Source organism: Bradyrhizobium ganzhouense (assembly GCF_049949285.1).
Classification (GTDB): domain Bacteria; phylum Pseudomonadota; class Alphaproteobacteria; order Rhizobiales; family Xanthobacteraceae; genus Bradyrhizobium; species Bradyrhizobium ganzhouense.
The window spans coordinates 6656557-6710638 of record NZ_CP181318.1; the positions used below are offsets into that span (position 1 = coordinate 6656557).

A 54082-nucleotide genomic window follows, 5' to 3' on the forward strand; every position below is an offset into this window, starting at 1 on the left:
CCGGCCCGAACGCGCCGGTGCCGTCGAAATTCTTGCCGATGGTCCATTGCGGCGTACGGAACTGATAGTCGCGGATCGTGCCGTCATTGAAGATCGAATACCCGGCGACATGGTCGAGGGCCGCAGACTGCGGGATATGGCGGCCGCCGCGCCCGATGACGGCGACCAGCTCGCCCTCGAAGTCGAGGGCTTCCGAGACGGTCGGCCGCACGATCGGCGCACCGTGGCCGACGAGGCTCGATGCGAACCGGCCAAACAGCGTCGGGTAGTCCGGCTGTTGGATGCTGCTTTCGGCGGTGTGGTCGGCGTAGTTCAGTCCCACACAGATGATCTTGCCGGGTGACGACAGCGGAGGAAGGAAGCTCACAGCTTCCGGATCAATCGGCTCGCCTTTGAGAAGGGCCGCCGCGAGATCCTTCAGTCCGTCCCTTCCACCGGCAAGGGCACGCTGGAGCTTGTCATCTCCGCCATCATCGAGTCCCCAGTGCCGGCCGGCTTGATCGGCCACCGCGAGGCCGCGCGTCCCGTTTCTCTCATAAGCAGCAAAGCGCATGGGGCGTATTCCTCCGTTGCGATTTCTTCTATCACACAAAATGCATATTGCAAGATAAAATGCATATTTTTGAAAGTATGCATTTTACGAGTGACTCCAGTCATTTCGTCCGCTATGGCTATGCGCATTATGGAATCACCCACGAGCCTGACCCACGGAGCCTATGCGGAGCTTCGCTCCGAACTGCTTGCGTGCAACTTCGCGCCTGGAGAGAAGCTGAAGATCGACGATCTGTGCCGTCGCTTTGCGGTCGGCTCGAGCGCCGTGCGTGAGGCGCTGTCGCGCCTCGCATCGGAGGGATTTGTCGTCAGCGAACCGCAGCGAGGCTTCCGTGTCGCGCCGTTGTCGGTCGATGCCCTTCGCGATCTCACCGACGTTCGATGCAGCATCGAGGCACTCTGCCTTCGCGGTGCGATCGAGAAGGGCGGGATCGAGTGGCAATCGCAAGTGGTCGCTGCCCTGCACCGTCTGACGCATACGCCGGTATGGTCCGACAAGGCTGCGCGTCGCTACAGCAACGAATATGCGAAGGCTCACGAGACCTTTCACGAGGTTCTTGCGGCCGGATGCGGCAGCCCCTGGCTGCTTCATTTGCGCGCGATTCTTTTCAATCATTCTGCACGCTACCGGTGGTTTACCGGTCCCCTGTCCAAGGTCGATCGCGATCTCGACAAGGAACATCGCGAGATTGCGGAGGCCGCCTTGGCGCGAGACAGCGAACGCGCTGTCGCATTGATGAATGCGCACCTGCAACTGACCGCAAAAATCGTCCTCGACGCCGTATCGTCCAAGCGTGGGCCGGTGGCTCGGTCTCCAAAGGCAAAGCCGGGCGAGGACTCGTCGCCTGAAGATCTGCCGCGGAAGCGCAAGCGTGGCGCGTCGTCTGCCTGAGGAGGCACAGCCCGGCTGTGACATGATCGACCAACGTTGGTATCGCTACAATTTAATGACCAGCTTGCCGCGGTTCTCTCCGGCATAGAGCATCGCGATCGATGCGGGCGCCGACTCGATGCCTTGCTGCATGTCCTCGCGGTAGCGAAGTTTGCCAGCACGGATCCAGCCAGCCAGCGCTGCAATTGCCTCTTCATATCTTGGGGCGAAATCGGTGGTGAGGAAGCCCTGCATGATTGCCCGCTTTACGAGCAGATGCCGCTCGGGACGCGGCCCCTCATTCCATGGGTCCCAGCTCGCATAGGAAGCCGTCCCGCAAATCGCGATGCGCGCTCCGACATTGATCTGCCGGACAACGGCATCGTGAATTGCACCGGACGTATTGTCGAAGAACGCATCGACGCCGTTGGGGCAAAGGCGCGCAAGCGCTCCGTCAAGATCCGCCGTTGACTTGTAGTCTATGGCAACATCGTAGCCGAACTCCTCGAGGCACTGCTGAACCTTCTCGGCACCACCGGCAAACCCGATCGTTCTACATCCCCTGATCTTCGCGATCTGCCCCACCGCAGAGCCAACCCCGCCCGCCGCAGTTGAGACCACGACGGTCTCTCCGGCCTTCGGCCGGCAGACATCTAGGAGACCGAAATAGGCCGTCAGGCCGTTCAATCCAAGCACGCCCAGCGAGAGCGAGAGAGGAAGATCGTCTTCGAGGACCTTGCGCATGACCTGCTGCGGTTTAGCTGCGGCATAATCCTGCCAACCGAATATACCCATGACCTTGTCGCCAACGGCATAGTCAGGGCTTCGCGATTCAATCACCTCGCCGGCAGAGAATGCGCGCATAGTGTCGCCAACTTCTATCCTCGGCCAATAGGTGCTCTTGTCGGCAATCCATCCACGCATGGCCGGATCTGCCGACAGGAAGATGTTGCGAACAAGGAACTCGCCGTCCGAAATCCTCGGCACTTCCGTCTCGCGAAGCGCGAAATCCGTCGCCTGCGGAATCCCGTTGGGGCGAGAGCACAGCCATACTTGCCGGCTTTTCATTGCCGCTACCTTTCCCCGAGCAGGCGTGATGCGGGGTGTTTGTCCGGAGCGTCGGGCCGGTAAACATCCACCGCAAGGCGGGGGCCGTCCAGCATCGCGACGCTGAAATCTCGCTGCTTGATCATGATCTCCACCCTTGGCTATCGTAGTTCGGATTGAAAGCTGGATGCGCGCGTAACGCCGTCGACCCAGGTCGAGAAACGTGGATGCCTTGCAAAGGCACCTCTCAAGGCCTTCATCACCTGCCGAAAGACGGGTAGTGACAGAAGAGCTTCCACGTCGGGCTCTCTGATCTTCCAAATTGTAGACGGAAAGTAACCGTGCACTCTGAGTTCGAAGAGTTCGAAGATCGCGTAGATGATCTCATGCGCCACGCGGCGTTCTTCCTGCGTGATTTCCGCAACGTGAGACTCGTCGCTTTCTAGAATGGCGACCGTCGGCAGCCGGCGACGGAGCTCGGAGATCCGATCGGAATATTTCAGGAAGATATCAGCGCCCAGACGCCGATTGTTGGTGTATTGCGTGGCAAAGATAGCGATGCAGCCAATGACGACCGTGCCAAGTGTCATAAATCTGAGAATGTGATCCAACACCGTAGAGCCCTCACTTCGCGAACCGAAATACGTCCTCATTCTCTGCCGGCTTGCCCCAATCGGACAGCTCCAACCCGACTGCTCTAATCTCGTTGAGCCGTCCAATATCCCCCACACGTTGCGCCCCCCTCCCCGCGGCCACTCCATTTGCCTCGGCCACTGTCCTTAGACAGCCTGCCATTCCCCGAAGCGAATTTTAGACCGACACTGACCGATGCCCAAACGGCTCCGGAAGGCGCCACGCGTCCCCGAAATTTCAGAAGGTTCGGATGACTGATGATCCCGTCCCTTACGTCCACGGTGAAATTGTAGGTGGGATCGCAAGCCGCACCTCGCACCGTGACGAACACCAGGTTCCACGAACCATCGAAACGCGTGTTGATTGCAGTTGCCTTGGCTTGCGCGTTTGGTATCCACGCGGCAGCAAAGAGCAACATCGCGGCGATGATCAATTTTGGAATGGGCGCTCTCACGGCTGCTCCTTGCTGGATGAGGCCTTGTGATTCAACGTTGCAAACACGCCGGTCGCCTCCAATCGGCGGTTTGCTCAAGCAATTCGGATGGGCGCTCTCGTTACCCTCGTGATCAAGCGGCTTCTACAAGGACGACTTCGGCATCTTCCTCGGCTGTAATGACGAGTTCGGCTTCGTCGATCGCAGCGATACCATCGCCAACCGCAACCCTCTGCCCGTTGACACGGACGGCTCCTTGGGCGGGCACGAGATACGCGTGCCGGAAACCCTCGGGAGAGTGCTTGAGCGTAGTGCCGGCGAGCAGCGTCGCACCAAGGACACGCGCATCGGCGCCGATCGGAAGCGCATCAGCGCTTCGCGGATCACCACTTGCGAGTTCGATCAACCGGCCAGCGCGGTCTGCCTTGGGGAATTTGCGGCTATCCCACCGCGGCGCTCCGCCCTTTTGACGTGGCACCAACCAGATCTGGAAAATCTTCAAGGGATCGCTGTCGCGGTTTTGCTCGGAATGGCTGATCCCGATCCCGGCGCTCATCACCTGGACATCGCCGGCCACGGTCCGGCCCACATTGCCGGTGCTATCCTCATGCGTCACGACGCCTTGGCGGACATAGGTGATGATCTCCATGTTGACATGCGAGTGGCGACCGAAGCCGGTACCGGGAGCGATCTCATCGTCATTCCAGACCACCAGCGGGCCAAGCGGGCCATTGGCGAGGTTTCCCTCTTCCGAAACAACGAAGTGATGGCTCGCCTTGAGCCAGCCTCGGTCGCCGTGATCGAGCGTTTCCTTTGATCGCAGTTGCAGCATGTTCTTGTCCTCTGGGCTGCGCGGTCGTTGCCGCCTTCGAGACGTGTTATGGCGCCGCGGCAGCGAAATGATTAGGCAGCAAGATTGCGACGTAGCGTTCTACCTGGTGAACAATGACCCTCAGGCCAAAGCCAGGCCTCCACCGATGATTTCAGCGCAGCTGCCACGAAATCGATCACGGCCCTAAGCCGCGACCGAAACGGTCACCCCGCCAACGTTCTTGCTTGGACCGCAGACTCTTGCAGCCATGATGATTGCGTCGCGCCGGATCGGCGTCAATGCCGCGCCGGTCACGCCATTGACGTGGATAGCGAGGCGCCGCTCAGCGGGGCCATGCAGCACGCCCTCAAGATCTCGCTGAAGCGTCGAATTCGCCGGAGACAAAGTCCGACAAAGGCAAACTAGCGACAACCACTTCAAGAGTCGGTGCCCGCCGCACCTTGACTGTCTCTTCCAGTGCCGCTGATGGCTGAAAGGCGAGACGTCCCTGCCAGTCGCGCTGGCAGGAACGTCTCCCACGGCCGTGAGGCTAGAACAGACGATTCTTGAGGCACATCTGTTCAGAACATTCCGTTCGGGTTGGCCCGCGGGATGTTCGGCGCAATCATTGGTGCCGAGTTTGTCGCGTCGCCAACGAACTGCAAGGTGTCCCAATGTTCGACGGCCTTGCCGTCGGCGTCCATCCTGTAGATATCGACGCCGGCGATTCCCGTATCTTTCGGGTCGTCATTGAAGAGATTCAGGAAATTCACGTGCGCCCAAACGTAGTCGCCGACCGCGATAATGCGGTGAACCACGACGCGAGCCCGGGCGCGTTCTCCAGTGATCTGGGCGAAGAACTTGCCCAGCGCGACCGAACCGTCGGCGATCAGCGGGTTGTGCTGGATGTAGGCGGGGCTCACGTATTTGGCCGTGCCCTCTTCCGATCTCTTCGTGTTGATCATCAGCTCGTAGAGCGCAAGAACGTTGTTCTTGTTGCGAACAGCGCGGCTATCGTTGGTGTCAAGGATCTCGATCATGGTTAGCTCCTGTTGTCAGATGGGTGGTTGTCGGGTGGACTTAACTCAGGCCGACGAGCTGAAGGCGCAACGCATCCTGCTCGGCGTCTGATTTCTCTCGAGCGATGCGGAGCATCTCTCCGGCATCTACTCCCACCGGCGCACGGCTCGGTGCGGGGACTTGCTCGGCCAGTTCGATCACCCTCCGGGCGGCGGCAGCCGAATCGAGTCCGCTGTTCTGCATGCCGTTTAGAGCGGCCGCGAACGATCCGAAGGTTGTTCCGTACAGTTCGCGCTGTTCGGGCGTCATTCCGTCAGCAACCCGCTCGAGGGCTACGGCTGTTTTCGCTGGGCCGCCGGTCTTCATGTTGCCCGCCGCCGCGACCACGACGTCAATTCCGAATCGCTTCAGTTCAGCGCGGTAGACCGTCGCGAATACTTCCATCGCGGCCTTCGATGCGCCCGACGGTCCATTGAACGGCAGCGGCACGCTGGCGGTCCACGTGCTGACCTGAACGATGCGCCCACGCGCCTTCCTCAGCGCTGGCAGAAAAGCATTGATGACCGAGAGGGCACCGAACACATTGACGTCGAATTCACGCCGGATGGCGTCCAGCGGAAGAACCTCGATCGGCCCTGGGGTCAGGATGCCGGCGTTGTTGATCAGGATATCAAGGCCGGAATCGCCGAGGGCGTCGGACACGCCGGCCGCCCAGGTTCTCACCTCTTCTTCTTTGGTCATGTCACAGACCGTCAGGCTGACGCGTCCACCGGAAGCGTCCTTCAGATCCTGGACTTCGGCCGCCGACATGGCCGTTCCGAAAACGACATAGCTTTTGGCTGCGAGCCCCAGCGCGATATCGCGGCCGAGCCCCGCGCCGGCGCCGGTGACGACCGCTGAGCGGCCGGAATGTTGGTTACGCGATGACATTGCGATCTCCCTTGGTTTGAGCTGACAATCAAGCTATCGTTGCTAAATTCGATCAGATATCCTCATAAATTGGCTATCTGTGTCGCCAAAAATGGAACGCCGGGGATGGATTTCGAAGATCTGCGGACTTTTGTCGATGTGGCTGATGCTGGCGGGGTGTCGGCGGCGGCCCGGCGGCTTGGCGTCTCCAAGTCGATTGTCAGTCGACGGCTATTCCGACTGGAAGCCGAGCTCGGCGTTCAGCTGCTCGCGCGAACAACACGCGGCGCCGCGTTGACGGAGGCCGGGGTCACGTTTCGCGAGCACGCCGCTCGCGTTCGCGCAGAAATCGATGCCGCGCTCGAAACGATCTTGCCTGCCGGCGAACTGCGCGGCCGCCTCCGTATCGCCGCACCACTATCCTTGGGGCCCACGCATTTGGCGCCGGTCTTTGCGGACATGGCGCTGCGCCACCCGGCGCTCCACGTACAGGCGAGCTACAGCGATCGCTTCGTGGATATTATTGGGGAGGGTTTCGATTGTGCGATACGCGTCGGCTATCTCAGCGACTCGAACTTGATTGCGCGTCGTGTCGGGACGCTCACCGGGACGCTCGTGGCAAGTCCGGACTATATCAGGGAGCATGGGGCTCCCGAGACGCCGAACGATCTCCTCAGCCACCAGGCGCTCATGCAGGGAACGGAAGCCTGGCAGTTCATGGATGGCGACAAGATCATTTCCATTCATCCGCAGGGGCGATTCAAGGCGGACAACGGTACCGCACTCGTCGTTGCTGCGGTGGCAGGGCTCGGCATCGCCTGGCTTCCGGATCATCTCATCAAAAGCCATCTGGATTCCGGCGCGCTTGTTGGCGTCATGCCGCGCTACCCTGTTCCGACGGCCGGTATCTTCGTCGTTCGGCCTCCTGGGCAGCACCCTGCAAGGAAGGTCCGGGTTCTCACTGAATTGCTGATCGAGCGTTTCGGGTAATTGGCAGCCGATCAACCGACAACACTGCCCCTACGAAGTATCCTCGCGGGAAACGGAAACGTGAATGTCTGCTTTAGGGTCCAGAACTGGTCAATCCGAACTTGCAGACCAGCGTCCCCTCTGCTCGCAACAACAGATACTTGGCTGCCTCGAGCCTGCGGACTAAGGCCGCAGAGACAAATTGGACCCGCCCAAAACTGCGAACCCACGAACGTGAGGTCTGCGGCCGGGTGGCGCTTGGGTGATGCTCAGTGTCCGACATGGATGGCACCGCCAAGCTTGGCCTTGCGCAGCGTCAGCGCGAGCGGCACGGCCGACAGCGAGATCAGCATCAGCACCCAAAACGCGTCCATGTAGGACAGGAACGATGCCTGGGTCTGCACCTGTTGCCCGATCCACTGGATGGCCTGTTCGTGCGCCTGTGCCAGTGAACTGCCCTGACCGACGAAGAAGTTGGTGATCTGATGCAGCGTGTCCTGATATTGCGGACTTGACGGCGTTACCTGCTCGACGAGCCGATTCTGGTGGAACTGCTCGCGATGTGTCAGCACGTTGGACACGATGGAGACGCCGATCGAGCCACCGGTGTTGCGCGCCGCGTTGATCAGGGCGGAGGCCTGGTCGGTCTTGGTCGGCGGAATGCCATCATAGGAGGCCGCCATGATCGGCACGAAGATCAGCGGCAGGCCAACACCGAGCAGCATGCGCGAACGCGCCATGAACCAGAAGCCGAGATCGCCGTACACGTTGGTCATGCCGTACATGGAGATCGCAATGATAACCGCACCGGCGACGATCAGATATTTCGGCTGCACCTTCGCCGCGAGGCGGCCGACGACGAACATCATCAGCATGGTGACGAGGCCGCCGGGCGAGAGCACGAGGCCGGCCCAGGTCGCGGTGTAGCCGAAATCCTGCTGCACCAGCTGCGGCAGGAACTGGGTGGTCGCAAGCAGGATGGCGCCGGTCGCCAGCATCACCAGGAAACAGGCGCCGAACTGGCGGCTCGCCACCATCCGCAGGTCGATCATCGGATTGCGGCGGGTCATCTCCCACGGGATCATCAGCACGAATGCCATGCCGCAGATGACAGCGAAGGTCACGATGAAGGGGGAGGCGAACCAGTCGTCCTCGAGGCCGCGGTCAAGCATGACCTCGAGCGCGCCGAGGAAGGTCGCAACCAGCATGAAGCCGATGACGTCGAACCTGACGCCTTGCTGCTGCGCCTGGGCCTCTGCCCGCGCGGTCGGAGACTCGTGCAGGACGAGCGCTATCAGGGCGATCGCAAACACGCCGACGGGAGCGTTGATCAGGAAGCACCAGTGCCATGAGAGATTGTCGGAGAGCCAGCCGCCAAGCGTCGGCCCGACCACCGGCGCCACCACCACGGCAACGCCGAACACCGCAAAGGCCTGGCCGCGCTTGGCCGGCGGAAACGCATCGGCCAGAATCGACTGGGCGACCGGCACCATGCCGCCGCCGCCGAGGCCTTGCAGAATACGGAACAGCAACAGCGCATTGAGATTGGGGGCAAACCCGCACAGGATGGAGCTAACGGTGAATATCCCGAGGCAGATCAGGAAGAACGTCTTGCGTCCCAGCATCCGGGCGAGAAAGCTCGAGGCGGTCAGGATGATGGCGTTGGACACCAGATAGGTGGTGACCACCCAGGACGCTTCGTCCTCGCTTACCCCCAGCCCGCCCGCGATATACGGGAGCGCCACGTTGGCGATGGTGGTGTCGAGCACCTCCATGAAGCTCGCGAGTGCGACCACGATCGCGATCAGCCACGGGTTGGGGACGGCGATTTCAGGAGGAACGAAACCTTTGGCGTCGATCGCTGCGGCGCTCATAGCAGCCTCCCCAGGCGATCGAGCAGCGACAGCGAGGGATCGATGCGCACGGTCGGGACCACCGACATGCCCGGCCCGAGCGCGACGTCGGTCGGTGGGTTGTCCATCACGATCTTGACCGGCACGCGCTGGACGATCTTGACGTAGTTGCCGGTGGCATTCTGCGCCGGCAGTAACGAGAACGCGGTGCCGGATCCGGGTTGCACGCTCGCGACGTGGCCGTTGATCGTGCGTCCCGGATAGGCGTCGATCTTCAACGTCACCTTTTCGCCGGGGCGCATCCGGTCGAGCTGGATCTCCTTGAAGTTTGCCGTCACCCAGATCTCATCGGGCACAAACGTCGTGAGGTTCGTGCCGATCTGCGCGAACTGGCCGACGGCGGCCGAGAGGTTGGCGACACGACCCGGCTGGGCGGCTGTCACCGTCGTATAGGACAGATTGAGTTGTGCCTGGTCGCGCTGGGCCTCGGCCTGCGCGAGATTCGCCGCCGCGCTCTTGCGTTGCGCATTGAGCGACTCGACCTGCCGCTGCGCTAGGTTCAGGGTCGCCTTCGCGCTCAGGAGCGCGGCCTGCTGCTGATGCAGTTGCGAGGTGTACTGCTCGGAGTTCTGAACGGTGCCGTAGCCGGTTTGCTCCAGGTGCTCGTAGCGCACCGCCTGCTGCTGGGCGAACACCAGCGCCGCCTGCGCCTGGTCGACCTGAGCCTGATTGGCGGCAATCTGGGCTTGCTGCACATCGATTTGCGCGTCGATGTTCTCGATGCTGGCGCGCGCGGCCGCGACCTGAGCCTCTGCCTGCGCGAGCGCGACGCGATAGTCGCGATCATCGAGACGCGCGATCACATCGCCGGCGGCGACATGCTCGTTGTCGGTGATTGGAACGGCGGCGATGTATCCTGACACCTTGGGGGCGAGCGCGTACTGCCGCGCCGCGATGAAGGCGTCGTCGGTGGACTCGAAATGCTCTGCGTAGTCCATGTAGAGGTAGCCGCCGCCGATCGCTGCGGCAAGAAGCACGGCGCTGATCGCGGAGGCAACGGGACGGCGACGCAGGAAACTGTCCGACCGCGCTTTGCCAATGGTTTGAGACTGCTCCGTCTCAGGTTGAGGCGTTTTGTCCGCGGGGCTTTTATTCGGGGCGGGGGCGCGCGCGACGGGCTCTGGCTCATGGGATTTGACGGCGGGTTCATGCGCAGAAGGCGGGCTTTCAACGCCCTCCAGCCCTGGTGCGCCTCGTTCCAAAACACGGTCTTCGAACATGATCGCAGCTCCTGCTGACGGTGAGGTCTCGCGGGCCTCGCATAAAGGAACGGAACCGTTCCGTTATACGAGGCAAATAGTTCCGCTCTGCTGGCGCGTCAATAAGAACGATACCGTTCCGTTCTATTTACAAGCAAATGTGATAAGCGTAGATTGAGAAGAAAGGCCGACCTATCGGCAGCATGGAATCCACCGCGACCACAATGAACGCCCTCAAGAAGATACCGCCGTTGAGGCCCAAGCGTGCCGTGGTGCGCAAGGGCCGCCCGCCGAAGGAACTCACCGGGGAGGTGGCTGCGCGCATTCTTGATGCGGCCCGCACGGTTTTTCTGCTGCGCGGGTTCGAGGGCGCGAGCATCGACGAGATCGCAGAGGTCGCTCGTTCCGGAAAACGCACGATCTATGTGCGCTTCGAGGACAAGCGGGCGCTATTCGCCGAAGTGGTGACGCGGGACATCCTGGTGCGCATCGCGGAGTTCAAGGTCGAGATGCCGAGCGGTACATCGGTCGAGGAGCGTCTCACGAGTGCTGCGCGCACCTTGCTGCACTGGGGGCTCGACACCGACAGGATCGGACTGATGCGGCTCGCCATAGCGGAGGCGCGGCGCTTCCCCGACCTGGCCGCCACGGTCAATCGAAGGGCGCGCGAACTCAGCACCGATTTGGGGGTTCACCTCCTGCGCGACCTGACGTCGTCCGACGAGCTAGGGAGGCTGCCGGCCTTCGCTCCGGAGCACCTTGCGACGACGGCGCGGTTCTTCCTCGATCTCGTCGCGGTGCCGATGTTGTTCAGGGCGCTGTTCGAGGTGAACCTCGAAGTGCTCGATCCTGAGATTGACGCGCATGTGGCGCGCGGTGTTGCGTTCTTTCTCGCGGCCTGCCGCAGAAGCTGATCGAGGACCCCTTCGCGGTGGTATCGAGAGGGGTCATCCGGGCTTACGGAAGAAACTGACCGGCGAGGCGCTGGCAGGCTGTCGCGTCTTGCGATCTCTGAGGTCCTGCAATTTGTCGATGGCGTCTTTGTTCACTTGCGCGAGAGATCTAAGCCGGATGCCGAGATGCGGCTCGATCCACGAGAGTCCGATCAATCAATCTGTTGCGCTGATCAGCGCCGAGTGGGACCTTTTTTCGTCCGCTTGGCGTAAGCTCGACGGGCGCGTTCTCGATTGCCGCAGACCTCACTTGAGCACCAGAGGCGCGTCCGATTTGGGCTCTCGTCCACATAAAACCATCCGCAACCTTCCGCCTGGCAGCAGCCGATGCGAGTAGCATCTACCGACGTGATCAAACTGGTCAAAGACCATAGCACTGGCCACAACGGCTCGCGCAGGCTTTTTCCTCTGAAATCATGCACGTAATCTTTTGTCGACTTTAGGATCGGCGGCTGCGAGGGAGCCGCCGCTAGAATTTGATTGATTGGACTCAAATCTGGATGCAACCGTTTGCGCAGCGCATCCACGATCTTCCAGATGTCCGCGCGAAGAGACAGTGCCTCTCTCATGGCGGCTTTCGTCGCGGCAGTGTCTCTCTCCGACAACGATGCGAGGCATTCCAAAGCTCGAGTCGGCATCGTTCCCCGGCGCGAACTCCAGCCCAAAAAGACTCGTAATCGGGGATGAGCTCAACTGGATCGGAAGATGTGCGCCAATCAAGCGTATTCGCGAAATCCAAGCAAACGCGTCCTCCAAAAAATTGCGACGCCGCTCGTATAGGATCTCTTGACATCAGCGCTCCATTCCAGCCTTATGTAATGGTCATGACCATTACAACAACGCCTTCGGACCCCTCTCCAGCCACATTCTCTCGTGCGGGGTTTCGGCGCGGCTTCGTCGAAGCGGCTCCGTTCATCGTCAGCAATGGCGTTGCGGGTGTCGTCATGGGGGTGGCTTATCGCGGCATCGGTGTGGAGTTTCTTCCTTCGGTGCTTCTAAGTATCCTCGTATATTCGGCCACGGCGCAAGCCGTCACGTTGTCTATGTGGGCTACAACGCCTTCCATCGCTCCCTTGGTGCTGGTCTGTATCGCCACGAATGCCCGATATCTCGTGATGGGGGCTCATCTTCACCAGTTCTTCGGCGTGCTTCCGAAGCGACTAACGCTCCCGATTATGTTCCTTCTCGCCGATGCATCATGGCTTATGACGACAGCGGACGCACGACGAAACAATCCCGATGCTGGATATCTGCTTGGCGCCAGCATACCAATGGCCATTGGGTGGATAGGAGGTACTGCCCTCGGTTGTGCCCTCTCTTGGACGCCGAGCGGTTCTCTCGCGGCGGCTGCTGCTCTTCTTCCAGCGGCGTTTATTGTGACTCTGCTTCCAACGCAATGGCGCGGTAACCGCTCGGTCCTCCCGTGGCTCCTGTCTGCTGCGGTTGCTGCGGCGGCCTGCTGGTTGGCCGCGTCCGACTGGGCGATGCTGCTTGGCGGTGCGACCGGCACAAGCCTTTGCATGATACGAGGTGATGATGCATAGCTGGCAAACCTTGTTGGCGATCGGATCTGCAGGACTGGCGACGTACGCAATGCGGGTGGGCGGTTTCCTCGCAGCTGGCTTGGTAGAGGAGACCGGAATTGTTGCGAGATTCTTTCGGCTCGCTCCAGGCAATCTCTTCGTGGCTTTCGTAGCAGCCGCTTGCATTAAAGGCGGGTTGCCGAGCATTGCTGGCTGCTTGGCTGCTCTCAGCGTAATGGCGCGGACTGGCAAGGAATGGGCTGCGTTGGCCGCAGGCTTCGCAGTAGCCGCACTTGTCGCAAGCTCCAATCTGTGAGGTAGCATGTGCTCCGTCCGTCAAGGCCACCCCAGCGCAGGATTTCATAAATCAGGTTTGAAGCGGACACGATAGCGGCGAGGCCAAGCGACGATGCGATGCCCGCGCCCGGCAAGCCTGCAGCCACGCCTGCGGTCGCGGCAAGGCCTGCCCGCCGTCCGGCGGACGCTGCAAGCACCGCGAGATAGCCCATATTCGGGCCCGGCGTAAGTTCGATGATCGTGGCCGTGAACGCGAATGCGAGCAGAGAATTTTCATTCATGGTGCCATTCGGCTCCTCCGGAATTCACCGTGCCGATGCCGTCCATGTCACAACATCCCGCACCAGCATATCAAACGCTCCGCTGAAAGCCGTCGCCGCTTGCGGCGCCGTGATCCCCCCAATCGGGGCAGACTGTTTAAATATCCGCGCGGCCTTGAGGTTGCCGGCTCCATCGATGAGCTTCGCGGAGAGCTCTATGGTGACCTCGGTGGTCGGCGTGATCGTGATGTCGAAGCGCCGTAGATCGACCAGGAGGCGAACGCCACCCTCGCTCAGGGCGTCACCGCGCAGGGGCGCATGGACGATATCGTAATTCTCGAAACTCTGCAGCAGCTTCGCTTGCACCAGCGCCGGCAGCGAGTCGCTCCATTGCACATTGGCGAAGCCGTCGTGCGGTTCCTCGTCGGAGGCAAACAGGAAGCGTTGAGTTTGCAGGCGCGCCGTTGCCGTCGGTTCGGCGATGACGATGCCCGGCTCCAACGGGCGCCTGGGCTTGTCGAACGTGTCCGCCGCCTTCAAATCGTAAGTCACCTTGCGCGGCGGGGTACCGCCGCCGGTCATGTGCTCCAACCCCCGCACGATCCCGTCGAGCTTCGGCGTGTTGCGCGCGAGCCCGTCGGTGAAGGTGCTGAGGTTGCTGATGGCCTCGTGCAGGGGCGCCGCGTTCTCCGAGAGCACGCTGTCCACCTTGCGCAAGGCGTCGCGGGCGGCCTGCGTCATGCTCTGCCCCGCCCCCTTTTCGGCGATCAGCGAGCCCTGGACCGGCGGCGCGGAAGCGTCTTCGCCGCCCTCCAGCGCAACCACGGGCACGCCGGTCAGCCCCTGAAAATCCAGACCGACCTTGGTGTCAACGCGAACCGGCGTACGTTCTGCGACCGCGATGGTCGCATGGACGTCATGCGGCCGGTCGGCGACGAGGTCGAGCGAGGTGACCTCGCCGACGCGAATGCCGTTGAACAGCACCGCCGCGCCAACCAGCAGGCCCGACACCGAACCATTGAAGACGACGTGATAGGTCTCCCGCTTACCGATCCCACCGGCGTTGTTGAGCCAATAGACGAAGCCGAACACAGCGACGATCGCCGCCAACACGAAGGCACCGACGATGACAAAGGGTGCGCGCGTTTCCATAGATGTTCCTTTCGTCATGCACCGAGGTGCAGCATCTGAGCCCGGGCGCCGTGAAAATAGGCTCTCACCCAGGGATGGTCGGATTTGAGCACCTCGGGCAACGGTCCGAGCGCGGCGATCCGGCCGTCTGCAAGGGCTGCGACACGGTTACAGACGGCGGCCAGCGTGTTGAGGTCATGAGTGATCATGAAGACCGTGAAGCCGAGCGTCTGCTGCAGCGTCGTGATCAGCGAGTCGAACTCGCCCGCTGCAATCGGATCGAGCCCGGAAGTGGGCTCATCCAGGAACAGTAATGCTGGATCGAGCGCCAGCGCCCGGGCCAACGCCACGCGCTTGGTCATGCCGCCGGAAAGCTCGGCTGGGAATTTGTCGCCGTCGTCCGCGCTCAATCCCACCATTTCGAGCTTGGCGTTGGCGATCTCATCGAGCAGCGCGGGAGAAAGATGTGCGGCCTCGCGCAGTGGAAACTGGACATTTTGCCGGGCGTTGAGGGCCGAGAACAGCGCACCCTGCTGAAACAAGACGCCACAGCGCGTGGCTTCGTCGCCCATCGATGCAGGAAAGGCGATCTGCCCGTCTTGCTTCGGCAACAGCCCGATCAGGGTCCGCAACAACACTGACTTGCCGCCACCCGACGCCCCGACAAGCCCCAAAATCTCGCCTTCACGGACATCGAGGGACAGATGGTCGATCACGACCCGGTCGCCGAAGCCGACTACGAGACCTTGCACATGAATTGCGATGCGACCGTCAGCCATGGCTACATCCCGATCGACGCGAAGAACACGGCGAACAGGCCATCGAGCACGATCACCAGGAAGATCGACTTGACGACGGAAGCCGTCGTCTGCTGACCGAGGGATTCGGCGCTGCCCTTGACCTTGAGCCCCTCGGTCGACGCGACGAGCCCGATCACCAACGCCATAAACGGCGCTTTCAAAATGCCGACTTCGAAATGCGTGACCGAAACCGCCTCCCGCAGCCGCGCGATGAAGATCGCCGGACTCATGCCGCCATAGAGCCACGCGACAAGGCCGCCGCCATAGAGCGCCGCCAGCGAACCCAGGAAAGCGAGGATCGGCAACGCCACGATGAGCGCCAGCACCCTTGGCAGAATCAGCACGGAAACCGGATCAAGGCCCATGGTACTGAGTGCGTCGATCTCCTCGCGCATCTTCATCGAACCAAGCTCGGCGGTGTAGGCGCTGCCCGACCGGCCGGCGACCATGATCGCGACGATCAGCACCCCAATCTCGCGCAGCACCAGGATGCCGACCATGTCGACCACATAAGAGTCGGCACCGAACTTGCGAAAGTGAAAAATTCCCTGCTGGGCGATGATTGCACCGATCAGGAACGTGATGAGTGCCATGATCGGAATCGCCTGCCAGCCGACACGCCCGAGCTGGTAGACGGTCGACGTCAGACGAAAGGATGCTGGATGACGTAGCACGCGACCTAGGGCGAGGCTGATGGCACCGAGCATGTGCAGAAATGCGACACTGTCGGAGGCAAGGGCGCGTGCCATTTTCGTCAGGCGATCGACGAAGGGATTATCCCGTCGCTTTCGGCCTGGCTCTCCCCTGTTCAATTCCTGCACTTCGCGAAGCAGGCCGGAATGGGATGGGGAGGCACCGACAAGGACCGGCCCCGGCGATCCGGCCGTGTGGCGCCGGGCAAGCTTCTCGAACAGCCAGGCGCCGACGGTATCAAGCGCCGTCACGCCACTGAGATCGATCGGCCCCTTCCGTTTCGGCGGCACGCCCGCGCAAAGGCGTTCGAGGAGCTCGACGTTTGCGACCGTCCAAGCCCCGCTCGCCAATAGCACGCCGGGCCGCTGTTCGCTCGTGATCAGGCTCGGCATGTCGGTCAAGAGACAGCTCCCGATGCTGAAGACGACATCCGCAACCTCCTTTTGGTGTGGAACCTAGCGTCGTCGGCCACGCCGAGGATTGAGCTGCGTCAATTCGGTTCGAGGTGAAAATGCTTGCGCCCGATGGCGACGATCTCGCCGTCGGTCGGGGTGAGCGCTGTGTTGCAGCCGAAGCACCATGTTTCTGCCCCCTGTTCTATCAATCGATGCCCGCAGCGGTATCCTGCGCAACCCGTGCGGACTTTGACGTACATCAAACCAAAGAGCGGAGCCCTGTGGTCCCATGCGCCATGCGCTTCCCGCGCGGAATTGAGGAGCCGCAACGATGTACAAGAACCTGCTTGTGCATATCCCGACGGAACGATCGCAGCGGCCAGCGGTCGACGGATCGATTTCATTGGCAATGACGTGCGGCGCGCATCTGGATGCCATCGCCACAGCTTATGAATCCACCAGCCTACCCTTCGTCGCGGAAGGAGGTGCGGCCGTCGCATCGATCTTCGAGGTCGAACATGAGCGCGCCCTGGAGCGCGCCGAAGCGGCCCTACGCGTCTTCGAAGTCGAAGCGAAAAACGCCGAGATCGGACATAGCACCCGCCCTCTTATCGGCACATTCGCCGAAATTGCGTCGGTGGCCGGCGCGGCCTCCCGCCTCTACGATCTGACGGTGGTTTCGCAGGGCGAGCCGGAGCGCGACACTTTCGACAACCAGCTCCCCCAGGAATTGCTACTGCAATCCGGGGGACCGATCCTGTTTCTCCCCTATACGTTCCGTGGCACGTTCAAACCCGCCCGCATCGGCATTTGCTGGGATGGAGGTCGTTTGGCCGCGCGCGCCTTGCGCGATGCCGTTCCCTTGCTCGCGAAGGCAGACGCGCTGACGGCGATCACGTTGAACGCGTCGGACTTGTCTGCGGAAGTATCGCCGGCCCAGCTCGCCAAGCATCTGGCGCGGAACGGATTGCCGGTGCGGACCGTCTCGCTGCAAGCCGATCGCGGCAATGTGCAGTCCAGTATCCTGTCGATCGCGGCCGATGACGGCCTCGATCTCCTCGTGATGGGCGGCTACGGCCATTCCCGGCTGCAGGAAACCGTGTTCGGCAGCGTCACCCGCGAAATGTTCCGTAGCATGACGATTCCGGTCCTGATGTCGCACTAAGGCGAAGCGGCCCAATCATGTCCCTGATCCGTCAATCTGCCGCGAGCGGAATTCTCGTCGCTGTTGCTCTGCTTTCGACCATGTCGTCAGCCGCAGCAGAAAATCCCCAGCAGGGCAAACGCCTCGCACGAACCTATTGCGCGAGGTGTCACGCCATCGACAAGGTGAGCCCCAGCCCGCTCAGGATCGCGCCGCCCTTCCGGACCCTGCACGAACGCTATCCAGTCGAAATGCTGCAGGAAGCGCTGGCGGAAGGCATCGTCACTGGTCATCCGACCATGCCGCAATTCAGCTTCGACGCCGACCAGGTCGGCGATTTCATCGCCCTCCTGAAAACCCTGGAATGATGACAGCCGTGACAATTGAGGCAGGTCAAGGCCAGAGCCGTGGCATCGCCTAGCTTGGCATCAACCAACTCAAATGGAGTTACCATGCGCGCCCATCAGATCATGACCAAGGACTGCATCATCGTCACGCCGCACACCACGATCGAGGAAGCAGCCAAGATCATGCTGCAGACCCATATCAGCGGACTGCCTGTCATGGACGACGCCGGCCGACTCGTCGGCATGGTCTCGGAAAGCGACTTCCTACGCCGCAGCGAGATCGGCACCGGCCGGAAGCGTCCCACATGGCTGCAGTTCTTCCTGGGACCGGGAAAGGCGGCCTCGGAGTTTGTTCACGAACGCGGCCGCAAGGTCGAGGATATCATGACGCCAGATCCGATCACGGTCGACGAGGAGACGCCGCTCGAGGAACTGGTTCGCCTGATGGAGAAGAACGACATCAAGCGCCTTCCGGTGATGAGCGGCAGGATGCTGAAGGGAATCGTCACGCGCTCGAACCTCCTGCAGGCCGTTGCCAGCATGGCACACGAGATCCCAGACCCAACCGCGGATGATGACCACATCCGCGATCGCATCATCCGCACCGTAAGCAAGACCGACTGGCGGCCGATCGGCTTTGAGGTCACGGTCCGCAACGGCGTCGTGCATCTGCACGGCATCATCACCACGGATCAGGCCCGTCAGGCCACGATCGTGGCAGCAGAGGACACTGCCGGCGTCAAGAAGGTGCACGATCATCTCTGCTTCGTCGACACCTGGTCCGGCTTCTATGTGGAATCTCCAGAAGACATCAAAGCCGCGAGCTGAGGCTGCGGACCGGCTTTGGAGGGTTTCATGTTGGGATGGATCGTTCGCATTCTCTTCACATTGGCAGCGCCCATCGCGGCGCTGCTGGTATCCCGCGATACCCTGAATTTCGGCCTCGTTCAGACCTTTGTAGCCATGATCCTGATCGTTGCCTTCGTTGGCCTCGCTGCGGCATGGACCGCACGAGGACCACGTGCACGCCGCTGAAACGTTGCGCCAAATTTGATCCACATCAACCGGCAGGGCGACGATTCCTCCCATGCTGCTTTCAACATGGGAGGTTCACGATGCCGTCTGAGTCGCTTCTTCTTTCGATCGCCGTTTGCGGTGTGTCGCCCCGCAAGAAGGCCGCCTGAAGCGGGCACCGACTGTCATGCCAGGAGTGAAGAATGGCTGACCGTCAGCGCTGGCGTCCGATCCTGTTCAATTGCCCACGGACAGGTCACAAGGTGCAGGCGCTGCTTGCCGAGGAAACAACCGGGGCAGCAGACGCGCGATATGAAAGCGTCTCGTGCCTGGCCTGCTCCGGCATTCATCTCATCGACTCGGGCGGCCACGTGCTCGGATCGACGCCTGACAGCACTAAATAAAAATGCGTCGGGCCGCTTATTCGGTCCGACGCATTCATCCATCGTGGTCTCGGCTTTATGCGTTCAGTCGGCTCAAGGCCGCTCGGTTGCGGAACAGGACGCGCCGCGAAGTCTCCAAAGCGATGGTTCCGGACTGCGCGAGCTGGGTGAACGTTCGCGATACCGTCTCGATCGTCAATCCCAGATAGTCGGCGATATCCTGACGCGACATCGGCAGTTCGATAGTCGCTGTGCTCGAGTTGCGACCTGCCATCTCGAGCAGGAAGCCGGCGACGCGCTCTTCCGCGCTCTTGATCAGCACCAGCGAATGCTCCTGTACGCGCCGCAGCTCACGTACCGTCAGTGTCCATAGCTGCTTGGCCAAATCCTTCTCGTATTCGGCGCGGGCCATCACGGCGCTCCGCTTGATAACCAGGATTTGCGCGTCGCAGATCGCCTCCGCTGAGGAAAGATGCACATCACCGGCTTCGACGCCGAAAATATCGCCAGGCAGATAAAAGGCGCTGATCTGGCGGCGGCCGTCGTCCAGCATGCGGTAGGTTCGCACCGCTCCTGAGATGACCTGGTAAAGATAGTCAGCCGGCTCGTCTTCGCCGTAGATTTCAATATTGCGCGCAAAACGCATCGGAGCTCCCATCAGGCCGAGCGGGCTCTCGGGAAGCGCCCCCGACCGGACCGGAGCGGATGGGCGGGCCTGGATCGAGGACTTGACGGTTGCGGCGGTGAGCATGGCATAACTCCGGTTTCGATCGTTGATGCCGGAAGTTTGCCCTCTTCCTCAAATTTCGAAATTCGGGTCGTTCCCCTAAGTATAAACCCGTAGGCTCGGGTTTAGGTGGTGGATCATGGGCTCATTGATGCAGCTCAAGGCGGCCCGACCACGCCCGCCCGAGTATCTCGCGGTATTCACAATGGCGGATTGTAGCCATGAACCGGATATCTATGTTCTTGTCGCATCTGTTGCGCAATGACTGGCGCGAGATCGCCTGTGCTCCCTTCGATCGCGAGATCGAGGTCGCCACCATCGATGCGAATATCAACGTGCCTGGTGCTTCATGCCTGCGTCACGGCGACGGCTGGCTCGATGCCGAGACGTTGAGGCCCTTAGAGATAACTGCGACGCATTGGCGCTACCGACGGCCGCTGATGCTGCCGATGAGTTGCTGCTGATGAGCGGGCACCCCTTCATGAAACGGATGGCGATCGTCCGGTTCATCGAGACCTTGTTCGGTTCGCCCCGCAAGCGCCCGGACTGGACGCTGCCGATCGCCGTCGCCGGGATCGCGATCGCCTTGCTGATGCTCGCGCTTCGCTTTGCACCCTAGCCGCGGGACTTCCCGGCCGGCTCATCGTCCGCGATCGCCCGCCATGCCGCGCCATCGAGATCGTCGTACTGGCCGTTCTTGAGCGACCAGAGAAAGGCCGCGAGGCCGAGCGCGCCGAGCATGATCGCAAGCGGAACCAGATAGACCAGGACTTCCATCAGACCGTTTCCCTGTGCTGGCGCGCACGCAAGGCATTGAGCATCACGAGCAGCGAGGACCCGGACATCGCGGCCGCCGCGATCAGCGGCGTCACCAGACCTGCAATGGCGATCGGTACAGCCAGTCCGTTATAAACCACCGCAAGCCAGAGGTTCTGACGCATCAGCCGCAACGCCTTGCGTGAAACGACGATCGCGGTTTTCACCGGGGCAAGCCGTTCGCCGAGGAACACGGCATCGGCAACGGCCTGGCTCATATGCGTGGCGGTGACCGGTGACATCGAGGCATGGGCGGCTGCCAACGCCGGCGCATCATTCAGGCCGTCGCCGACCATGAGTACCTTGTGGCCGTGACGCGCGAGTTCATCGATCCGTGCGATCTTGTCGACCGGAGTCATTTCGGCGCGCCATTGATGAACGCCGAGCACGGCGGCAGCAGCCCTCACGGCAGGCTCGCGATCCCCGGAAAGTATCTCCACCGCGAGCCCCATGCGGTTCAGCTCCGCAATGACTCTTGCAGCGTCGGGCCGGATGCGCTGACGAACCGCGAAGACATGGCAGATCTCACCGTGGCGGAACGCCACGACGGAGGCTTCCGGATCACGGCTGAGAATCTCGGAAGCTATCCGATCGCCGCCGCACCAGGACGCCCGACCGAGCTTCACCTCGATCCCGTCAATCACACCATGAACGCCCTGCCCCGGCTCCTCCTCGATGCCAGGTAGCGGTGCCTTGGCGCCGGCCGCGCGCGCCACCGCGGCAGCCACAGGATGACCGCTCGAGAGCGCGACGCGGCCCGCCAGGGCGAAAACATCGACAGGGATCGCGGCGGCATTTGCCACGTCGAGCTCGGGCAGGGTCAGCGTTCCCGTCTTGTCGAAAATTACCCGATCGACCTTGGCCATGCGCTCGATCGCGTCACCCGAATTGAGCAACACACCCGAACTGAACAACGCGCCAGAGGCGACAGTCTGCACCGCAGGAATGGCAAGGCCGAGCGCGCAGGGACAGGTGATGATGAGCACCGCGATCGCGGTCACGATCGAATCGTGGAGCGTGGCACCCGCGACCATCCATCCGATCATGGTTAGAAGCGCAGTCGCGTGTACGACCGGGGCGTAGAGTCTCGAAGCGCGTTCGGCCAGGCGCAGATAGCGCGACCGGGACTGCACGGCGTTTTCGAGCAACCGCGAGATTTCGGACAACAGCGTGCCTTCGGAGGCCGCCGATACCCTGACGCGCAAAGCACCGGATCGCACCAGCGTCCCTGCGTAAACCGCACTTCCCGCCACCGCCGTGGCCGGCAGTGTCTCGCCGGTGATCAGGCTCTGGTCGATCTCGGACCGTCCGCTGACGACACTGCCGTCGACTGCCGAACGCTCGCCGGGGCGGAGCAGAACGATGTCGCCGGGGCGGATCGCCGCGACCGGAACCGTGCGGATCTCGTCCTCATTGATGAACTTGGTCGCCGTCTCCGCTTTCAGCGCCGCAAGATTACCGGCAAAGGCGCGGGTGCGCCGCCGCATGTTCTGATCGAGATAACGACCGGCCAGCAGGAAGGCGATCAGCATGATCGCGGCATCGAAATAGGCGTGGTCGGCCTGGGTCGCGGTCTCGAACAGCGACATCGCCAATGCCAGAGTGATGCCGATCGAGATCGGCACGTCCATGTTGACGCCGCGGGCGCGGAGCGCTGCATAGGCAGAGGAAAAGAAAGGCTGGGCCGAATAGGCTGCAGCCGGCAGCACGATCAGCGCCGAGAGCCAATGGAAGAAGTCGCGCTGCTCGGGCAGCATGTCGCTGACATTGCCGGACCAGACCGGCACCGACAGCATCATCACATTCATCGCCGCGAAGGCCGCAACGCCGAGGCGCCGCAGCAGGGCGCTTGCGCGCTCGGCTTCGCGTGTCTCGGCGCCCGCAGGCTCGAACGGATAGGCCCTGTAACCAAGTTCGGCGAGACGATCGACGAACAGCGCCGGATCGACCGCGCCCTCCTTCCACTCCAGCGCCAGGCGACGATCGGTCAGATTGACTCGGGCCGAGGTGACATCCGGGATCTTCGACAGATTGCTCTCGATCTTGGCCATGCAGCCGGCGCAACTGATGCCTTCGACCGCCAGATCGAGATGCAGCAGGTCCGAGCCGGCCCTCTTCAGGTAGTGTGAGAAATCGATGGTCGATTGCATCGCCGCGCCTCTCAATTCAGGACGACGCGGTTGCGCGACAAGAAAACGCGCTTCCCGTCGCGATCGGCCTCGATCACCAGATCCCACCGCCCTGCAGGTACGCCTCGTGTGGTGCCGCGGTAGCTGCCGCCGCCGGTCTCCGTCATCTCGAATGCCTGATCGGCTCTGCGGTCCGTTGGGCGTTCGAGCCGGCCAAAAACCGACAGGCCGGCGAGCGGCGTGCCGTCCTTCGCCTTTGCGTCCACGTTCAGCCAGGCCGTGCCGTCGGCTTGGAGCTCGATATGCGCATCGACCTTCCAATCGCGCTTGTCCTGCTGATGGGCCGCCTGGATTTCCTTTTGATAGGCCAGGCTCGCGCTATAAGCGCTGTCGACCTCGGTCCCCGGAAGCGTGGCGATGGCAAGTCTCATCATCACCAGGTTGACGCCGATCACAACAGCGAAGAAAGAAACCACGACGATCAGGACGAAGCGTCCTGTGATTGGTCGCATCGCGGATGAAGACGTCGTCATGTCCAGCTTCCTCTGATCTCAGGGCGTCACGAAATGGTCGGTCGCAGAAGCAACCTCACCGAGCCCGATGTCGGTGACACGGAACTTCAGAGGCTGGGTCTTCTCCGCCCGCTCGTCAAAGGGGGCGGTCACCAGCACGCGCAGTTCGGTGGTCTGGTCGCGCCTAAGGACGATCATCGGCCGATCTGACGTGACGGAATCGACGCCGATTACGTGGATTTGCGCGTTGGCGGGACCGTCGATATCGACGGCAATGACGCGGTCAAAGCCGCGCTTGTTGAGGAAGCGCAGCGTATAGCCGTTGCGGATCGAGCCGTCGCTGAGCTTGACCGCCACGGGGTTGCGGTCATGCAATACGTTGACGTCGAGCAGCGACCGGGTCAGCAGCGCGTATAGCATCACCGCGCAGACCGCGGCGATCAGGGTAGCATAGACGACTGTCCGGGCGCGTACCGGTTTGAAGATTTCCTTCTTGCCGGCAATCCGGCGCTGGACGTTGACGTCGTTGTCGTAACCGATCAGGCGCGTCGGTCGTCCGATCTTGTTCATGACATTGTCGCAAGCGTCGATGCAGAGACCGCACTGGATGCAGCCGAGCTGCGAGCCGTCGCGAATGTCAATGCCGGTCGGGCAGACCGCCACGCACTGGTTGCAATCGACGCAGTCCCCGACCTTCTCGCCAATCGAGCGAAGATCGATCGCCTTTTTTACCGAACAACGCGGCTCGCCGCGGTCGTACTTGTAGGTGACGTTGAGCGCCCACTCGTCGGTCAGCGCGGCCTGGATGCGCGGCCACGGACACATGTAAAGGCAAACCTGCTCCCGCGCATGGCCGGCCAGGAGATAGGTCGAAGCCGTGAGAATCCCGATCCAGATATAGGCGATCGCCGGCGCCTGGAAGGTGGCGAGATCGCTCACAAGTGTCGGCGCATCGGAGAAATAGAGCACCCATGCGCCGCCGGTCCACCAGGCGATCACGAGCCAGATCGCGTGTTTCAGCACGCGCCGTCCCAGCCGGTTCGCAGTCATCGGGCCGGCATCGGCCTTGATCCGCTCGCGGCGGTCGCCCTCGGTCCAGCGCTCCACCGCATAGAACAAGTCGGTCCAGACCGTCTGCGGACAAAGGTAGCCGCACCAGATCCGGCCGCCGAGCGCATTCATCAGGAACAGCGCGAAGGCGGCGAGGATCAACAGCCCGGTGAAGTAATAGATCTCCTGCGGCCAGAGCTCGATGAAGAAGAAATAGAAGCGCTCGTTGGGAAAGTCGATCAGGACGGCCTGGTCGGGCGCGCCGAGACCGCGATTCCAGCGCGCGAACGGTAGGAGGTAATAGACGCTGAGGCAGCACGCCATCAGCCCCCATTTGATGCGGCGGAAGGTGCCGGAAACGCGTTGCGGATACACCTTCTTGTGCGGCTCGTAGAGCGGCAGGTCATCGTCAGCGCTCAAATGCTCGTTGGGTGTGACGTTCTTGTTCATCGGAAGGCTCATCGAAATCCTCCGATAACGCTACACCTCGCCGCGATGGCCGGGCTTGACCTGCGTCAACCGGTCAAGCCCCTGCCCCACCTATTTGCCGCCACCCAGCGAGTGCACATAGACCGTCAGCGCCTTGATCGTCACCGGATCTAGCCGTCCGCTCCAGGCCGGCATCACGCCAGCGCGGCCGTTTGTGATGGTCTCGACGAGGGTGGCTTCGTCCGATCCATAGAGCCAAATCTTGTCGGTCAGGTTCGGCGCCCCCATTTCCTGGTTGCCTTTGCCCGCCTCGCCATGGCAGCTCGCGCAATTTTCCGCAAAGATCTTCTTGCCAGCCGCAGCGTCATAACCCGGCGCCGTCGACAGGCCGGACAGCGAGCGCACATAATTGGCGACGGTGACGATCTCGTCCCTCTTCAGGATCCCATCGCGTCCGAAGGCGAGCATCTGGCCCTCGTGTGCCTTGGTATGTCCGGAACGGGCACCGAACTCGATGGTCTGCATGATCTGGTCGAGCGAGCCGCCCCAGAGCCAATCGTCATCATTCAGGTTCGGATAGCCCTTCGCACCCGCCGCGCCGCTGCCATGACAAGGCGCGCAATTGTCGCCAAAGACGGTCTTGCCGCGTGCCCGCGCCAGCGCCAACAGCGTCGGGTCCTTCTCGATGTCGGCGAGAGACGCGGTTCCGAGCACTTTCATCTTCTCGCCGCGCAAGACTTCGAGCTTGGCGAGTTCATCGGCAACGCTTGCGCGCGTCGAATAGTGGAAGAGTCCGGCTGTGTAGCCCGTGATCAGCGGCCAAGCTGGATACACTACCCAATAGCCGATCGCCCAGATGATGGAGGCATAAAAGGTGAGAATCCACCACCGCGGCAGCGGCGTATTCAACTCCTTGATGCCGTCCCATTCGTGGCCTGTGGTCGCGCGGCCCGAAACGTGATCGATATCGCCATGCTCACTCATCTATCAATCCTCCCGCAGCGGCATCTTGGCCGCAGCATCGAACAGCGCCTTGTTGCGGGGACGCAGCGCGTAAAAGACGATGGCAGCAAAAATGGCAACGAAGACCGGCGTCCAGAATGAGAGGACGAGATGCGAGGCCAGATTTTCAATGGAAACGATCGCTTTCATGTCCGGTCCCTTCAGCGCAGATTGGCTTTTTCATCGTAGAGCTTGAAGTCGACAAGCGTGCCCAGCATCTGCAAATAGGCGACCAGCGCGTCGAGCTCGGTTGGATTGCCGCCCTTGCCGTCGAAGTTGCGGACAAGCGCCTTCGGATAGCGCTTCTGGAATGCATCCACCCCGGCGTTGTCGGGATCGGCCTGCGCCAAAAGATCGGCCTTGGCATTGGCGATCTCTTCGTCGGTATAGGGAACGCCGACGGCACGGCTGGTACGAAGATGCGCCGCGATATCGTCGAGATTGACATCGGTCTCGCCAAGTGCCGGATAACCCGGCATCACCGATTGCGGCACGATCGCCCTCGGGTCGATCAAATGCCGAACGTGCCAATCGTCTGAATATTTCGCGCCGACACGCGCGAGATCGGGGCCGGTACGCTTTGATCCCCACTGGAACGGGTGATCGTACATGCTTTCGGCGGCCAGCGAATAATGTCCGTAGCGCTCGACCTCGTCGCGCAACGGACGAATCATCTGCGAATGGCAGAGGTAGCAGCCCTCGCGAACGTAGATGTTGCGGCCGGTCAATTCCAACGGCGTGTAGGGACGCACGCCATCGACTACCTCGATGGTGCTTTTCAGGTAGAACAGCGGGGTGATCTCCACCAGGCCGCCGATCGCTATGACCGCGAGGATGCCCGCGATCAGGATGATCGAATTCTTCTCGAAGATCTTGTGTCGATTCCAGAGGGACATGGGATGACCTATTCGGCAGGCTGGAGCAGGCCAACGGCTTGCGATTCTTCGGCTTCACCAACGTTGACCGTCATCCAGAGATTGAAGGCCATGATCAGCGCGCCGATCAGGAACAAGGCGCCGCCGGCCGCGCGGATGATGTAGAAGGGATGCATGGCCTCGACGGATTCGATGAAGGAATATTCCAGGAAGCCGAGCGAGGTGTAGGCACGCCACATCAGGCCCTGCAGGATGCCGGACACCCACATCGCTGAGATGTAGAGCACGATGCCGATGGTCGAGATCCAAAAGTGCCAGTTGACCAACTTCAGGCTATAGAGACCCTTGCGGTTCCAGAGCCAGGGAACGAGGCAATAGAGGGCGCCGAACGAGACGAAGCCGACCCAGCCGAGCGCGCCGGAATGCACATGACCGATAGTCCAGTCGGTATAGTGACTCAGCGAATTGACCACTTTGACTGACATCATCGGTCCCTCAAAGGTCGCCATGCCGTAGAAGGCGACGGAGACGACGAGCATGCGCAGCACCGGATCGGTGCGAAGCTTGTCCCAGGCGCCCGACAGTGTCATCAGGCCGTTGATCATGCCGCCCCATGACGGCATCCAGAGCATGATGGAGAACGTCATGCCGAGCGTCTGCGCCCAGTCGGGCAACGCCGTGTAATGGAGGTGGTGCGGACCGGCCCAGATGTAGAGGAAGATCAGTGCCCAGAAGTGGATGATGGAAAGCCGGTAGGAATAGATCGGCCGCTCGGCCCGCTTCGGAATGAAGTAATACATGATCGCAAGGAAGCCCGCGGTCAGGAAGAAGCCGACCGCATTGTGGCCGTACCACCACTGGAACATGGCATCCTGCACGCCGCCCCAGGCGATGTAGGACTTCGAGCCGAACACGGAGACCGGCAGCGCGGGGTTGTTGCCGAGATGGAGCACGGCGATCGTGACGATGAAGGCAAGGTAGAACCAGTTGGCAACGAAGATGTGCGGTTCCTTGCGCTTGACCAGCGTCATCAGAAACACAAGCAAATAAGTGACCCAAACGATCGTAAGCCAGAGATCGGCGTACCACTCGGGCTCCGCATATTCCTTCGACTGCGTGACGCCGAGCAGATACCCGGTGCCCGCGATGAGGATGAAGAAGTTATAGCCTAGGACGACGAACCAGGGCGCGAGGTCGCCAGCGAGCCGTGTGCGGCAGGTTTTTTGCACGACGTAGAACGAGGTCGCGATCAGAACATTGCCGCCAAAGGCAAAGATCACCGCTGAAGTGTGAAGGGGCCTCAGGCGACCGAACGTCGTCCAGGGCAAGTCGAAGTTCAGCGCCGGCCAGGCGAGCTGCGAAGCGATGATGAGGCCGACGAGAAAGCCGGCGATGCCCCAAACCATCGCCGCGACGGTGGCGAACTTGACGGGTCCCATGTTGTAGTTGGGACGCCCGTCGATCTCCTGTGCAGGCAAATCGGCCGGACGATCATAATAGCGGCTGAGAATCGCGAAGGCGGCCAGGATGCTGGCAACGCATCCGAGGGATGCGTGAAAGGCGAACGGGGTGTCATGCGCGAATCCGGCGCCGATCAAACAGAGGAACGCAAGCACCGCAAACAGCGGCCACAACATCGCCTCTCCGATCGTCATCGATTTTGCACTCGTGGTGGCGTTCGTCATGGCGTGACATCCTTCGGGAATGGAGCGCGATCAGGGGAGCACACGCGTGGCCTGCGCGGTTTGATCAGCATCAATTGCGGCTCGTGGGAAACGGCAGAATCCGGGAGCTGCCTTGATGCACCTCGTCTGCCAGTGCCCGCAGCGTCTGTTCATTTGGGCAGTATCTTGCGGGGGTCGCCCGCCGCTCGTGCCTCAGATCCCGGGCACAGCGCGCCTTGGATGAACACTGACTGCACACCCGTCGCAAATCGCGCAGTACGTCGCCGTGAGATGCTGCCAGCTGGTCCTCGGAAACGCCCGCATGAGAGAGACGCCTGCTCAGGGACTGAAGCGAGCCCGAAGGCTCAAAGGCAAGCGCGGCGAGCTCGGCCTTTGAAAGGTTGAGCTCCTGCGCAATGGCCTCCATCTCATAGGAGTCCAGCCGCTGCATCTCGTCCCAGCGAGCCAAGACGCCTTTGAAGCGGTCAAGGAGATTGCTGAAGAGTGTACTGCGCTTCCAGCCGCCCGCTTCAATCAACATGATCTGTGTCTCTTTTCGGCTTTGCCTTAAGTCCGCCCGAGAGCGTCGTCGTTGACGCAGATCAAATTGCCCTGCTGAACTGGGCTGCCCCTCCCCGCCTGTAGGTGTCGAAGGCTGCGGCGATGACGCGAACGACGGCTCGGCCGGCTTCCGTCACCGTCAATTTCGCGCCGTCGATCTCGACCAAACCGTCCCATTGCATCGGCGCCAGAATCGCCATTTCATCGCGAAAGTCAGCATCCGGTGCGACGGCATCGAGGTCGACGGCGAAGTCGCACATCAGGCGCTCGACGATCAACGCACGCTGCCGGTCTCTCTCGTCGAACCGACATCCCCTGGCCGAGGCGAGTGAGCCCGCCGCGATGGCGCGAATATATCTGGGCACATCCGCGACGTTCTGGATGAACCCATCCGCGAAAGTAGAAATCGACGACGCGCCAAGTCCGAGCAGGATGCGGCTGGAATCGTCGGTATAGCCCTGGAAGTTGCGATGTAGCTTTCCGCTGGCTGCGGCCCGTGCAAGTGTATCGCCGGGTTTGGCAAAGTGGTCGATCCCAATCTTCCGATAGCCATGCCGAACAAGCGCCTCAGCGATCGCTTCCGCTTGATCGATGCGCTGATCCTGCGACGGAAGCTTCGTTTCGTCGATCAGTCGCTGGTTGGCCTTGAGGTGCGGCAGATGAGCATAGCCAAAGCAGGCGATACGGTCCGGCGCCATCGCCGCAACCAGATCACAGGTCTTGCGCACCGATTCGACGGTCTGCAGCGGCAGACCATAGATGAGATCGAAATTCAGATTGGTGATACCCGCCGACCGCAGGTGCTCGATCGCCATCTCGATCACGACCAACGGCTGAAGCCGGCCGATCGCAGCCTGAACCAATGGATTGACATCCTGCACGCCGAGGCTCGCTCGGGTGACGCCAAATTCGCCCAGCGCCTTCGCCAACGCGGGCGTGACACGCCGCGGGTCGAGCTCGATAGCGTGCTCAAAACCTACATCGAACGAGAATTGGCGGCTGAGCGCAGTCATGACTGATCGAAATCCGTGAGGCCCGAGAATGCTCGGCGTACCGCCGCCCCAATGCAGCCGGGCGATCCTCGCCCTCTGCCTCATGAGACCGACGACGAGATCGACCTCGGCCTCCAGCGCGCGGCGATAGGCATCGATCACGTCATCACGGGCCGCCATCTTGGTGTTGCAGCCGCAGTAAAAGCAGATATCGCGGCAATAGGGCACGTGCAGATAGAGCGAGACGGCCTCTCGCCTGTCCAGCCTGCCGAGCCAGTCCGTGTGTTCATCCACCGTGACCGCTGGCGTGAAATCGGCGGCAGTCGGGTAGGACGTATAGCGCGGCACATTGTAGCCGGCGTAACGGCGAACGACGTTGTCCAAGAACATCAGCCCTGCTAAGACGCCCAGGCCCGTTCCAGCGCGGTCGGCGCACTGAATTCGACGGCATCCGCGAAGATCGTCCAATCGTGGACGTGCTTCTGCCGACAGAACTCCGCCTCAGCGCGCCGAACCGCTTCGATCAACGATGGAGCTTCCACGGTGAACGCGGCTTGGCAAGCGCGGTGCTCGTGCCCGGTGTCGTCGCAGACGGTCTTGATAAAACGTACATCGAATGACGGCATGAATATCGATCCTAGCGGTTCAATTAGGGGTCATGCTGAATCGTCCAGCCCGTCGCAACGACGGCAAAGCCGATGATCGCGATCACGCCGACGAGAGTTAGGACGAAGCCCAGCGTGTCATGAGCCCAGCTTGTCGCAATCAAGGCCGGCAACGTGAGACAGCCCCTCAAGATCCACATTGTGGGCTTGCTCCGACACCTGACTCTGGTGCGCGTATGTTGGTCTCTTCCATCCTCCGCATCGGAGGCTGGCCCAACCATAGGGCTTTTGCGATGCAGGCGTTTTGATGCAGGTCAAGACGTAATCGGGGAGACGCCGACCAGCTTGCAGCGCGTGCTGCACTTGATGGAAAAGTACCGCTTCAAGAGCTTGCCTGCCGTCGACGCCGGCAGCCGGCTCCTGGGTGTGATCGCGCGTGAGAAGATTATCCGGGCCCTCGCACGCTGCAACCGGCGCCAGTCTTCGGCGCAAGCACTACCACTCGTCGCGCCGCACGTCGGCCATTACGCGATCGCCTAGCCGCACCTCACAGGCCGGCAGCCAACGCAAGTCGCATCAGTTCGGACATGCTGCGCGCACCCGTCTTCGCCATGAGATTGGCGCGGTAGACCTCGACCGTGCGTGGACTGATACTAAGGTCGTGCGCGATAACCTTGTTGATCTTCCCCGCCACCAGGCCTTGCAGCACATCGCGCTCGCGCGGCGACAGCTCGGCCAACCGCGCCTCGGCCTCCTTCCTTGACGAACTTTCGCCCTCCGCCGGCGGCCTGGCCTCAAGGGCTGCGCGGATCGACTCGAGCAGCGCAGTATCGTCGAACGGCTTTTCGATGAAGTCCACGGCGCCCGCCTTCATCGCCTCAACGGCGAGCGCGACGTCGCCATGGCCGGTGATCAGAATCACCGGGCAGGGTGATCCGTCACCTTTCAGTTTTCTGACCAGCTCGATCCCGTTCATTCCGGGCATGCGGATATCCGATATCACACAGGTCCGTCGCGCGGCGCTCACGCTAGCGAGGAACGCGTCAGCCGTCTCATAGACCTGCGGCCTGTATCCATTGACGTCGAGCAGGAACGCCAGGGAATCCCGCATCGCCGCGTCATCGTCGATGACGCAAATGATCGTCTTATCGCCCATCATGCGCCTCCGTTTCGGCGAAAGGGAGCGTGAACTCGAACACGGTGCCGCCGCCGCTATTGGGACGCGCCGCGATGCGGCCGCCGTGCGCCTCGATGATGGTTCGGCAGATTGAAAGACCCACTCCCATGCCGTTTGCCTTGCTGGTTACGAAGGGCTGGAACAGCTTTTCCGCGATCTCCGGCGCGATTCCGGTGCCGGTGTCGATGATAGAAAAGAATGCGAAGTCATCCTTGCGGGTGACGCCGATAGACATCTCGCGCCGGCCGGTCGTCTCCATCGCTTCGATGCCATTTCTGATCAGATTGAGCGCAACCTGCTGGACCTGTACCTTGTCGGCCACGATGTCGGGAAGATCGTGGTCGCAGCGCAGCGACACGCGCACGCCCTGTTCCTTGGCGCCGACCAGCGCCAGCGCTGCGGCTTCCTCGAGCAGCGTGGCCGGGCTCTCGATAGTATGCTCGGTCTCTCCCTTGGCCACGAATTCGCGTAGACGCTTGATGATATCGCCGGCCCGCAACGCCTGGTCGGCGCTGCGATCCATGGCCTCGCGCACGCGGTTCTTGTCGACTTCTTTCGCTTTCAGCAGCGTCGAGGCGCCGCGCAGATAGCTCGTGATCGCCGATAGCGGCTGGTTGAGCTCGTGCGCGAGTGAGGAAGCCATCTCGCCCATGGCGGTCAGTCGAGACACGTGAACGAGTTCCGATTGCAGCTCCTGCATGCGGCGCTCCTGGGTCCGGCGTTCGGTCAGGTCTCGGACAAAGCCGGTGAAGTAGCGCTCGGAGCCGACCTTGGCCTCACCGACCGCAAGCTCCATCGGGAATGTCGAGCCGTCCTTGCGCTCGCCGACCACGATTCGTCCGATACCGATGATGCGGCGTTCGCCGGTCATGCGATAGCGGTCGAGATAGCCGTCATGCTCCTGTCGATACGGTGACGGCATCAAAATCGAGACGTTCTTTCCGAGCACCTCGGCGGCCGACCAACCGAACAGGCGTTCGGCGGTGACGCTGAAGGAACGCATGATGCCGCGCTCGTCGATCAAAACCATTGCTTCCGGCACCGTATCCAGGATCGATTGCAGCTGCGCCTGACGGTAACGGGCATCTTCCGTTTCGCGCAGAAGGCGGTTGCCGATCACGCCAAGGATCGGTCCCATCGCTGCAAAGAAGGAGACATCGATCAGGTTCGCCAGGTTAGTATAAATGCTTGCTCCCAGGAAATAGGCGCTGCTCGCAAGACAGAGCACGGTGGCGAAGATCGCGGGCCCCCGCCCACCGGCGAAGGCCGCAAAGACCACGACCGGCAAATAAATCACGGTGAAGGTACGGTCCTCGAAGTAGCGATGCAGCATCAGGCGAACGACGAATATGAAAGCAGCAGCCGCGGCGGCTGACCCGTAGCGAAACCACAATCGCCGCTGTGCCGTCATTCAGTGCCCCGACCCGATGCGAACGTGCCTTGCCAGATAGTGTGTTATCGGTTCCTCATAGCATACTGGGCGGTCCTGCCGGCAAGGGGCGTCTGCAGAAAGCCACGCTTGAAGAGGGTTAGCCTTTGGCGGACCAGAGGCGCCAATGCGTCGGGTTGACCAAGACGCGTTCATGGCTCGCCGCTTTGACCCAGCCGCTGGCAGTACGGCGGCAGGCGAACACCAGCGGATGCAGATGATTCCCCTCGATGACAGCAAGTTCAAGGTCGCGGTCATAAGGGGCGGTTGAGATCTTTTGCCATACCGGTTGCTGGTCCATCGTCTCTATCTCGCCGGCGGCGCAATGCAAGGCGGCATTCGATCAGCGCTGCGGTCGGCCGTGTAACAAGAATAGAGACAAATGGCTTATGAGCATTGAGGTAGGTCAAGCCTCGCGCCCACACAAATCTAATCTGTCGGCGCGGCCATGACGATGCGGATGAGGTCTGCCGCATTCTTGGCCCCGAGCTTTCGCAACGGATTGTAGCGATGATCTTCGACCGTGCGAAGGCTGATGCTGAGCTGCTTGCTCATTTCCTTGCTCGATGCACCGAACGTCAAAGCTTGTCCGAAGCGGGACCGAACTTGAATTGAACGCATGCTCGCAAGAAATCATTCGTGCAGCCGATCTGCGGGAAGAACTGTCGTTCACCTCATTCCGCCATGGCGGCTTCACCGAGGGAGCCGACAGCGATCTAACGGATGCTGAGCTCAGGGCCGCGGGCCGGCACCGGTCATCGCGGCAATTACCGACCTATGCGAAGCGCACACGGAAACAGCTAATTTCGGGCACCAAGAAACGACGAGAGGAAAGAACAAAAGCAGCCGGTTTGTCGGAATAGCCGCTGTCCCGCTTGTCGGAATGGGCTTTGGGACGGGGTGCCAAGCTATTGAAAAGCTTGGTGGGCGCACCAGGGCTCGAACCTGGGACCCGCTGATTAAGAGTCAGCTGCTCTACCAACTGAGCTATGCGCCCGAAAGGCGGTCAATGCCTTGCGAGGTCGGTCGTTTAGCAAAGCGATCCGGGTCTGGCAAGCGATGTGGCGCATGTTTTCCAAGGTTCTTCCACAACCCCGGAAATGCGAAAAGCCGCTGGATTCCAGCGGCTTCTCTAGGGTTAATACCGGGAAATCCCGGAGCGCTCAAAGACGCCCTTCCCGATCCGGGCCGTCATCGCGGTCGTGGCCGCGGAAGTGGTCCATGCCACGTTCCATCATCCGGTCCATGCCACGCTCCATGAAGTGGCGGGGCGGGCCGTCCTCGCCGCCGCCGAACGGGCCGCGGTGGCGGGTCAGCATGGCAAGGCGGCGCTTCTGGCCGTCATCGAGGCTCTTGTAGAGCGGGTCGGCCGCGTCGGCGATCTTCTTCAGCGCAGCCGAGGTCGCGCCCATGTCGTCGGCACGCTGGCGCAGGCGGGCGACCGGATCGTCCGGCTTGTCGGCGTTCTTATCGCCGTTCTTGGCATCGTCGCCGGGACCGGCGTTCATCCGCGCATTGGCGCGGTCGATGCGCAGCTTGGCGAGGTCGCGCACGGCGGCCTCGACCGGCGGCCACAGCTTCTCCTGGTCGGCGTTGAGCTTCAGCCCGGCATGGACCGCGGCGATCCGCGCGTCGACGAAGGCGGCGCGATCTTCGGGATTCATGCGCATGTGGTGGAAGTGTTCCATCCACGGGCGGTGAAATTGGGCATAGACCGCGCCCGAGCCGGCGATGCTGAGCACGGCGATGGCGGCGATGGTGAACTTCCTCATGACGTACCTCCTCTGGAAGGATGTCCTGAAGATGAGGGTCGGAACGCCAAGGTGCAACTTACATCTTGGACAGAGAAGGCGTTCTTTCAGAGATGTAACGCACTTGAATGTCTGTTCAGCAGCACTGACATCTTCCGCAACAAAAAATGGCCTCCGTGCAGTCTGCACGGAAGACCATTCTTCACAATTCGTTCAAACCAGTTTGCAGTGCACCTAGTTCGTCGTGCTCTTGGATTCTTTCAGGAACTCGTCGATCAGCGGCTGGCCGACGCGGCCTGCGGCGTCCTTGTAGACCGGCTCCATCGCCTTGCGCATCGCCTCGTCCTGCTCCGGCGTGAGCTTGATGATCTCGCTCTTGCCGCTCTTCTTGATCTCGGCCATCGCGTCGTCGTTCTCCTTCTGCGACTGCGCGTTGTTGAAATCGGTCGCTTCCTTCATCGCCTTCGAGAGCTGGTCGCGGATGTCGGCCGGCAGATCGTCCCAGAACTTCTTGTTCACGATCACGACATAGCCGATGTAACCATGATTGGTCTCGGTGATGTACTTCTGCACCTCGTGCATCTTCTGGGTATAGATGTTCGACCAGGTGTTCTCTTGGCCGTCGACCACACCGGTCTGCAGCGCCTGATAGACTTCCGAGAACGCCATCACCTGCGGCAGCGAGCCGAGCGCCTTGAACTGCGCCTGCAGCACGCGCGAGGACTGGATGCGGAACTTGACGCCCTGATAATCGGCGGGTGCCACCAGCTTCTTGTTGGCGCTCATCTGCTTGAAGCCGTTGTCCCAATAGGCAAGCCCCGTGATGCCCTTGGTGTCCAGGAGCTTGAGCAGCCGGAGGCCGAGCGGGCCTTCCGTCACCTTCCGCAGCGTCTTCAGGTCGGGAAGGATATAGGGCAGATCGAACACCTCGAACTCGCGAATGCCGAGCGGGCCGAACTTGGAGTTGGACGGTGCCAGCATCTGCACGCTGCCGAGCTGAAGCGCCTCCAGCTCTTCCTTGTCCTTGTACAGCGTCGAGTTCGGATAGACCTCGACCTTGACCTTTCCGCCGGTGTACTTCTCGGCGAGCTCCTTGAACTTCTCGGACGCCTTGCCCTTCGGCGTGTCGGTCGCGACGACGTGGCTGAACTTGATGATGATCGGCGATTGGGCCGATGCCGGAACGGCCAAGCCAAGTGCCAGGACCGCGATGGACGCGGCGGTCGCGAAGATGCGCATGATCTCTCCCTGTTGTTTTTGGGCCGCCCGTCGCGCGGGCGGCCTATCCCCATGCCAGGCCCTTCAATACAGGCCGGCGTCCCTAAGTGCTATTGGCAGTTAGCAGGGCTGCTATTCATGATGAAGGCGCGTCAGCCTCTCCCGCATCCGCCTTCGCCAAGGCTTCGGCGGACAAGAGCGGGAGAGGCGAAGACAGCAAGCTCAGCTCGCCGCCGCCGTCGTCACGGTGTCGCGCTGGCGCTTCATGACGATCTTGTTGAGCGCGCCGAGATAGGCCTTTGCCGACGCCACCAGCGTGTCGGGATCCGCCGCGCGCGCCGTCATCGCACGTCCCTCATGCGACAGCCGCACCGACACTTCCGCCTGCGCGTCGGTGCCTTCGGTGACCGCGTGGACCTGATACAGCTCGAGCTTGGCCTCGTGCGGCACCAGGCGCTTGATGCAGTTGAACACTGCGTCCACCGGACCGTTGCCCTCGGCCTCCTCGATCTTGATCTGGCCGTCGACGTCGAGCTTCATGGTCGCGCGCTGCGGGCCATGGGTGCCGGCGATCACGGTCAGCGAGGTCAGCTTGATGCGGTCGTGTGACGCCGCCATCTCCTCGTCGACCAGCGCCTCGATGTCCTCGTCGTAGATGTCCTTCTTGCGGTCGGCGAGCGCCTTCATCCGCGTGAACGCATCTTCCAGCTGGTTCGGACCGAGCTTGTAGCCCATCTCCTCCAGCTTGTGCACGAAGGCATGGCGTCCGGAATGCTTGCCGAGCACCAGCGAGGACTGCTTCAGGCCGACCATTTCGGGCCGCATGATCTCGTAGGTCGAGGCATCCTTCAGCACGCCGTCCTGGTGAATGCCGCTCTCATGCGCGAACGCGTTCCGCCCGACGATGGCCTTGTTGTACTGCACCGGGAACGAGGTCGCCGCCGACACCACCTTCGAGGCGCGGGTCAGCTGCGTGGTGTCGATCTTGTTCCAGAACGGGAATTTGTCGTTGCGGACGTTGATCGCCATCACGATCTCTTCGAGCGCGGCATTGCCGGCGCGCTCGCCGATACCGTTGATGGTGCACTCGACCTGACGCGCGCCGCCGACCACGCCGGCCAGCGAGTTCGCAACGGCCATGCCGAGGTCGTTATGGCAGTGCACGGAGAACACCGCCTTGTCCGAGTTCGGCACGCGCTCGATCAGCGTCTTCATGAAGTGGGTGTATTCGTCGGGCGTGGTGTAGCCGACGGTGTCGGGAATGTTCACCGTGGTGGCGCCGGCCTTGATGACGGCTTCCACGATGCGGCAGAGATACTCCATCTCGCTGCGGGTGCCGTCCTCGGCCGACCATTCGACGTCGTCGATCTGGTTGCGGGCACGGGCGACCATCGCGACCGAGGTCTCGATCACCTGCTCCGGCGTCTTGTTCAACTTCACCCGCATGTGCAGCGGCGAGGTCGCGATCACGGTGTGGACGCGGCCGCGCTTGGCGAATTTCACCGCTTCGGCGCAGCGGTCGATGTCGGCCGGATGCGCACGCGACAAGCCGGCGATGACGGCGTTCTTGGAGCGGCGGGCGATCTCGCTCACCGCCTGGAAGTCGCCCTCGGAGGTGATGGGGAAGCCGGCCTCGATGACGTCGACGCCCATATCATCCAGGAGCTCAGCGACCTCGAGCTTCTCCTCGAAGGTCATGGTGGCGCCGGGGCACTGCTCGCCGTCGCGCAGCGTGGTGTCGAATATGATGACGCGGTCCTTATCGGACTTGTTCGCGGGGGCCATTATCAAATTTCCTTTTGAGCTTTCGCGCCGTCAGTCTCTGCTGGGCGCTTGAGGTGTCCGGTGATCTCGACCAACCCCTGAGCGCCCAGGCGCGTGGCGCCCAGCCGGCCCTCAGGGGCAAGTAAGAAGGAGGCCGCCAATAAGGAGGGTGGGCAGCAGCGCAGCCGGGATCGTGGCGGCGGCCAGAGCCACCTCCCCCGAAATCCCATCGATTTGGCCGCGAATCAGCATTGCCAGACCCTTTGAGCCCCAAATACTCGGTCAAAACCGTTGACGGTTGGTTGCCGGGAGGCTCAGTGCGTCGTTTCTAGACGAGAAATGGCAGCAACTGCAACGCCAAAAGATGGTCAGAGGGACTGACCTAGCTTGCGGGGCCGCTTCCGGCGGCCGGCCGCACCAAGACGCTCTTCTGCGCGATCATTGGGCCGCCGTTGCCAAGAACTCGTCATTGCGAGCGCAGCGAAGCCAATCCAGAGTCTCTCCGCGGCGGCAGTCCGGATTGCTTCGCCTTTTCACCGGATCAGGATGGACGACGTATTCGCAAAATAGGAATTTCTGTAAATTAGAATATTTTGATGCGTGCCGATTGACTCAGTGCTTGCGTGTTTTGCCCGTCGGACAACGCGAGCACTTGTAGCCCGCATGGGGCGGCTACGAACCTGCCGATGTGTCGGGCGATCAGCCTACCCCGTGCGACGCAAGCGGGCCCTGGTCTCCCAGCGATCCAGCATCTGGCCGAGTTCACCGATGGCGGGGAGCGGGGTTTCGTTGGTGTTGGCGGGAACGGTGGGGCTAAGCCAGTCCGGCTGAATGTAGCGGCCCGAGCGGCGCGCGTCGGCACGCCGTTTGCGGGACTTGAAATCACGCGTGAAATACCCGGCCGCATACGCGATCCCGAGCAACACGATCAATGTGATGACACCTTGCACCATTATCTGCGGCCTTTCTCTCAAGATTTCTGCGCAGCAATAGAGGCAACGTCAAGGCTTGACAGGGCCCAAACTGGGGCTCGGTTAATTCCCCAAGTCATTCCCAAGCGCGCGCGAATTGTCGCGTCACACCGTGCAGAACGGCCGTTCACATTTATTCCCGCACGGGCCGCGCTGGCCCCATCCGGTTACGCATGGAACGAATTCAACAGCGACGTGGCCTAATGGCTTCTCGTGCCTGTCAACGTGGCTCGAGGAAAGACGGCAGCGCCATTGTTGCATGCTTTGGTTGCGACCGACGCACTCGCAACCGCGGATGAATGGGACTAACCTTGGGTTGCTTGGCCGGATCAACCGGCCAGCTGAACATGACCCGGGAGGACGCGAATGACACGCCAACAGCAGCGTGAGCAGGATGCCGCGCTTTCACGACGGACGCTGGTCCAGGGACTTGCGCTCGGTGCGGCGGCCACGATGGCCGGAACGGGCTCAGCGCTGGCCCAGACCGGCCCTGCCGCCCCGCCTACGACGATCACCACACCGCCGCGCGACTTCAGCCCCCGCGGCGCGCCAACCACATATTTCTGGGACCCCGACATCATCGCGGTCGATCCGTCCTTCAACGATCTCGCGCAGCCCAACACCGCGATCAAGCGGCTCTTCACCGGCGTGCTCTGGGCCGAAGGCCCGGCGTGGAGCGCGCAGGGCCGATATCTGTTGTGGAGTGACATTCCCAACAACCGGCAGATGCGCTGGAGCGAGGATGACGGCCATGTCAGTGTGTTCCGCACGCCGTCGAATTACAGCAACGGCAACTCGTTCGACTTCCAGGGCCGCCAGCTCTCCTGCGAGCATTTGACCCGGCGGGTCACGCGCTACGAGAACGACGGCACCGCAACGATCCTCTGCGACAACTACAACGGCAAGAAGCTGAACTCGCCGAACGACGTCGTCGCCCATCCCGACGGCAGCTACTGGTTCACCGATCCGCCCTATGGCGGCCAGCTCTATGAGGGCGAACCTGACGGCCCGGGCGGGCCGAGCAATGCGCCCGGCAAGCTCAATCCGCGGATCGGACAGCCGGCCGGCTTCGCACCTGGCAAGCGCGAGCTGCCGACCAATTGCTATCGCATCGACCCAAGCGGCCGCGTCGATCTCGTCGTCACCGAGGAGCAGGTGCCCGATCCCAACGGCCTGTGCTTCTCGCCTGATTTCAAGAAACTCTACGTCATCTCGACCGGCAAGGGACCGGGCGACACCGGCCCCGGCGGCAAGGGCGAGATCTTCGTGTTCGATGTCGGCGCGGACAACAAGCTGTCCAACCTGAAGCTCTTCTCCGATTGCGTGATCGACGGCGTGAAGTGCGGGCCGGACGGCGTGCGCTGCGACGTCAACGGCAATGTCTGGGCCTCCAGCAACGCTGGCCGCGCGGTCGGCTACAATGGCGTCACGACATGGTCGCCGGACGGCAAGCTGCTCGGCCGCATTCGCCTGCCGGAAGTCTGTGGCAACATCACCTTCGGCGGACCGAAGCGCAACCGCCTGTTCATGGCCGCGAGCCAGTCGCTCTACGCCGTGTACACGGCGACACAGGGCGCAGCGCCGGGCTAAAGCAGGCGTGAGCTGAATTGCGACGAGGCGCCGGCATGCCCTGCTGGCGCCTCATTGTTTCGATGGTCGCATCGGTGCAGATACCTTGAGGCAAGAGAGGTGACTTCCGGACAGAGCGCGTGATAATTGAGCCATGGCAGACAAAATTCGCGTCGTTGTTCTCTATGGCGGCAGGTCCGGCGAGCATGAGGTCTCGCTGAAATCGGCGGCCTCCGTGCTCAGGCATCTCGACCGTGCGCGCTTCGAGGTAATCCCGGTCTCCATCGACAAGACGGGTCGGTGGCAATGGAACGATCTTGCTGCGATCGACCCGGCGCAGCCGTCATTGCCGATCCTGCCCGATACGCCCGAGATGCGGCTCGCGAGAGGCGCCGATGGACGCGGCGTTCTCGTGCCGATCTCCGAAGGCGCAGCTGATACGATCGAGATCGACGTCGTCTTTCCGGTCATGCACGGCCCGCTTTGCGAGGACGGCACCGTGCAGGGCCTCCTGGAGCTGGCCGAGGTCGCCTATGTCGGGTCGGGCGTTCTCGCCTCCGCCGTCAGCATGGACAAGGATGTCGCCAAGCGGCTCGCGGAATTCGCCGGCGTTCCGGTCGCGCCCTATCGCGTGCTCACCCGCAAGGCCTTCGCCGCGGATCGCGCCGCGTCCCTCACCAGGGCGGTCGAGGGTCTGAGCCTTCCGGTGTTCGTCAAGCCGTGCAACATGGGCTCCAGTGTCGGCATTCACAAGGTCAAGACATGGGAAGCACTTGGGCCCGCGCTCGATGATGCGTTTCGCTATGACGTCAAGGTGCTGGTCGAACAGGGCATCGACGCGCGCGAGATCGAGGTTGCGGTGCTGGAGGGCGAGACGCTGTTTGCAAGCGTCGCCAGCGAGCTCAATCCGAACGCCCATCACGAATTCTATTCGTACGAGGCCAAATATCTCGATCCCGACGGCGCCCGCGTCGATCTTCCGGCCAGGCTCGACCCGGCACAGATGGAGCGCGTGCGCGCGCTCGCAGTGCAAGTGTTCGCGGCCCTCGAATGCAGCGACCTCGCGCGGGTCGATTTCTTCCTCGATCGGCAAACCGGCGAATTCTGTTTCAACGAGATCAACACCCTGCCCGGCTTCACGTCAATCAGCATGTATCCGAAGATGATGGAAGCCTCGGGCGTGCCATATGGAGAGCTGCTGACGCGCCTCGTCCATCTGGCGCTGGATCGCTACCAGCAGCGTCATGCCCTGGAACGCGGCTATTCGAGTTAGGTTGTCTCCTCAAACGTAGGCGCGGGTCAGGAAACAAGCCATGCGGCGGTTGTGATTGACCTTTCGCGCCGTACGTCGTCTCCGACGAACCCCGCATGCCTGACCTGCTGGAATAAACCAGCACTGCCTGCATTTTGCGCAAGCGCTAGACTTTAGTCCCCATCGTACAATCCTGAATACAGTTTCACTTGCCGAGGATTCTCTCGCCGTTATAGTCCCGCACCAATAGCTCAAAGAAGCTTGGTTCAAGGGAGAGAACAATATGAATAGAGCACTCTCTGGTGCATTGCGAAGTGCGCTTGGTGCGGCCGCGACCGGCGTAGTATTGGCAGCCTCAAGCCCGGCCTTTGCGGCCGATCCGATCAGGATCGGCGTGATCGCGGAAGCCCAGGCGATTGCCGGCGCATCGATCCCGCAGGCGGCGCAGCTCGCCGCCGACGAGATCAATGCCAATGGCGGCGTCGACGGCCGCAAGATCGAGATCATCGGCTACGACAACCACTCCTCCTCGGCAGACTCGGTACGCGCCTTCCAGCGCGCGGTGAACGAGGACAAGGTCAACGCGGTCATCGCCAGCTATATTAGTGAAGTGGTGCTGGCGCTGGAGCCCTGGGCTTCGCGGCTGAAGACCCCGTTCGTCACGCCCGGCGCGGCCTCCAACGAGATCAGCAAGAGCGTCCACGCCGATTACGAGAAGAACAAGTACACCTTCCACGGCTATCTGACCTCGGCGGCATTGGCGCTCTCGGTCTGCGACGGCGCCAAGGACCTGCTCGTCGACAGGATGCACATGAAGACGGCGGTCATCATGAGCGAGGACGCCGCCTGGACCAAGCCGCTCGACATCGGCTACGAGGAATGCCTGCCCAAGATCGGGCTGAAGGTGCTCGACCACATCCGCTTCTCGCCCGACACGACCGACTTCACGCCGATCTTCAACAAGATCGAGGGCTCCAAGCCCGACGTGATCATCACCGGCATCTCACATGTCGGCGTGCAGCCGACGGTGCAGTGGAAGAACCAGCAGGTGCCGATCCCGATGTTCGGCATCTCCTCGCAGGCGACCAACGAGACCTTCGGCAAGGACACCAACCAGGCCGCCGAAGGCGTGCTCTATCAAGGCGTCTCCGGACCCGGCGTCGCGGTGACGCCGAAGTCGGTGCCGTTCGCGGAAAACTTCAAGAAGAAGTTCGGCAACTACCCGTCCTATGCCGGCTACACCGCCTATGACGAGGTCTACTACATCGCCGACGCCGTGAAGCGCGCCGGCTCGACCGACGCCGACAAGCTGGTCGATGCGCTGGAGAAGACCGACTGGGAAGGCACGATCGGCCGCGTCCAGTTCTACGGCAAGGACGATCCGTTCACGCACTCGATCAAATACGGCAAGGGCCTGATCACCGGGCTGATGCTGCAATGGCAGGACGGCAAGCAGAGTGCCGTCTGGCCCAAGGACGTCGCCAAGGTCGATATCAAGTTCCCGAGCTTCATCAAGCTCTCGAACTAGCAGGAAACGCTCCCGGGACGACCTCCCGGGAGCTTCCATTTGCGGCGTCCCGCAGCACCTTCCCTCAAGTGAGACTCTTGGCCAATCATCAATGCGAGCTTTCCAGATTCTGATCGATGGCTTTGCCATCAGCGCCCTCTACGCTCTAGGTGCCACCGGCTTCACACTGATCTTCGGCGTCTCCGGCGTGCTCAACCTCTCCCACGGTGCCATCATGGTGGCGGCAGCAGTGGCGGCCTGGGCCGCCGCCAGCGTACTCAATGTCGGCACCTATGCCGGCGCGCTGATCGGGGTGGGAGTCGCCCTCCTCACCGCCTTCGCCACCTATTTCGCGGTGGTGAAGCCGATCCAAGACTCCCGCCGCATCCCGAATGAGGAGAAGGAGATCTTCGTCCTCACGGGAACGCTGCTCTGGGGCATCATGATCCAGGAGCTGATCGCCTATTTCTTCACCAACAACGCCAAGACCGTGCTGCCGATCGTCGAAGGCGTTGTCGAGATCCTCGGCGTCCGCACGCCGAAGAACGAGATTTTCACGGCGATCGTGTGCTGCCTCGTGATCGCGCTGCTGTGGCTGCTGGTGAACCGCACCCGCACCGGCAAGGCGGTGCTGGCGGCCTCGATGAACCCGCGCGGCGTCACGCTGCTCGGGCTCGAGCTCACCAACATCTACATCGTCGTGTGGGGGATCTACGGCATTCTGGCCGGCATCGCCGGCGTGCTGCTCGGCATGTTCCTGGGCGTCAGCTCCTACAGCGTGGGACCGCTGACCGCGAGCGCATTCTCGATCGTGGTGCTCGGCGGCCTCGGCAGCGTCTCCGGCTCGCTGATTGCAGCCTTCGTGGTTGGCTATCTCGAAACGCTGACGGCCTATCTGGTCTCGCCGGCCTACCGCACTATTCCGGCGCTGCTGCTGCTCGTCTTCGTGATGTACATCCGGCCCCAGGGCCTTCTGGGGAGGCGCTGAAATGGCCGGCTTCTTTACCTCGCGCCTGTTCTTCGTCTCGCTGGCGCTCGTGATCATCGCAGCCACGCTGCCGCTCTATGTCTCCGGCTATGTGCTCGGCCTCCTCACCGTCGCGTTCTATTTCGGCGTGTTCGCGATGGCCTGGGACCTGCTGTTCGGCTTCGCGGGCGAAGTGAATTTCGGGCCGACCTTCCTGATCGGCGTCGGCGCCTACACGGCCGGCATCCTCAATGCCCAGTTCGGCTGGTCGGTCTATCTCTGCATCGTGCTCGGCGCGCTCGCCTCCGTTATCGCCGGCCTCGTACTGGCGCTGCCGGCGCTGCGCGTGCGCGGGCCATATTTCGGCCTGACCACGCTGGTCGCGGTGCTGATGCTGCAGAATTTCATCGTGGTGTTTGCCGACCTCACCGGCGGCGAGATCGGCCTGACCATCCCCGACGTCATCACCATCAATGCCGGCGCCAATTACTGGATCGCGCTCGGCTTCATGACGATCTCGGCCGCGATCCTCTACGGCCTGTCGCAATCGCCGATCGGCCTCGTGCTGCAGGCTAGCGGCCAGGATCCAGTGCAGGCCGGCGCGCTGGGCTTCAACATCGTCAAGCACAAGCTCGCCGCCTTCATCGTTAGCGCGTTCTTCTCTGGATTGTCGGGCGCGCTCCTGGTGTTCTACTTCGGCACCGCCTCGGTCGGCACCGTCGTCGACGTCGCGGTCGGCGTCAATGTGATTGTCTCGGCCGTGCTCGGCGGCCGCCGCACCGTGCTCGGCGCCGCGCTGGGCGCGATCTTCCTGATCGTCGCCGGCGAATTCCTGCGCCCCACCGGCGAGCTTGCGACCTTCATCGTCTCGGCGGTCGCCCTCCTCGTCGTCCTGTTCTTCCCCGGCGGCTTCCTCGGAGCGGCCCTCTCGCGCGAGGCTCGCTCGTAATGGATCAGAGGCTTTCAAACCGGCCCGTGCTCGAAGTCCGCGGCCTGACCAAACGGTTCGGCGGGTTGACGGCGGTGAAAAATCTCGGCTTCGAGGTCAACAGCGGCGAGATTTTTGGCCTGATCGGGCCAAACGGCTCCGGCAAATCCACCGCGATGAAGAGCGTGATGGGCATCGAGCGCCCAACTGCAGGCGACGTGATCTTCGAGGGTGAAAACGTCGCCGGCCTGCCCGCGCACAAGATCGCGCGCAAAGGCTTCGGCATGGTGTTCCAGCACTCGCGGCCGCTGAACCGGCAGACCGTGCTGGAGAACATCATGGTGGCGCTGCTGCCGGACAGCCTGTTCATGCTGTTTCCGGACAAGGCGCTGCTCGAGCGTGCCAAATGGATCGCCGACCGCGTCGGCCTCGGCAGCGTGATGAACCGCCGCCCGCCGACGCTACCCTTCGCCGATCTGCGAAGGCTCGAGCTCGCAAAGGCGATCGCGCGCGATCCTAAGGTCGTGCTGGTCGACGAGCCCTTCGCCGGCCTGACGCGTGGCGAGGTCGAAATGTTCTCCGACCTGATCCGCAGCTTCCGCGATGAGGGCCGTGCGGTGATGCTGGTCGACCACAACGTCAAGAGCGTCGCCGCGCTGGTCGACCGCGTGCTCGCGATGTATCTCGGCGAGGAGATCGTCACCGGCAAGGCCGACGATGTCATGAAGAACGAGACCGTGCGGCGCGTCTATCTCGGCGGCGCCATCGAGACCCATGCGCGGCCCGAGACCAGCTTCACGGACAAGGTGCCGCTGCTCCAGGTCGAGAATATCAGCGTGCATTACGGCAAGGCGCAGGCGCTGGAGAATGTCTCGATCCACATCCACGAGGGCGAGTTCGTCTCCATCGTCGGCCTCAACGGCGCCGGCAAGACCACGCTGTTCAACACCATCTCCGGCTTCCTGCCCTATAGCGGCGAGATCATCCGCGGCGGCGAAAAGCTCCGCGGCACCAGTCCGGCGAAGATCGCGCGCAGCGGCCTCGTGCAATGCCCGGAATCGCGCGAGCTGTTCGGCGAGATGAGTGTGCGCGAAAACCTCGACCTCGGCGGGCAGCATCTGACCGACGACAAGCGCGCGGCGCAGCTCGCCTGGCTGTTCGAGCTATTCCCGATCCTGAAAGAACGTCAGGGACAGCTGGCACAGACGCTGTCCGGCGGCGAGCAGCAGATGCTGGCGATCGGCCGCGCGCTGATGATGCAGCCGCAGATCCTGATCCTGGACGAGCCGACGCTGGGGCTTGCGCCCGTCATCCTCGAGCTCCTGTCCAAGGCGCTGGAGAAGCTGCGGCAGACCACATCGATCACGGTGCTGCTCGGCGAGCAGAACGTGACTTTCGCGCTGCCGCATGCCGACCGCGTCTATGTGCTGGAGCACGCCAGGATCGTCTGGGAGGGCGATCCCGGCCGCTTCGCCGCCGAGGCCGGCGCCGATTTTCTCTAGTTCGCGCGTATCAATAACAAAACAAGGAAAAGGAAACGACCATGCGATCATCGACAATTCTGGGCTCTGGCCTCCTCACCTCCGCGCTGGCGCTGTGCCTCGCCGCCCCCGCCTACGCGCAGTCGGCCGATCCGATCAAGATCGGCGTCATCGCCGAGGTGCAGTCGATCGCGGGCGCTGCGACACCCGGCGGCGCGCAGATTGCCGCCGACGAGATCAACGCCAAGGGCGGCATCCTCGGCCGCAAGGTCGAGATCGTCACCTATGACAACAAGAGCTCCTCGGCCGACTCGGTGCGAGCCTTCCAGCGCGCGGTGAGCGAGGACAAGGTCTCGGCCGTGATCGCAAGCTATATCAGCGAGGTCGTGCTGGCGCTCGAGCCCTGGGCCGCTCGGCTGAAGATACCGCTGATCACCCCGGGTGCCGCCTCGAACGAGATCACCAAGGCAATTCACAACGATTACGAGAAGAACAAGTACAGCTTCCACGGCTATCTGACCTCGGCGGCGCAGGCCCAGATCGTCTGCGACGCGGCCAAGGATCTGCTGGTCGACAAGATGCACATGAAGACCGTCGCGATCATGAGCGAGGACGCCGCCTGGACCAAGCCGCTCGACATCGGCTACGAGGCCTGCCTGCCGAAGGCGGGCTTGAAGGTCGTCGAGCATGTGCGCTTCTCGCCCGATACCACCGACTTCACGCCGATCTTCAACAACATCGAAGCGAAGAAGCCTGACGTGATCGTCACCGGCATCTCGCATGTCGGCGTGCAGCCGACGGTGCAGTGGAAGAACCAGCAGGTGCCGATCCCGATGTTCGGCATCAGCGCGCAGGCGCTGAGCCCGACTTTCTGGAAGGACACCAATGGCGCCGCCGACGGCGTGCCGTCTTTCGCGGTGTCGACGGCCGACGTCGCCGTCACCTCCAAGACGAAGCCGTTTGCGGCGGCGTTCGCGGCCAAGTACGGCATGCCGCCGGCCTATACCGGCTATACCGCCTATGACGAGGTCTACATCATCACCGACGCCATCAAGCGCGCCGGCTCGACCGATCCGGACAAAATGGTCGCCGAGATGGAGAAGACCAATTTCGAGGGCACGATCGGCCAGATCCAGTTCTACGGCAAGGACGACGAGTTCACCCACGGCATCAAGTACGGTGCCGGCGCAGTGACCGGCCTCGTCTTCCAGTGGCAGGACGGCAAGCAGGTCACGGTGTGGCCGGAGAAGGTCGCAGAAGGCAAGCTGAAGTTTCCGAATTTTGTGAAGCTGTCGCAATAAGAAGCGGAAGAACGCTTTCGCAAACGCGTGATGCCCGGGCCTCTCCCGGGCATTTCGTTTTCTGTCTCGATGCGCCATTGACGTGCAGCACGCTTGCAAATTTGGCAGGGTCGATCAAACTAAGGACAGCACGCAGGCAACCTAAGAATCTGCGGCTTATCAAGGAGGACACATGCTCCCCTATGTCGCCCACGACCCTCGCTTCGAGCGGCTGGTCTTCGGCCATGTCAATCTCGAGAAACTCACCAGCGGCTGCCGCTGGGCCGAAGGCCCCGCCTATTTTCCCGCCGGGCGCTACCTCATCTGGTCCGACATTCCGAACAACCGGATGATGCGCTTCGACGAGACCGACGGATCGGTGTCGGTGTTCCGCGCGCCGAGCTTCAATTCCAACGGCAACACGACCGATCGCCAGGGGCGGCTGGTCAGTTGCGAGCATTTCATGCGGCGCGTCACCCGGACCGAGCACGATGGCTCCATCACCGTGCTGGCGGATGCGTTCGAGGGCCGCCGATTGAATTCGCCCAACGACGTCGTCGTCAAGTCCGACAATTCGATCTGGTTCTCCGATCCGACTTACGGCATCGACAGCGACTATGAAGGACAGCAGAGCCCGTCAGAGATCGGCGCCTCCAACGTCTACCGGATCGACGGCAGCTCGGGTGCCATCACGCGCGTCGTGTCCGACCGGGTGCAGCCCAACGGGCTGGCCTTCTCGCCGGACGAAAGCCTGCTCTATGTCGCCGACACCGGCGCGACCCATGTTCGCGGGCTTCCGCCGACGATCTGGTTCTACGAGGTCAAGGGGCAGACAGTCGGAGAGGCCTCGCTGTTCGCCACCTGCCCGGACGGGCTCTATGACGGGTTCCGCTGCGACATCCATGGCAACATCTGGACGTCGGCGGGCCGCAGCGTGTTCTGCTACGCAGCCGATGGCACGCATCTCGGCACAATCCCGATCGGCGAGATCGTCGCCAATGTCTGCTTCGGCGGCCCGCGCCGCAACCGCCTCTACATCTGCGGCCAGACCTCGCTCTATTCGATCTACCTCAACACACGGGCGGCGGTGTAGGGGCGCACGGCGCGGCTACACGGCTTCTTTCGCCGCATATTGCGACGCCTCGCGTGGGCCGGCCTGATGCGTGCCGGCGCGCGATGCGCTCGATCGCTCTTTGATGTGGTCTGCAACAAACTCTGTATCCCGCCCGATGCCGACAAATCGGCCCGAGCCCCAGGTATAGAGCCACGGCAGGCCGACCACATAGGCACCGTCAACCGACGTGATGCCCCGCTTGTGGGTTGGATAACCGGTGCCATCGAACAGCGGCAGGTCGATCCAGGACCAGTCGGACCGGAAGCCGGTCGTCCAGATGATACTGCTGATGCCGCTCGCGGCGAGATCGAGCTCCGTGGGCACCGCAGTGGGTGACCACACGGGCTCATAGTGAGGCGTCACCGGCGCGGCGATTCTATTCTTTGCGATGTGCTCATCGATCATTCGGCAGATGCCGTTGTAGACCCGATCGGCATTGTCGAGATTGAACTGGAGATCATCGCCAAGCTGCAACCTGGTTCCGCGGCCATCCTTGAGGCGACCGTAGAGCTTCATGCCTTCGAGGGCGAATTTGCGCAGGTCGATGTCGCGGCCGCCGTCCCGTCCGGTCAAATAGTGGTTGGCGTTCTTGCGAACGCCCTCTTTCAGCGAATGCTTGTCGACGGGCAGGTCATACTGGCCGAGATCGTCAAGCCAGTCGACTGCGTCGCGGCCGCGATAGAAGCGCGGGCACCGCGGCGCGCTGCCGACGGCAAGATGCACCTTGCGGCCGGCCAGATGCAGGTCTTCGGCGATCTGGCAGCCCGATTGCCCGCTCCCAACCACGAGGACCTCGCCCGGCGGCAATTGATCCGGATTGCGGTAGGCGGCGGAGTGGATCTGCGTGATCGATGGATCGAGCCGGTCCGCAAACGGCAGCACTTTCGGAATGTGATATCCGCTGACGGCCAGCACGACGCGATCCGCGGCGATCTCGCCGGCTGTCGTCTCGAGCATGAAGCCGCGACCGGATTGCCTGAGTCGTGTGACGGCGACACCTTCGCGAACCGGCGCATCGATGTGCCTGGCAAAATCCTCGATGTAAGAGACGATCTCGTCGCGCAGCATGAAGCCATGCGGATCCCCGCCGGCGTAGGGAAAGCCGGGAAGCTGGCATTGCCAGTTCGGCGTCACGAGGCAGAACGCGTCCCAACGCTGCGTCTTCCAGGAATGAGCGATGGTGTTCTTTTCGAGAACGACATGCCCAATACCCTGGGCCGTAAGTTGCGCGCTCATCGCAAGGCCGGCCTGGCCGCCCCCGATCACGACGACCGGATAGTGAGTGTGAAGGTCAGACATGATCAGCTCCTACTATTCTTCAAATGAGACGATCGTGACGGAAGCGCCAGGCGTGGCCTCGAACTGCGCGGCCGTCGCCTCGATCCGAGCGAGCTGCCCGAGCGCGCGCGAGCAGAGAAAGCCGTACTTCTCACGGACGCGCTCGGCCGCAATCGTCAGCGCAACGCGGCTGCGTTCGCGAAAATCGTCGAGCCCATAGGTCGTGCCGGCGACGAAATGATCCTTGATGACGAGCGAGGGCGAATAGCAGGCCTCTATCCGCTGATCGGGCCAGCACACGTTGAAATGCATCTCAGGCATAGTGCACCTCGCGCATATCCTGATAGGTCGCGATGTGTGCCCTGGCGGTGCGGCCCCAGTCATGATGCCGGGCGACCCTGGCGCCATTCGCGATCAGGCGCGAGCGCAGGGGATCGGCGAGCGCACTGAGGGCGGCATCCGCGATCGAGCCCGCGTGATGCGGATCGCACCAGGCAACATCGTCGGGGCCGAGATATTCCGTGAACGGCGCGATATGCGAGACCACCACCGGCACGCCACTGGCCATCGCTTCCAGCACAGCTAGCCCAAAGCCTTCGCGCAAGGACGGGAACAGCAGTGCATCGGCCAGGCGAAACAACGATGGCATCTCGGCATCCATCAGCGGGCCGGTCTCGATCACCGCATCCGCCGGCAGTCCGGCGTCGCGCAGCCGCGACTTGAACTGTTGTCGATAGAGACCATGATCAAGCAGAGAAGCCCCGCCAGCGATCACGAGCTGCGCGGAGCGGTGCACGGCGTGCACCTGCCGGAAGGCATCGAGAATGCCGAGCGTATTCTTACGCTGCTCAACGCCGCCGATCGACAGCAGGATCGGGCCGGTTCGAAGGCCGAGCCGGGCACGCAGCACCTGATCGCCAACAGCCGCGCCGCGTGAATAGCGCGCCGTGTCGACGCCATTGCCGACCAGCGTCGCCGTACGGGACATTTCTGTCTTCAGCTGCGCCTGCCAGAACCGGCTGACGACGAACAGGCCGTCGGCGTGAACGATCGAGCGACGGTCGAGCTCGCAGAGCCGCTCGTGGTTGAATGCATCGATGTGATGAACGGTGCGGACATAGCGCTGAACGAGGCCGCGCTGCTTCAGGGTCGCGAGCGCATTGCCGGATATGCCGTCCTGGGCGTGGAAGACGTCAAACTGCCGATTTGCGGCGTCCTCGAAATGCCGGACATAGTCCTCGATGCGCGCTTCGACCATCGCGACGACGTCGCCCGTTGCGGGCGATGCAGGCACCGAGCGCGTCGCGGCGACGCTGCAGCGGAAGAAGCCTTTGCCAGCGGGGTCGGGCGCATGCACGACCGGCCTATGCCGGAGGTCCGCAAGGGCGTCGGCAAGCGCGAGTGCGTGCACCACGCCACCTCTTGGATTGGTCGAGTGCGTGAGGATCGCGATGCGAAGCCGGGATGAACCGCCGCTCATGCCACGCTCCGCTGCTGATGGCTCTGACCTGGCGCGCAACCAATCAGGGGCTGCGCCGCGAAGTCCCAGACCGTTGCGCGGCCGGAGGCGTTGCGAATATCCACGCTTGTTCCCGCACTGACCTCTCCGATCGCCGCCGCCGCGATGCCGCGCCGCTCGAAGCGCGACAGGATGTCATCGACGGAGTCGGGCTTCGCCGACAGGAGATAGCCGAAGCTCGGGAAAGTGAGCAGCCAGCGCTCGAGCGGCGCACTTTCGGGAATCGGAATCGCCTCGACGTCCAGCGTGATGGCGACCTGCGAACACTCGGCCAGCATCGCCGCGGTCCCGACGATACCGCCCTGGCTGATGTCCTTGGCCGCGAGTGCGAGCCCCGCCTCGGCAATGCACGGCAGGATCTCCAGATCGCCGCGTAGCCGCTCCGCGGGCGCGTCGGTCGCCGCCTCCCAGTTCGCGAACGGCTCGCGGTAGCGGCCGCGAAGATCGATCGCCGCGATGAGCTTGTCGCCGGGCCTGGCGTCGAAGCTCGTGAGCAGCCGCCTGGCGCGGCCGAGGATCGCGACGGCAAACTGGCTCTGGCTGCTGCGCATATTGGTATGCCCGCCGATGACGGGCACACCGAATGTCTTCGCGGCTGCTTTCAATCCTTCGAGAATGGGCGCGGCCTTGTCCGCACCATTGGACCAGATCGCGTTGACGATGGCAGTCGGCCGTCCGCCCATCGCCGCGACGTCCGAGATGTTGACCATGGCGCCGCACCAGCCCGCAAACCAGGGGTCGGCGGCGACGAATTCGTTCATGAAGCCTTCGATGGCGAACAGAGTGTAGCCATCACCCTCCGGGATCGCCGCGCAATCGTCCCCCATCGCGATGGCGTCGCCGCCCGAGAGGTCGAGCGCGGCCGCGACAGCCGCGATATCGGCCTTGGCGGCGATGCCGCGGCTTTGGCGAAGCCTTTCGGCGAGACTTGTGAGTGCGGCACCCGTCAGCATGATCAGGCCGCCAGTTTTGCGAGCGATCGGAAACCGGTTTCGGGCGTCCGGAACGGCGGATAGTGGTCGAGGTCAGCCTCCATGCGATGGTGCGACCGGCCATGGAGTTCGAATTCGCCGAGCGAGCGCCAGTGCATGTGCTGGAACAGCAGCGCGTTCTGGCTCTGCACGTTGGCAAGGAAGCGCCGGCAGCCGCGCGCATGCGCAGAGCAGACCGCAAGCCGGATCAGACCGGCGCCAACCGCGCTGAGCCGGCGATGGCCCTTGTCAACGGCAAGGCGTGAGCCCCACCACACATCCGCCTCGTGTTCATCGGCGTGAATGCGCACGGTGCCGACGACATCGGCCTCGGCCACGCCGAGCAGCGACACGGCGACGAGCGGAATGGCGATATCGTCGACCGCGTCGCGATCATCACCCGCAAACACGCCCTGCTCCTCGCAGAACACGTCGCGGCGCAGTGCTGCGGCGGCGGCACGCTCCCAGGTTTCGGTTGCGAACTTGACCTGGAATTCCGGCGCAACGAATGGCTTGAACGGCTCGAACATCATGCGCTTGCTCCGCGTTCGTAGGTGGACAGGGCCGAGCAGGCGCCGCATTTGCCGCAGCCTGCCTTGATGTCAGTGGCGCGCAAGCCGCCGGCGCGCAGCATCTCCGCGAGCGGCCGTAGGATGTCGTGCATGAACGCCGCAGACGGTGTCGGATGGCTCTCCAGCGGCGTACCGGCAATCGGCACGAACGGCACGACGAAGGGATAGACGCCGATATCGATCAGCCGGCGCGACAGCGCGAGAATTTCCGAAGGCTCGTCGCCAAGACCCGCGAGAATGTAAGTCGAGACTTGACCGGGGCCGAAGACCGGGACGGCCGCAGCAAACGCGTCCATATATTGCTCGACCTGGACCTGCGCCTTGCCGGGCATGATCCTTTGCCGCACGGCTGGCCCAATGACCTCCAGATGCATGCCGAGCGCATCGACGCCCGCACTCTTCATGCGGCCAAACCAGGCAAAATCGTCCGGCGGCTCGCATTGCGCCTGGATCGGCAGGTCGACAGCGGCTTTGACGGCCTGCGCACTCTCCGCAAGGATCCCCGCGCCGCGGTCGGACGTATGCGGCGTGCCCGTCGTCATCACCATGTGCCTGACACCGTCGAGCTCAACGGCGACCTTGGCCACTTCGGCGAGCTGTGCCGGCGTCTTGCGCTCGACCGTACGTCCCGCCGCCAGCGACTGGCCGATGGCGCAGAACTGGCAGGTCTTGGTG

Annotated in this window: 59 protein-coding genes, 1 tRNA gene and 1 pseudogene (2 of these 61 running past the window's edge); 22 read left to right on the top strand and 39 right to left on the bottom strand. The window is 62.3% G+C overall.

Annotated features, from left to right (window positions below; genetic code table 11):
* On the bottom strand, positions 1-553 hold the 5' portion of the coding sequence (locus ACLFLU_RS30800; RefSeq protein ID WP_426408492.1) for a fumarylacetoacetate hydrolase family protein. It extends 323 nt beyond the left edge of the window; the window shows 553 of its 876 coding nt (coding positions 1-553); its start codon is at positions 551-553; its stop codon lies beyond the left edge, outside the window.
* A 69-nt stretch (positions 554-622) separates the two neighbouring features.
* On the opposite strand from ACLFLU_RS30800, the gene ACLFLU_RS30805 reads away from it, so the two are divergent.
* Complete coding sequence (locus tag ACLFLU_RS30805; protein ID WP_426408493.1) at positions 623-1444, top strand: GntR family transcriptional regulator; 822 nt, start codon at positions 623-625, stop codon at positions 1442-1444.
* A gap of 45 nt (positions 1445-1489) precedes the next feature.
* Here ACLFLU_RS30805 and ACLFLU_RS30810 read toward each other — a convergent pair whose 3' ends face one another.
* The 5 genes from ACLFLU_RS30810 to ACLFLU_RS30830 form a co-directional block, all read right to left on the bottom strand.
* On the bottom strand, positions 1490-2491 hold the full coding sequence (locus tag ACLFLU_RS30810) for an NADP-dependent oxidoreductase (protein WP_426408494.1): 1002 nt from the start codon (positions 2489-2491) through the stop codon (positions 1490-1492).
* A 140-nt stretch (positions 2492-2631) separates the two neighbouring features.
* Complete coding sequence (locus tag ACLFLU_RS30815; protein ID WP_426408495.1) at positions 2632-3060, bottom strand: hypothetical protein; 429 nt, start codon at positions 3058-3060, stop codon at positions 2632-2634.
* Positions 3061-3669: 609 nt separating this feature from the next.
* Positions 3670-4368, bottom strand: coding sequence for a pirin family protein (locus ACLFLU_RS30820; RefSeq protein WP_426408496.1), 699 nt, complete (start codon positions 4366-4368; stop codon positions 3670-3672).
* Between the two features lie 560 nt (positions 4369-4928).
* Entirely contained in the window at positions 4929-5387 is a 459-nt protein-coding gene (locus ACLFLU_RS30825) for a nuclear transport factor 2 family protein (RefSeq protein WP_426408497.1), read from the bottom strand.
* A 40-nt stretch (positions 5388-5427) separates the two neighbouring features.
* Positions 5428-6297: an SDR family NAD(P)-dependent oxidoreductase gene (locus ACLFLU_RS30830; protein ID WP_426408498.1), complete on the bottom strand. Its 870-nt coding sequence runs from the start codon at positions 6295-6297 to the stop codon at positions 5428-5430.
* Between the two features lie 105 nt (positions 6298-6402).
* Between ACLFLU_RS30830 and ACLFLU_RS30835 the strand changes: the two genes are divergently transcribed.
* Positions 6403-7266 (top strand): LysR family transcriptional regulator, encoded by an 864-nt coding sequence (locus tag ACLFLU_RS30835; protein WP_426408499.1) that lies wholly within the window; start codon positions 6403-6405, stop codon positions 7264-7266.
* Positions 7267-7514: 248 nt separating this feature from the next.
* On the opposite strand, the gene ACLFLU_RS30840 is transcribed toward ACLFLU_RS30835, so the two are convergent.
* On the bottom strand, positions 7515-9119 hold the full coding sequence (locus tag ACLFLU_RS30840; RefSeq protein ID WP_426408500.1) for a DHA2 family efflux MFS transporter permease subunit: 1605 nt from the start codon (positions 9117-9119) through the stop codon (positions 7515-7517).
* Positions 9116-10378, bottom strand: a complete 1263-nt coding sequence (locus ACLFLU_RS30845; RefSeq protein WP_426408501.1) for an HlyD family secretion protein — start codon at positions 10376-10378, stop codon at positions 9116-9118. Before ACLFLU_RS30845 ends, ACLFLU_RS30840 begins: the two co-directional genes overlap by 4 nt.
* Positions 10379-10581: 203 nt before the next feature.
* Between ACLFLU_RS30845 and ACLFLU_RS30850 the strand changes: the two genes are divergently transcribed.
* Positions 10582-11271 (top strand): TetR/AcrR family transcriptional regulator, encoded by a 690-nt coding sequence (locus ACLFLU_RS30850; protein ID WP_426408502.1) that lies wholly within the window; start codon positions 10582-10584, stop codon positions 11269-11271.
* Between the two features lie 212 nt (positions 11272-11483).
* Here the strand turns inward: ACLFLU_RS30850 and ACLFLU_RS30855 are convergent, their stop codons facing one another.
* Positions 11484-11948 carry a CGNR zinc finger domain-containing protein gene (locus ACLFLU_RS30855; protein ID WP_426408503.1) on the bottom strand — a complete coding sequence of 155 codons (465 nt, stop codon included), beginning with the start codon at positions 11946-11948 and terminating at the stop codon, positions 11484-11486.
* 186 nt (positions 11949-12134) lie between these two features.
* Here ACLFLU_RS30855 and ACLFLU_RS30860 point away from each other — a divergent pair, with 186 nt between their 5' ends.
* A complete protein-coding gene (locus ACLFLU_RS30860; RefSeq protein ID WP_426408504.1) occupies positions 12135-12854 on the top strand; it encodes an AzlC family ABC transporter permease in 720 nt (239 codons plus the stop codon).
* 49 nt (positions 12855-12903) lie between these two features.
* Positions 12904-13149 carry an AzlD domain-containing protein gene (locus ACLFLU_RS30865; RefSeq protein WP_426414107.1) on the top strand — a complete coding sequence of 82 codons (246 nt, stop codon included), beginning with the start codon at positions 12904-12906 and terminating at the stop codon, positions 13147-13149.
* Positions 13150-13435: 286 nt separating this feature from the next.
* Here the strand turns inward: ACLFLU_RS30865 and ACLFLU_RS30870 are convergent, their stop codons facing one another.
* The 3 genes from ACLFLU_RS30870 to ACLFLU_RS30880 are packed head-to-tail and all read right to left on the bottom strand — an operon-like array spanning position 13436 to position 16415.
* Positions 13436-14542 (bottom strand): ABC-type transport auxiliary lipoprotein family protein, encoded by a 1107-nt coding sequence (locus tag ACLFLU_RS30870; protein WP_426408505.1) that lies wholly within the window; start codon positions 14540-14542, stop codon positions 13436-13438.
* A gap of 14 nt (positions 14543-14556) precedes the next feature.
* A complete protein-coding gene (locus tag ACLFLU_RS30875) occupies positions 14557-15300 on the bottom strand; it encodes an ABC transporter ATP-binding protein (protein WP_426408506.1) in 744 nt (247 codons plus the stop codon).
* 2 nt (positions 15301-15302) lie between these two features.
* Positions 15303-16415: an MlaE family lipid ABC transporter permease subunit gene (locus ACLFLU_RS30880; protein ID WP_426408507.1), complete on the bottom strand. Its 1113-nt coding sequence runs from the start codon at positions 16413-16415 to the stop codon at positions 15303-15305.
* A gap of 325 nt (positions 16416-16740) precedes the next feature.
* Here ACLFLU_RS30880 and ACLFLU_RS30885 point away from each other — a divergent pair, with 325 nt between their 5' ends.
* From ACLFLU_RS30885 to ACLFLU_RS30905, 5 genes are all read left to right on the top strand, one after another.
* Positions 16741-17574 carry a universal stress protein gene (locus ACLFLU_RS30885; protein WP_426408508.1) on the top strand — a complete coding sequence of 278 codons (834 nt, stop codon included), beginning with the start codon at positions 16741-16743 and terminating at the stop codon, positions 17572-17574.
* A gap of 80 nt (positions 17575-17654) precedes the next feature.
* Positions 17655-17921 (top strand): c-type cytochrome, encoded by a 267-nt coding sequence (locus tag ACLFLU_RS30890; RefSeq protein WP_426414108.1) that lies wholly within the window; start codon positions 17655-17657, stop codon positions 17919-17921.
* An 84-nt stretch (positions 17922-18005) separates the two neighbouring features.
* Positions 18006-18728 (top strand): CBS domain-containing protein, encoded by a 723-nt coding sequence (locus tag ACLFLU_RS30895; protein WP_426408509.1) that lies wholly within the window; start codon positions 18006-18008, stop codon positions 18726-18728.
* 27 nt (positions 18729-18755) lie between these two features.
* Positions 18756-18935, top strand: a complete 180-nt coding sequence (locus tag ACLFLU_RS30900) for a hypothetical protein (protein WP_426408510.1) — start codon at positions 18756-18758, stop codon at positions 18933-18935.
* Between the two features lie 182 nt (positions 18936-19117).
* Positions 19118-19318, top strand: coding sequence for a hypothetical protein (locus ACLFLU_RS30905; RefSeq protein WP_426408511.1), 201 nt, complete (start codon positions 19118-19120; stop codon positions 19316-19318).
* A 55-nt stretch (positions 19319-19373) separates the two neighbouring features.
* Here ACLFLU_RS30905 and ACLFLU_RS30910 read toward each other — a convergent pair whose 3' ends face one another.
* Entirely contained in the window at positions 19374-19943 is a 570-nt protein-coding gene (locus ACLFLU_RS30910) for a helix-turn-helix domain-containing protein (RefSeq protein ID WP_426408512.1), read from the bottom strand.
* Positions 19944-20245: 302 nt separating this feature from the next.
* On the opposite strand from ACLFLU_RS30910, the gene ACLFLU_RS30915 reads away from it, so the two are divergent.
* Both ACLFLU_RS30915 and ACLFLU_RS30920 read left to right on the top strand, forming a co-directional pair.
* Complete coding sequence (locus ACLFLU_RS30915) at positions 20246-20488, top strand: hypothetical protein (protein ID WP_426408513.1); 243 nt, start codon at positions 20246-20248, stop codon at positions 20486-20488.
* Complete coding sequence (locus ACLFLU_RS30920; protein WP_426408514.1) at positions 20488-20643, top strand: hypothetical protein; 156 nt, start codon at positions 20488-20490, stop codon at positions 20641-20643. The genes ACLFLU_RS30915 and ACLFLU_RS30920 overlap by 1 nt, the downstream gene beginning before the upstream one ends.
* Here ACLFLU_RS30920 and ccoS read toward each other — a convergent pair.
* The 10 genes from ccoS to hemN all read right to left on the bottom strand — a co-directional run bounded on the left by ccoS (position 20640) and on the right by hemN (position 30444).
* A complete protein-coding gene (gene ccoS, locus ACLFLU_RS30925; RefSeq protein ID WP_426408515.1) occupies positions 20640-20801 on the bottom strand; it encodes a cbb3-type cytochrome oxidase assembly protein CcoS in 162 nt (53 codons plus the stop codon). The two genes, ACLFLU_RS30920 and ccoS, sit on opposite strands and share 4 nt — an antisense overlap.
* Positions 20801-22990, bottom strand: coding sequence for a heavy metal translocating P-type ATPase (locus tag ACLFLU_RS30930; RefSeq protein ID WP_426408516.1), 2190 nt, complete (start codon positions 22988-22990; stop codon positions 20801-20803). Before ACLFLU_RS30930 ends, ccoS begins: the two co-directional genes overlap by 1 nt.
* 11 nt (positions 22991-23001) lie before the next feature.
* Positions 23002-23502 (bottom strand): FixH family protein, encoded by a 501-nt coding sequence (locus ACLFLU_RS30935; protein WP_426408517.1) that lies wholly within the window; start codon positions 23500-23502, stop codon positions 23002-23004.
* Positions 23503-23520: 18 nt separating this feature from the next.
* On the bottom strand, positions 23521-24981 hold the full coding sequence (gene ccoG, locus ACLFLU_RS30940) for a cytochrome c oxidase accessory protein CcoG (RefSeq protein ID WP_426414109.1): 1461 nt from the start codon (positions 24979-24981) through the stop codon (positions 23521-23523).
* 90 nt (positions 24982-25071) lie between these two features.
* Complete coding sequence (gene ccoP, locus ACLFLU_RS30945; protein ID WP_426408518.1) at positions 25072-25944, bottom strand: cytochrome-c oxidase, cbb3-type subunit III; 873 nt, start codon at positions 25942-25944, stop codon at positions 25072-25074.
* Between the two features lie 3 nt (positions 25945-25947).
* On the bottom strand, positions 25948-26112 hold the full coding sequence (locus ACLFLU_RS30950; RefSeq protein ID WP_426408519.1) for a cbb3-type cytochrome c oxidase subunit 3: 165 nt from the start codon (positions 26110-26112) through the stop codon (positions 25948-25950).
* A gap of 11 nt (positions 26113-26123) precedes the next feature.
* Positions 26124-26858, bottom strand: coding sequence for a cytochrome-c oxidase, cbb3-type subunit II (ccoO, locus tag ACLFLU_RS30955; RefSeq protein WP_426408520.1), 735 nt, complete (start codon positions 26856-26858; stop codon positions 26124-26126).
* 8 nt (positions 26859-26866) lie between these two features.
* Positions 26867-28492, bottom strand: a complete 1626-nt coding sequence (gene ccoN / locus ACLFLU_RS30960) for a cytochrome-c oxidase, cbb3-type subunit I (protein ID WP_426414110.1) — start codon at positions 28490-28492, stop codon at positions 26867-26869.
* A 100-nt stretch (positions 28493-28592) separates the two neighbouring features.
* Positions 28593-29042: a DUF6455 family protein gene (locus ACLFLU_RS30965; RefSeq protein WP_426408521.1), complete on the bottom strand. Its 450-nt coding sequence runs from the start codon at positions 29040-29042 to the stop codon at positions 28593-28595.
* A 61-nt stretch (positions 29043-29103) separates the two neighbouring features.
* Positions 29104-30444, bottom strand: a complete 1341-nt coding sequence (hemN, locus tag ACLFLU_RS30970) for an oxygen-independent coproporphyrinogen III oxidase (protein ID WP_426414111.1) — start codon at positions 30442-30444, stop codon at positions 29104-29106.
* An 80-nt stretch (positions 30445-30524) separates the two neighbouring features.
* Here hemN and ACLFLU_RS30975 point away from each other — a divergent pair, with 80 nt between their 5' ends.
* Positions 30525-30674, top strand: a complete 150-nt coding sequence (locus ACLFLU_RS30975) for a hypothetical protein (RefSeq protein ID WP_426408522.1) — start codon at positions 30525-30527, stop codon at positions 30672-30674.
* A 29-nt stretch (positions 30675-30703) separates the two neighbouring features.
* Here ACLFLU_RS30975 and ACLFLU_RS30980 read toward each other — a convergent pair whose 3' ends face one another.
* Positions 30704-30859, bottom strand: a complete 156-nt coding sequence (locus ACLFLU_RS30980) for a hypothetical protein (protein ID WP_426408523.1) — start codon at positions 30857-30859, stop codon at positions 30704-30706.
* Between the two features lie 154 nt (positions 30860-31013).
* Here ACLFLU_RS30980 and ACLFLU_RS30985 point away from each other — a divergent pair, with 154 nt between their 5' ends.
* Positions 31014-31199: a hypothetical protein gene (locus ACLFLU_RS30985; RefSeq protein ID WP_426414112.1), complete on the top strand. Its 186-nt coding sequence runs from the start codon at positions 31014-31016 to the stop codon at positions 31197-31199.
* Positions 31200-31206: 7 nt separating this feature from the next.
* On the opposite strand, the gene fixJ is transcribed toward ACLFLU_RS30985, so the two are convergent.
* The 9 genes and pseudogenes from fixJ to ACLFLU_RS31030 form a co-directional block, all read right to left on the bottom strand.
* Entirely contained in the window at positions 31207-31815 is a 609-nt protein-coding gene (gene fixJ, locus ACLFLU_RS30990; protein WP_426408524.1) for a response regulator FixJ, read from the bottom strand.
* Positions 31805-33247 carry a PAS domain S-box protein gene (locus ACLFLU_RS30995; protein WP_426408525.1) on the bottom strand — a complete coding sequence of 481 codons (1443 nt, stop codon included), beginning with the start codon at positions 33245-33247 and terminating at the stop codon, positions 31805-31807. The genes fixJ and ACLFLU_RS30995 overlap by 11 nt, the downstream gene beginning before the upstream one ends.
* A gap of 118 nt (positions 33248-33365) precedes the next feature.
* Positions 33366-33566, bottom strand: coding sequence for a hypothetical protein (locus ACLFLU_RS31000; protein WP_426408526.1), 201 nt, complete (start codon positions 33564-33566; stop codon positions 33366-33368).
* Between the two features lie 128 nt (positions 33567-33694).
* A pseudogene (locus ACLFLU_RS31005) lies at positions 33695-33838 on the bottom strand (LuxR C-terminal-related transcriptional regulator); the annotation flags it as partial.
* Between the two features lie 348 nt (positions 33839-34186).
* Positions 34187-34262 (bottom strand) — tRNA-Lys (locus ACLFLU_RS31010).
* 166 nt (positions 34263-34428) lie between these two features.
* Positions 34429-35037, bottom strand: coding sequence for a Spy/CpxP family protein refolding chaperone (locus ACLFLU_RS31015; protein ID WP_426408527.1), 609 nt, complete (start codon positions 35035-35037; stop codon positions 34429-34431).
* Positions 35038-35250: 213 nt separating this feature from the next.
* Positions 35251-36255 carry a TRAP transporter substrate-binding protein gene (locus ACLFLU_RS31020; RefSeq protein WP_426408528.1) on the bottom strand — a complete coding sequence of 335 codons (1005 nt, stop codon included), beginning with the start codon at positions 36253-36255 and terminating at the stop codon, positions 35251-35253.
* A gap of 201 nt (positions 36256-36456) precedes the next feature.
* Entirely contained in the window at positions 36457-38019 is a 1563-nt protein-coding gene (locus tag ACLFLU_RS31025; RefSeq protein WP_426408529.1) for a 2-isopropylmalate synthase, read from the bottom strand.
* Between the two features lie 683 nt (positions 38020-38702).
* Positions 38703-38948 carry a hypothetical protein gene (locus tag ACLFLU_RS31030; protein ID WP_426414113.1) on the bottom strand — a complete coding sequence of 82 codons (246 nt, stop codon included), beginning with the start codon at positions 38946-38948 and terminating at the stop codon, positions 38703-38705.
* Positions 38949-39335: 387 nt separating this feature from the next.
* On the opposite strand from ACLFLU_RS31030, the gene ACLFLU_RS31035 reads away from it, so the two are divergent.
* From ACLFLU_RS31035 to ACLFLU_RS31070, 8 genes are all read left to right on the top strand, one after another.
* Positions 39336-40559 carry an SMP-30/gluconolactonase/LRE family protein gene (locus ACLFLU_RS31035; protein ID WP_426408530.1) on the top strand — a complete coding sequence of 408 codons (1224 nt, stop codon included), beginning with the start codon at positions 39336-39338 and terminating at the stop codon, positions 40557-40559.
* A gap of 133 nt (positions 40560-40692) precedes the next feature.
* Positions 40693-41811: a D-alanine--D-alanine ligase family protein gene (locus ACLFLU_RS31040; protein ID WP_426408531.1), complete on the top strand. Its 1119-nt coding sequence runs from the start codon at positions 40693-40695 to the stop codon at positions 41809-41811.
* 262 nt (positions 41812-42073) lie between these two features.
* Positions 42074-43318, top strand: a complete 1245-nt coding sequence (locus tag ACLFLU_RS31045) for an ABC transporter substrate-binding protein (RefSeq protein ID WP_426408532.1) — start codon at positions 42074-42076, stop codon at positions 43316-43318.
* A gap of 91 nt (positions 43319-43409) precedes the next feature.
* Complete coding sequence (locus tag ACLFLU_RS31050; RefSeq protein ID WP_211384649.1) at positions 43410-44285, top strand: branched-chain amino acid ABC transporter permease; 876 nt, start codon at positions 43410-43412, stop codon at positions 44283-44285.
* 1 nt (position 44286) lies between these two features.
* A complete protein-coding gene (locus tag ACLFLU_RS31055; protein ID WP_212298767.1) occupies positions 44287-45213 on the top strand; it encodes a branched-chain amino acid ABC transporter permease in 927 nt (308 codons plus the stop codon).
* Positions 45213-46694, top strand: a complete 1482-nt coding sequence (locus ACLFLU_RS31060) for an ATP-binding cassette domain-containing protein (RefSeq protein ID WP_426408533.1) — start codon at positions 45213-45215, stop codon at positions 46692-46694. The genes ACLFLU_RS31055 and ACLFLU_RS31060 overlap by 1 nt, the downstream gene beginning before the upstream one ends.
* Positions 46695-46735: 41 nt before the next feature.
* Positions 46736-47974, top strand: a complete 1239-nt coding sequence (locus ACLFLU_RS31065; protein ID WP_426408534.1) for an ABC transporter substrate-binding protein — start codon at positions 46736-46738, stop codon at positions 47972-47974.
* Positions 47975-48146: 172 nt separating this feature from the next.
* A complete protein-coding gene (locus tag ACLFLU_RS31070) occupies positions 48147-49046 on the top strand; it encodes an SMP-30/gluconolactonase/LRE family protein (protein ID WP_426408535.1) in 900 nt (299 codons plus the stop codon).
* Between the two features lie 15 nt (positions 49047-49061).
* On the opposite strand, the gene ACLFLU_RS31075 is transcribed toward ACLFLU_RS31070, so the two are convergent.
* The 6 genes in view from ACLFLU_RS31075 to ACLFLU_RS31100 are tightly spaced (at most 12 nt apart) and all read right to left on the bottom strand, a layout consistent with a single transcriptional unit that may run on beyond the window.
* A complete protein-coding gene (locus ACLFLU_RS31075; RefSeq protein WP_426408536.1) occupies positions 49062-50366 on the bottom strand; it encodes an MSMEG_0569 family flavin-dependent oxidoreductase in 1305 nt (434 codons plus the stop codon).
* A gap of 12 nt (positions 50367-50378) precedes the next feature.
* A complete protein-coding gene (locus ACLFLU_RS31080) occupies positions 50379-50666 on the bottom strand; it encodes an MSMEG_0570 family nitrogen starvation response protein (RefSeq protein ID WP_426408537.1) in 288 nt (95 codons plus the stop codon).
* A complete protein-coding gene (locus tag ACLFLU_RS31085) occupies positions 50659-51825 on the bottom strand; it encodes an MSMEG_0565 family glycosyltransferase (RefSeq protein WP_426408538.1) in 1167 nt (388 codons plus the stop codon). Before ACLFLU_RS31085 ends, ACLFLU_RS31080 begins: the two co-directional genes overlap by 8 nt.
* Positions 51822-52817 (bottom strand): sll0787 family AIR synthase-like protein, encoded by a 996-nt coding sequence (locus ACLFLU_RS31090; RefSeq protein ID WP_426408539.1) that lies wholly within the window; start codon positions 52815-52817, stop codon positions 51822-51824. Before ACLFLU_RS31090 ends, ACLFLU_RS31085 begins: the two co-directional genes overlap by 4 nt.
* Before the next feature lie 2 nt (positions 52818-52819).
* A complete protein-coding gene (locus ACLFLU_RS31095) occupies positions 52820-53368 on the bottom strand; it encodes an MSMEG_0567/Sll0786 family nitrogen starvation N-acetyltransferase (protein ID WP_426408540.1) in 549 nt (182 codons plus the stop codon).
* On the bottom strand, positions 53365-54082 hold the 3' portion of the coding sequence (locus ACLFLU_RS31100; RefSeq protein ID WP_426408541.1) for an MSMEG_0568 family radical SAM protein. The gene runs 401 nt beyond the window's last position; only the last 718 of its 1119 coding nucleotides appear in the window; its start codon lies off the right edge, out of view; the stop codon is at positions 53365-53367. Before ACLFLU_RS31100 ends, ACLFLU_RS31095 begins: the two co-directional genes overlap by 4 nt.

Excerpts from the sequence above, each read along its gene's own strand:
- ACLFLU_RS30810 (WP_426408494.1), bottom strand. The coding sequence starts at position 2,491 with ATGAAAAGCCGGCAAGTATGGCTGTGCTCTCGCCCCAACGGGATTCCG.
- ACLFLU_RS30815 (WP_426408495.1), bottom strand. The coding sequence starts at position 3,060 with ATGACACTTGGCACGGTCGTCATTGGCTGCATCGCTATCTTTGCCACG.
- ACLFLU_RS30820 (WP_426408496.1), bottom strand. The coding sequence starts at position 4,368 with ATGCTGCAACTGCGATCAAAGGAAACGCTCGATCACGGCGACCGAGGC.
- ACLFLU_RS30825 (WP_426408497.1), bottom strand. The coding sequence starts at position 5,387 with ATGATCGAGATCCTTGACACCAACGATAGCCGCGCTGTTCGCAACAAG.
- ACLFLU_RS30830 (WP_426408498.1), bottom strand. The coding sequence starts at position 6,297 with ATGTCATCGCGTAACCAACATTCCGGCCGCTCAGCGGTCGTCACCGGC.
- ACLFLU_RS30835 (WP_426408499.1), top strand. The coding sequence starts at position 6,403 with ATGGATTTCGAAGATCTGCGGACTTTTGTCGATGTGGCTGATGCTGGC.
- ACLFLU_RS30840 (WP_426408500.1), bottom strand. The coding sequence starts at position 9,119 with ATGAGCGCCGCAGCGATCGACGCCAAAGGTTTCGTTCCTCCTGAAATC.
- ACLFLU_RS30845 (WP_426408501.1), bottom strand. The coding sequence starts at position 10,378 with ATGTTCGAAGACCGTGTTTTGGAACGAGGCGCACCAGGGCTGGAGGGC.
- ACLFLU_RS30850 (WP_426408502.1), top strand. The coding sequence starts at position 10,582 with ATGAACGCCCTCAAGAAGATACCGCCGTTGAGGCCCAAGCGTGCCGTG.
- ACLFLU_RS30855 (WP_426408503.1), bottom strand. The coding sequence starts at position 11,948 with ATGCCGACTCGAGCTTTGGAATGCCTCGCATCGTTGTCGGAGAGAGAC.
- ACLFLU_RS30860 (WP_426408504.1), top strand. The coding sequence starts at position 12,135 with ATGACCATTACAACAACGCCTTCGGACCCCTCTCCAGCCACATTCTCT.
- ACLFLU_RS30865 (WP_426414107.1), top strand. The coding sequence starts at position 12,904 with ATGCGGGTGGGCGGTTTCCTCGCAGCTGGCTTGGTAGAGGAGACCGGA.
- ACLFLU_RS30870 (WP_426408505.1), bottom strand. The coding sequence starts at position 14,542 with ATGGAAACGCGCGCACCCTTTGTCATCGTCGGTGCCTTCGTGTTGGCG.
- ACLFLU_RS30875 (WP_426408506.1), bottom strand. The coding sequence starts at position 15,300 with ATGGCTGACGGTCGCATCGCAATTCATGTGCAAGGTCTCGTAGTCGGC.
- ACLFLU_RS30885 (WP_426408508.1), top strand. The coding sequence starts at position 16,741 with ATGTACAAGAACCTGCTTGTGCATATCCCGACGGAACGATCGCAGCGG.
- ACLFLU_RS30890 (WP_426414108.1), top strand. The coding sequence starts at position 17,655 with ATGTCGTCAGCCGCAGCAGAAAATCCCCAGCAGGGCAAACGCCTCGCA.
- ACLFLU_RS30895 (WP_426408509.1), top strand. The coding sequence starts at position 18,006 with ATGCGCGCCCATCAGATCATGACCAAGGACTGCATCATCGTCACGCCG.
- ACLFLU_RS30900 (WP_426408510.1), top strand. The coding sequence starts at position 18,756 with ATGTTGGGATGGATCGTTCGCATTCTCTTCACATTGGCAGCGCCCATC.
- ACLFLU_RS30905 (WP_426408511.1), top strand. The coding sequence starts at position 19,118 with ATGGCTGACCGTCAGCGCTGGCGTCCGATCCTGTTCAATTGCCCACGG.
- ACLFLU_RS30910 (WP_426408512.1), bottom strand. The coding sequence starts at position 19,943 with ATGCGTTTTGCGCGCAATATTGAAATCTACGGCGAAGACGAGCCGGCT.
- ACLFLU_RS30915 (WP_426408513.1), top strand. The coding sequence starts at position 20,246 with ATGAACCGGATATCTATGTTCTTGTCGCATCTGTTGCGCAATGACTGG.
- ACLFLU_RS30920 (WP_426408514.1), top strand. The coding sequence starts at position 20,488 with ATGAGCGGGCACCCCTTCATGAAACGGATGGCGATCGTCCGGTTCATC.
- ccoS (WP_426408515.1), bottom strand. The coding sequence starts at position 20,801 with ATGGAAGTCCTGGTCTATCTGGTTCCGCTTGCGATCATGCTCGGCGCG.
- ACLFLU_RS30930 (WP_426408516.1), bottom strand. The coding sequence starts at position 22,990 with ATGCAATCGACCATCGATTTCTCACACTACCTGAAGAGGGCCGGCTCG.
- ACLFLU_RS30935 (WP_426408517.1), bottom strand. The coding sequence starts at position 23,502 with ATGACGACGTCTTCATCCGCGATGCGACCAATCACAGGACGCTTCGTC.
- ccoG (WP_426414109.1), bottom strand. The coding sequence starts at position 24,981 with ATGAACAAGAACGTCACACCCAACGAGCATTTGAGCGCTGACGATGAC.
- ccoP (WP_426408518.1), bottom strand. The coding sequence starts at position 25,944 with ATGAGTGAGCATGGCGATATCGATCACGTTTCGGGCCGCGCGACCACA.
- ACLFLU_RS30950 (WP_426408519.1), bottom strand. The coding sequence starts at position 26,112 with ATGAAAGCGATCGTTTCCATTGAAAATCTGGCCTCGCATCTCGTCCTC.
- ccoO (WP_426408520.1), bottom strand. The coding sequence starts at position 26,858 with ATGTCCCTCTGGAATCGACACAAGATCTTCGAGAAGAATTCGATCATC.
- ccoN (WP_426414110.1), bottom strand. The coding sequence starts at position 28,492 with ATGACGATCGGAGAGGCGATGTTGTGGCCGCTGTTTGCGGTGCTTGCG.
- ACLFLU_RS30965 (WP_426408521.1), bottom strand. The coding sequence starts at position 29,042 with ATGTTGATTGAAGCGGGCGGCTGGAAGCGCAGTACACTCTTCAGCAAT.
- hemN (WP_426414111.1), bottom strand. The coding sequence starts at position 30,444 with ATGTTCTTGGACAACGTCGTTCGCCGTTACGCCGGCTACAATGTGCCG.
- ACLFLU_RS30980 (WP_426408523.1), bottom strand. The coding sequence starts at position 30,859 with ATGTGGATCTTGAGGGGCTGTCTCACGTTGCCGGCCTTGATTGCGACA.
- fixJ (WP_426408524.1), bottom strand. The coding sequence starts at position 31,815 with ATGGGCGATAAGACGATCATTTGCGTCATCGACGATGACGCGGCGATG.
- ACLFLU_RS30995 (WP_426408525.1), bottom strand. The coding sequence starts at position 33,247 with ATGACGGCACAGCGGCGATTGTGGTTTCGCTACGGGTCAGCCGCCGCG.
- ACLFLU_RS31000 (WP_426408526.1), bottom strand. The coding sequence starts at position 33,566 with ATGGACCAGCAACCGGTATGGCAAAAGATCTCAACCGCCCCTTATGAC.
- ACLFLU_RS31015 (WP_426408527.1), bottom strand. The coding sequence starts at position 35,037 with ATGAGGAAGTTCACCATCGCCGCCATCGCCGTGCTCAGCATCGCCGGC.
- ACLFLU_RS31020 (WP_426408528.1), bottom strand. The coding sequence starts at position 36,255 with ATGCGCATCTTCGCGACCGCCGCGTCCATCGCGGTCCTGGCACTTGGC.
- ACLFLU_RS31025 (WP_426408529.1), bottom strand. The coding sequence starts at position 38,019 with ATGGCCCCCGCGAACAAGTCCGATAAGGACCGCGTCATCATATTCGAC.
- ACLFLU_RS31035 (WP_426408530.1), top strand. The coding sequence starts at position 39,336 with ATGACACGCCAACAGCAGCGTGAGCAGGATGCCGCGCTTTCACGACGG.
- ACLFLU_RS31040 (WP_426408531.1), top strand. The coding sequence starts at position 40,693 with ATGGCAGACAAAATTCGCGTCGTTGTTCTCTATGGCGGCAGGTCCGGC.
- ACLFLU_RS31045 (WP_426408532.1), top strand. The coding sequence starts at position 42,074 with ATGAATAGAGCACTCTCTGGTGCATTGCGAAGTGCGCTTGGTGCGGCC.
- ACLFLU_RS31050 (WP_211384649.1), top strand. The coding sequence starts at position 43,410 with ATGCGAGCTTTCCAGATTCTGATCGATGGCTTTGCCATCAGCGCCCTC.
- ACLFLU_RS31055 (WP_212298767.1), top strand. The coding sequence starts at position 44,287 with ATGGCCGGCTTCTTTACCTCGCGCCTGTTCTTCGTCTCGCTGGCGCTC.
- ACLFLU_RS31060 (WP_426408533.1), top strand. The coding sequence starts at position 45,213 with ATGGATCAGAGGCTTTCAAACCGGCCCGTGCTCGAAGTCCGCGGCCTG.
- ACLFLU_RS31065 (WP_426408534.1), top strand. The coding sequence starts at position 46,736 with ATGCGATCATCGACAATTCTGGGCTCTGGCCTCCTCACCTCCGCGCTG.
- ACLFLU_RS31070 (WP_426408535.1), top strand. The coding sequence starts at position 48,147 with ATGCTCCCCTATGTCGCCCACGACCCTCGCTTCGAGCGGCTGGTCTTC.
- ACLFLU_RS31075 (WP_426408536.1), bottom strand. The coding sequence starts at position 50,366 with ATGTCTGACCTTCACACTCACTATCCGGTCGTCGTGATCGGGGGCGGC.
- ACLFLU_RS31080 (WP_426408537.1), bottom strand. The coding sequence starts at position 50,666 with ATGCCTGAGATGCATTTCAACGTGTGCTGGCCCGATCAGCGGATAGAG.
- ACLFLU_RS31085 (WP_426408538.1), bottom strand. The coding sequence starts at position 51,825 with ATGAGCGGCGGTTCATCCCGGCTTCGCATCGCGATCCTCACGCACTCG.
- ACLFLU_RS31090 (WP_426408539.1), bottom strand. The coding sequence starts at position 52,817 with ATGCTGACGGGTGCCGCACTCACAAGTCTCGCCGAAAGGCTTCGCCAA.
- ACLFLU_RS31095 (WP_426408540.1), bottom strand. The coding sequence starts at position 53,368 with ATGATGTTCGAGCCGTTCAAGCCATTCGTTGCGCCGGAATTCCAGGTC.